This window comes from Pseudogemmobacter lacusdianii (assembly GCF_030848395.1).
In the GTDB taxonomy this organism is placed as follows: domain Bacteria; phylum Pseudomonadota; class Alphaproteobacteria; order Rhodobacterales; family Rhodobacteraceae; genus Pseudogemmobacter; species Pseudogemmobacter lacusdianii.
Window position 1 is genome coordinate 1 of the sequence record NZ_JAVDBT010000004.1, and the last position, 57,418, is coordinate 57,418.

Consider the following 57,418-nt stretch of genomic DNA (forward strand, 5'->3'; position numbering starts at 1 on the left):
CCGTCGTCGCCCTCGCCGCAACCGTCATCTTCTGGCTATGACACAAGAACGAGTCCTGACCCTAGCGCTGTTCATTTATTTCAGCAGGCGCTACGTAATGTTCCGCTGATTGGATTGCGCAGTGATAGGCTTGGCAACTTTTATCGTTTGCGATTTTATTAATTATTAGTAGCGTTGATTCTTTCTAAGTCAACCTGTGGTGGTGTTGCGGATCGGCGTATGACTTCGTTGCCAAGTGTGGTGATGAATCGGATTGATTTTGGCCTGAAGTGGCGAAAAATTGGCTGAACTTGCCTACTTCTCATCGCTACAACGATCAATTGGTCCCGAACATAAAGTTCAACCTTCGGGGTTATTACGCGCGTCAGTCGAAGTTCAATTGAGGCAGCTGGGTGATGTGCCTCAGTAAACAAACCGGAGGTGGTGTGGCGGGACAGGTGCAGAGGGATCCGGTTATTATCTTCCGCTTGGGAAGTTTGGGCGACACAATCGTTGCTTTGCCGTGCTTCCATGCGATTCAACGGGCATTTCCAAATGCCCGAAGAATTCTATTAACCAATATGCCGGTATCCTCCAAAGCCGCGCCACTTTTGGCGGTTCTGGGGCGCGACGGTCAATTCGTGGATGAGGCGATCGATTATCCGGTCGGGCTTCGTGCTCCAAGGCAGATTTTGGCGCTGCGGGCGCGGCTTCGCGCCACCGGGGCGCGCCGTTTGGTCTATCTCATGCCCGAACGCCCCCGCCGTGCCGTCTGGCGTGATTACCTCTTCTTCCGGCTCTGTGGTTTTCGCGACATTCTCGCTTTCCCCGCGAGCGCCGATTTGCGTCAATGCCGAACCCTGCCGGACGGCTGGCTTGAGCCAGAGGCCGCAAGGCTGGCCCGCAATTGCGTCTTGTCGATTGGCCCGGTGGATTTGGATGATCCAAGTGCTTGGAACCTTCAGTTGACCCCCATCGAGACGGCACGCGGCGTTGAAAGTCGCGCGCCGCTTGGGGGGGCTGAGTTCATCGCGATCAATATGGGCGGCAAGGTTCATCGCAATGATTGGGGCCATGAAAACTGGCGCCAGTTGATCGAGCGGCTGGCGGCCCATCGCCCGAACTTTGGTCTGATGGTCGTGGGCGCGCCAAGCGATTCTGCCCGCGCGGCTGCGTTGCTAGATCCGTGGCCCGGGCCCAAACTGGATCTTTGCGGCCAGTTGCAGCCGCGGGAATCTGCGGCGGCGATGAAAGGGGCGGCTTGTTTCATCGGTCATGACTCTGGGCCTTTGCACCTCGCCGCCAATGTGGGCGTCCCGGTTTTGGGTCTTTTCGGCGACAATAACCCTCCCGGCAAATGGCACCCCTTTGGGCCGGTCGTCAGTGTTTTGCACCGCATGGCGGGCGTGGGGGCGATCACCGTGGACGAGGTTGAAGCTGCCGCACTGCACCTTCTGCGCGGAGGGGCGGGGCAGGTTGATTGCGTGATGACATGAAGCTTGAAATCTTCGACGCCGATCTGCGCAACTGGCTTTTGGCGCACGCTTTACCGCTCTGGGCCGGCTATGGTGTCGATCATCACTTTGGCGGCTATCACGAAAGGCTATCCTTCGATCTGACCCCGCTCGAGGCGCCGCATCGAGCACGGCTCACGGCCCGTCAGATCTATTGCTTCGTCAGGGGGGCCGAACTTGGTTGGCAAGGGCCTGCGTCTGATCTGGTGGCGCATGGGCTGAGTTTTCTGAACCGCCATCTTTTGACGCCCGAGGATCGTGTGGTCATGGCGGTCGATCCGGCCACCGGCCTAGCCGTTCCAGGGCATGACAATTACGATGTGGCCTTTGTGCTCTTCGCTCTGGCGGTTGCGGCCCGCTCTCGCGCTGATGTGACCGCGCTTTCCGCCCGCGCCCGCCGGATCGCGCAAAGGCTGTCTGCCGATTACGCCCATCCTTTGGGCGGCTACCAGGAGACCGCTCCCGCCACTTCGCCCTTGCGGGCCAATCCGCATATGCATCTGCTAGAGGCCTTTCTTGAATGGGCCGAAGGTGATCATGACGCCGATGGCTTTTGGCACGGCAAAGCGGCCGAGATTATTGGCCTCGCGCAGCAACGGATGCTCTTGCCCTCAGGCGCGATGCCTGAGCTTTTCGATCTTGCTTGGCAACCGCTTGGCCCTCCTGGCAATCCCTTGATTGAGCCGGGTCACCAGTTCGAATGGGGTTGGCTCTTGGCCCGCTGGGCGCGGCTTTGCGGCGACGCCAGCGCTTTTGATGCCGCTTTGCGGCTGATCCGGATCGGCGAGGATCATGGCATTTGCCAGCAGCGCGGCGTTGCGATCAACGCAGTCGATGGTGACTTCGCGCCCCGTGATGCGCAGGCTAAGCTTTGGCCGCAGACCGAACGGGTAAAGGCTTGGGCAGAGCTTGCAACCAGCCCGTTTGCCAGCGCTCAGATAAAATCCGAAGCGCGCGCACGGTTATTGCCCGCTTTGGCAGGGCTGCGCGCCTTCTTGATCACCGGCCCGCCACAATGCCTTGGCCTTTGGCGTGAGGTGATGCGGACAGACGGCACATTCATAAATGAGCCGGTCCGCGCCAGCAGTTTTTACCATTTGATTTGCGCGCTGCAGGTGATCCTGCCGCACCGTGCCATAGGACGTTAAGTCGTTATTTTGCTTGGGAGTTTCGTCCGTGCCAGATCCCGGCCCATCTAGTTTAGTGCAACGCGTGCAAGCCATGACCGGCGCGCAAGTGCTTTGTATTGGCGATGTCATGGTTGACCGCTTCGTCGAGGGCAAGGTGCAGCGCATCTCGCCCGAAAGCCCGGTGCCGGTGTTCCAAGCCGGTGCGGCCCGCGACGTGCCTGGGGGGGCTGCCAATGTGGCGCGCAACATTGCAGCCTTGGGCGGTGTTTGCACGTTGATTGGCGTTTGTGGTGCGGATGCGGCGTCGGCCGAGTTGAGCACACTCTTGGAGCAGCCTGGCATCACCGCTATGCTGCACAAGACCCACGATCGTCCTACCACGCGCAAGGTGCGCTATGTGGCACAGGGCCAGCATATGCTGCGGGTGGACTTCGAAGAAAGCCTGCCGATCCCGCCGCAGATCGAGGGGCAAATTCTGGCCAGTGTCGCGCTCCATCTGCCCAAATCCGGGGCGGTTGTGTTGTCGGATTACGCCAAAGGCGTTCTGACCCTGCCGGTGATCCGCGGCGTGATCGCTTTGGCGCAGGTGGCTGGGGTTCCGGTGATCGTGGACCCCAAATCACAAGATTTCAGCCGCTATCATGGGGCCACCTTGCTCACCCCTAATGCGCGCGAGGCTGAAGCCGCCTCGGGCATCAATCCGCAGCATGATGACACCAGCGCCGAGGCCTCGGGCCGGGCCTGCCTGGCGCAGTTGGGGCCGGGGGGCGCGGTGCTGATCACTCGGAGCGAAAAGGGCATGACCTTGATTGATCCGACAGGCGCGGCTTTGCATGTGCCGACTGCCGCGCGTGAGGTGTTTGATGTGGTGGGGGCCGGCGATACCGTGATCGCCACGCTTGCCGCCGCCGTCGCCTCAGGCACAGAGCTGGCCGATGCGGCGCGGCTGGCCAATCATGCGGCCGGCATTGTCGTTGGCAAGCGTGGCACCGCGACTGTGGCCCCCGACGAGTTGATCGAGGCGGTGGAGCGCGCGACCCAGCCTCGGCGCAGCGGCCCGCCAGTCGTGCTGACGATCGATGAAGCCACCCGTTATGCCGCTGCCCGCCGGGCTGAGGGCAAACGCGTGGGCTTCACGAACGGGGTCTTTGACATCGTGCATCCCGGCCATATCTCGCTTCTGGCCTGGAGCCGGGCGCAATGCGATTGCCTGATCGTAGGCCTAAACGCCGATGCCTCGGTGCGGCGGTTGAAAGGACCGACCCGACCCGTCAACGCCGAGCGAGATCGTGCCATCGTGCTTGGTGCATTCGGCTCGGTCGATGCTGTGGTGATCTTCGAGGCCGATACACCGATCGACCTTATCGCAGCCATCCGCCCCGATGTGTTGGTCAAAGGCGCGGATTACACCGTAGAAACGATTGTTGGCGCGGATCTGGTGCTCTCCTATGGCGGCGAGGTCCGGCTGGCCGAGCTTATCCCCGGAGCCAGTTCCAGCAACATCATCGCTCGGGCCCAGATGGAAAAATCGTCATGATCCTTGTGGCGGGTGCTGCCGGATTTATCGGCTCGCGTATCGAGGCGGACCTGTAAAAGGTGGGGCTGGGCGCAGTTGCCGTCTGCGATTGGTTCGGCAGCGATGCGCGTTGGCACAGCCCTGCCAAGCGCCAGATCGAGGCTTTCTTCTTCCGAAAGAGGGTCGCCGCGTGCCTTGCCGCCTTGTCTCAAGGCCTTGCGGCGTCGCGGCAATCGGTCCACAAACCTCAAAGCATATGGGGGTAGGGATGCGGTCTGGCATGCGGATCATCGCGGGGATATCGGCACTGCTGTTTCTGGCGGCCTGCTTGCCAGGTGGTGGCGCCTCAAAAGAGCCTGCCGCCAATCCTATCACGGGCAGCGCGATCGAGGTGACGGCGCTTGATGCGCCCGCACCAGCGCCAGCGGCGAGCGCCGCGACCCAACCCTCCCCGGACATGCCGCCGGCTGAGTCCACAGCCTTGAAACCCAAAGCCAAGCCAGCAGAGCTTCCTGAGGCTGCGACAGTCGCGCCCGATGGGGCAGCCCCTGTTGCGGCTCCGGCGGTGCCCGAAGTGCTGAAAACAGCGACGCAGCTCGCTTGCGAGAAGAGGGGCGATGTCTGGGTCAAGGCGGGCAGCTCGTCAGCCCATACTTGCGTCAAGCGCACGAAAGATGCGGGCAAGCGCTGCACCAATGGTACCCAGTGCCAGGGGGAATGTCTTGCAAGATCAAATACCTGTGCACCATATCAGCCGCTTTTTGGCTGCAATGAGGTGGTGCAGGACAATGGTGTAAGGATGACGTTGTGTCTCGATTAAAGCTGGTTGCTCTGCTCTTTTTGGCCGCATGCGCCGCGCCTTCGTCGCACATCGCAGGCTTTCGCAGCCCCAAGACCGAAATCTATTCCTCGGCCGCTTTCGACGTCTCACGCGTCGAGGGGCGCTGGACGCAGGTGGCGGCGTTTTCGGCCGGAGATAACCCCGGCTGCAAGCCCGGCGGGGTCGAGTTCCGCAAAGGCGCGACGGGTCCCGAGATTGCAGCACAGCTTTGTCTGAACGGTCGCATCGTGCAGGCGCAAGGTCCGCTTCGGATGGTCGGGCCGGGGCGCATGGCGGTGCCGGGGATGCAGGATTGGTGGGTGATCTGGGTCGACAGCGGCTACCGCACCCTTGCGATCGGAACACCGGACGGCAGCTTTGGCTTCTTGCTTGATCGCGAAAAAATCTCGGGCGACAGGCTGCATGCGGCGGCAGAGGTCTTTGATTTCAATGGATATTCGAAGGCGCGGTTCAAAGCTTATTAAGCCTTAATCCCGGATCTGCGCCTTCAATTGGCGCAGATGCTGCGCGGCATCGCGGGCGCCGATTTCTGCCTCACGCACCAGCCAATCGAAATGGTCGGTCATCGATTGCACGCGCGCTGCATCACGAAAGGCGATGTAGCTGCGACCGAGATAAACCACTGCCAGAAGCGGTCCGAAGACGGTGACGGGGGCAGAAAACACCCGGCGCGCGTCAAAAAGGCAAAGCCTTAGTGAGGGGTAGAGCTGCTCACAAAGCTCGATCAGCCGATCCAACTGCTCAAGTCGCACTTCGGCGCCAAGCCCACGATAATAGCCTTCCGCATGGGCGAATGCGTCCAGTTCATGCAGGGGGAGCGCGATCTCATAATCCGACCGCGCGCCGCGCATCCAAGCCAAACGGTCCTCAAAAGCTCCGATCGCTTGCCCCGCACTGCGGCCCAGCTGCGGCGCATATTCCCAATCCACCACCGCTCGCGTCTTCAACATGTCGGGCAAAGTGGCGGGCACATGCCGGATTTTGTAGCCCGCCGCCTCTCGGTGCCAACCGAAGATCGTCTCATCGATCAAGGCGCGCGGCGCTTCAGTGATGGTGAGCGAGGTGGCGAGCAGGTCCGCCACGGGCTCGGGCCTCAGCGACAGCCCCAAAAGCCAGTCGCTTGAAACGCCGAGCGCGGTGGCACAATCGGCCGCCAACTGAGCGTTGGGCATCCGCACCGAGGGCGAAAGCAGAGCCGAGAGGGTGGAGCGGTCAACACCGCAAGCCCGGGCAAGTGCGGCTTGTGAGATATTGCGGCGGCTCATCGCCTCGGAGAGGCGTAGGCGGAAAAGGGCAGCGCGGTCACGTTTGTCCATGATGCCTCACCATTGGTGATTTAACAAAACGATAGTGACTTAATGCTGCGCATTCTCGGCGTTCTCGAACTTTGCATCAAGTGCTAACCTTGTTCAGGAACTCTGCTTGAAGGTTTTGGTTTTGCGCAAGACGGAATGGCCGACACTTTTGCTTTTGGCTTGTACCTATGCGGTATGGGCGTTGGCGACGACTTGGCTATGGGAGTTTTCGACGCCGCTCGCTGTCGTAATACTGGGTCTTGCGGTGGCGCAGCATTCATCACTGCAGCATGAGATGCTGCACGGACATCCCTTCCGAAACAGTCACTTGAACCATGCCTTGGTCTTCGTGCCTTTGGGGCTGCTCTACCCCTATCTGCGGTTTCGTGACACCCATATCGCGCATCACCGCGACCCTTTGCTGACCGATCCCTATGACGATCCAGAGTCGAATTATCTGGACCCTAAGGTCTGGGCAGGCCTGGCGCGCCCCTTGCAGATCTTGCTGCGCGCCAACAACACCTTGCTTGGCCGGATGGTGATCGGCCCGGTGATCGGGGCGATGATGTTCTGGGCTTTGGACCTGCGGGCGATCCTTAAGGGAAACCGACGCATCGCGATCTCATACCTCCTCCACGGGATTGGCCTCTTGATGCTGGCCAGCTGGTGGTGGGTGGGCATCGGGAAAATGTCTCTCGGCGGCTATGTGCTGGGTGCCTATCTGGGCGCGTCCCTTCTGAAGATCCGCACCTATCTAGAGCACCGCGCACATAACGACTTCGCCGCGCGCACCGCCATTGTTGAAGATCGCGGCCCACTGGCTTTGCTCTTTCTAAACAACAACCTGCATGTCGTGCATCACATGAATCCCAAAGTGGCTTGGTATGATCTTCCTAGGCTTTACCGCAGCCAAAGTACGGCGTTCCAACAGTGCAATGAGGGCTATGTCTATCGCTCGTATCTTGAGGTTTTCGGGAAATATTTCCTGAAAGCCAAAGATCCGGTGCCGCATCCAATCTACCCGGTGCAGAAGCACCAAAAGCGGGATTTGCACAACGACTAAAGCAGGGCGACGGCCTTTTAGTCGATGCGGCGGAAGGTGGGTACTGGGCCGGAATTGTCGAAGAAGGGCACGCCGGGTTGCGTGCCGCCTCGGATCAGGTTGGTCACCTCGGCCAGCACCACCTCGGTGATGAAGGGCAGATCTAAGGCCCGGGCGGCGTCGAGGCCAATCCAATGCAGATGCGACAGTTCGGTCAGGCTTTCGTCGAAATGGTCCAAGCTGCCGCTGACATCCGCAGCATCGGCCAGAAAGAAGCATGCGTCAAAACGGCGGCTGCGACCGGGGGGCGTGATCGCGCGGAAGACAAAGCGCATCGAGGGACGGTCGGCGCGCAGGGCAAGGGCGGTTTCTTCCTGCAGCTCGCGCAGCGCCGCCGCGACCAAGGGGCCGGGCGGTGCGACCTGAGCGAGCCGCCGGGCGCATTCCCCGTTCAGCGGCAGGGGGCCGTCGAAGGCATCCTCGGGGTCCACACCGCCGCCGGGAAAGACATATTTCGATGGCATAAAGGCAGCAGCTGCCCCGCGCTGCCCCATCAAGACTTGCGTCTCACCTTGGGGCAGCCTGCGGGTCAGAACGATCGTGGCAGCAGCCCGGATCGGAGGGGCGGCGGCCAGATCACTCATGCGTCGGTGGTGCTTTGCGGGGCCGGGGCCTTGCCAAAGCCATGCATCCGCTTGGCCCATTGCATGGCCACGACAGCGCCTTTGAGCCGCGGCAGCAGCCACAATGAAAGCGCCACACAGCCGACCGAGAAGATCACCGACATGATCAAAGGATCGGGCCGCATCTTCGTAAAGACCACCAGCATCAGCGGCGCCATCAAGTGGCCGACGATCAGAATGGTCAGATAGGCTGGGCCGTCATCGGCCTGATGGTGATGCAGCTCTTGCTGACAAACCGGGCAAGAATCGCGCACGGTCAGATAACCGCGCAGCATCGGTCCGGCGCCGCAGCTGGGGCAACGCATCCGCCAGCCACGCAGCAAAGCGGGCTTCAGGGGGCGGTCCTCGTGCTCGGCTTCAGGCTCGGAAGCGGTAACGACGCTTTGGCCTGCAAGCTCATTCAGCTGCGGTTCCAAGGCGGGAGAAGGCAAAGTCTGGGTCACGGCGAGATGTCCTCGAGTTCCGGGATGGCCTTTACATAAGCGAGGTTCCCGCCAAACCAAAGGGCTTTGCGGCGGGTGTGTCCGCATGCCGCAGAGCCTTTTGAAAATTCTTTGCCTGCCGTTTCATGGCTGCGACGGAATGCGCCGGGTGCGGCGTATCTAGGATATCGGGGATCATCAAGCGCAGCGAGATGGCTCTGATCGGCCGGGCATCTTCAGTTGGAACCCGCGCCAAACACTTGTGCTGTAAGGTTTAAGGAGACGTCGAATGAAAAGCAAAACGCTCACCGCCCTTGCTTTGGCTGGCTTTGCCGCTGCCTCGGCTGCGGGTTTCGCCTTTGCAGAAACTGCCCCAAAAGCTTCGGCTGCGGAGGCCAATGAGGCGCGCTTTGACGCACTCGACGCTGACAAAGACGGCAAAGTAACGCCCGAGGAAATCCGCGCTTCTCAAGCCGCGCGCTTTGCTGAAACCGATGCAGATCAAAACGGCAGTCTCTCGGCCGAAGAGTTGACGGCGATGCGCATGGCGCAGATCGAAGCGAAGATTGCCGCGCAATCGGCCAAGATGATCGCGCGGTTTGATGCCGATAAGGATGGGCAACTCTCGGCCGAGGAATATGCTCAGATCGGCAAGCGCAAGACGCCGTTCGAGCGGGCGGATACCGATGGTGATGGCGCGATCTCGAAGGAAGAGGCGCTTGCGGCTGAAGCGCATGGCCCCCGGGGCAAGGGCAAACCCGGCGGTATGCATGGTAGGCATCATGGGCCGCATGCAGGGGAGCACGATGGTTATGGTTTCGGCGGCCCGCGTGGCGGCTGGTGGGACCTGAACTGAGCCAATCCTTTGCCGCCGCGTCGGCTACGGCTGAGACGCGGCGGTCCTTAACAGGCGGCGCAGGCAAGGACTTGCGCCGCGGGATCAAAGCTCAGAGCTTTGGCATCAGAACCGGGCCTTGGGATAAGAATGGCGTTTGACGCAGGATTAGAGCGGTCGGATGAGGCGCTTTTGGCGCTTTACGCCTTGGGCGACCCTGCGGCGGCGCGGGATCTGGCGGCACGCCTGTTGCCTCGGACCTTGGGCTATGCCGCGCGGCTTTTAAATGGCGACCGCGCCGAGGCCGAGGATGTGGCGCAAGAGGCGATGCTGCGGCTTTGGAAGATCGCGCCCGATTGGCGGGCGGGGGAGGCCAAGGTGACGACTTGGCTCTACCGCGTGGTGACCAATCTTTGCAGCGATCGGCGGCGCGGGGCAGGGCGGCGGGCAGTGCCGATGGGCGATGACTTGCCCGATGCTCTGGATGAGGCTCCGGGCTCCGAGGCGCAGATGCTGCAAGCTGCACGGGTTTCGGCATTGGATGGCGCTTTGGCCGACCTGCCGGATCGTCAACGTGAGGCGGTGATCTTACGCCATATCGAAGGGCTGACCAATCCCGAGATCGCTTTGGTGATGGGTATTGGGGTTGAAGCGGTGGAAAGTCTTACCGCAAGAGGCAAGCGGGCGCTGACCGCAGCTTTGGGCCAAAAGCGTGAGGCCTTGGGCTATTATGAGGATTGAGCGATGACCGGAACGGATGATCTGGACGGGTTCTTTGCCGCCGCGCGTGAGGCGCAGCCGGCGGTCTCGCCTAAGCTGATGGCGCAGGTGCTTGCGGATGCCGCGGCTTTCCAGCCGCAGCCTCGGGCCAAGGCGCAAGTGGTTTGGTGGCAGCGGGCTTATGCCGCGATGGCAGAGCTTTGGGGCGGTTTCGCTCCGGGTCTGGCGACGGCGGCGGTGGCGGGGCTGGCCTTTGGCTATGCCGGGCCATTGAGTTCGGATTGGCTGGCCGGGGTGATGGCTCCGCAAGCGCAGGTGCAGATGATGGCGGCGAGTGATTTGTTCTTAGCAGAGGAATTTGGGCAATGAGCGCGGTAGATATGGACAGCAAGCCCAAGCTCGGCCTCCGCGGTTTGCGGATCGCTTTGGCAATCTCGCTGGCGCTGAATGTCGCCGTGGCGGGGGTGGTCGGCGGGGTGATGCTGCGCGATGGCCCGCCCCAAAGGGGCAGCCGCGATTTTGGTCTGGGGCCCCTGAGTGAGGTATTGGACCGCGAAGACCGCCGGGCATTGCGCAAAGCCTTTGTCGCGCAACATTCTGAGTTCCGCGATCAGCGGCATGAGGCGCAGGCCGAATTCGCCGCGGTGGTACAGGCTTTGCGGGCAGAACCCTTTGATGCCAACGCTTTGGACGCGGCCTTGGCCGCTGTTGCCAGCCGCAATCAGCGTCTTATCGACAGCGGTCGGCTTTTGGTCGCCGGTCATTTGGCGCAGATGAGTGCGACCGAACGCGCGGCTTTTGCCGACCGGCTGGAAGAGCGGTTGCAGCATGGCCGCAAAGCGCAACCGTCTAAGAGCTAAGCCTTTTGCTCTCAGGCGGCTGTGCGGGTGGCGAAGGTCACTTGATTGCGGCCGCTGAGCTTCGATGCGCGCAAGGCCTGATCGGCGCTTTCGACCAAATCGGCCACATCAATCATTTGCTGCTCCGGCGATGATCCGGTGTCGCGGCCTGCAGCGCCCATCGCTACGCCGATCGAGGCTGTGACGGTCAACGGCTCGCCCGAGGGCAGCACTATCGGATGCTCGCTGATGACTTGGCGGAGCCGTTGGGCGACCTGCTGCGCCTTGTCATAGGGGGTCTGAGGCAGAGCCACTAAGAACTCTTCGCCGCCGATCCGCGCTAAAAGGTCGCTGATCCGCAAGTTATCGGACAGCCGGAGCGCCACATCGGTTAAAACCCGATCTCCCGCCAAGTGACCAAAGCGATCATTCACGGCCTTGAAGTGGTCAAGGTCGACCACCATCACCGCAAAATCCAAGCCCTCTCGCGCTGAATGAGCCGCAATTTCCGCCAGCCGGGGCAGCGCAAAGCGGCGATTGTGAAGGCCGGTCAAGGGGTCGATCACCGCCATTCGCAACCCATCTTCAACCGAAGCGCGCTGCCAATCTGTTTGCCGTTTGCGTCGCAGCAAAATGCGCAAACGCAGCACCAATTCGCGTGGATCTACGGCTTGTGAGACGACATCATCGGCACCGAGATCATAGGCCATCGTGGCCGGATCAGCCTCGGCGTTGGGCAGCGCAAGGCAGATCGCGGCATGGCGCGTCGCGGGGCGGCTGAAAAGCTCGGACATCAGACGCAGCCCGGCGCCACTTACAGACATATCGGTGGGGATCACGAAGATGTCCGGAATGACCGCCGGCGGGTTGCGGCGGCGCTCGGTCGCCGGGAAGGGACTGTTGTCATCTGGAGCTGGCTGCAGGGGGGCATCGGCAAGGCCACCCAAAGATGAGCCATGATAGGGGGCCAGTTTCAGCGCCTGATCGGGCGACATGGTCACCAGACAGTCGCGCAGCATCGGCTGCAATTGGCATTTCCAGCGCAGGGCGTCTTCGGGCCTATCGCAGACCAATGCTACGATACCTTTTGCGTCAAAGCTTGTGCTGTTCTCTGAGAGGCCCAAGACCGCCTGCGCAGGCATCGCCCAAGCCGAGGTTACAGCCCCTAACTCTCCTTTCGCGCGCAAAAGGTTGCGCAACCGGGCGAGCAAAAGCTCTTCGCGCAGCGGTTTGGCCAATACGTCGTCGGCCCCCGCTGAAAGCGCCTTGAGCCGCTCGTCCAAATCAAGGCTGTCCGTCACAGCAATGACTGGAATCGCCCTTGTGCGCGGATCAGCGCGCAGAGCGCGCAGAATCTCAGTCGCACTTTGGTCCGGCAGGGATAGGTCAAGCAAGACCAGATCGGGTTGCTCGAGCCGGGCCAGTGCGAGACCCGTCTGACCATCCGAGGCGATCAGCGGGCTATAGAAGGCCTCGCTCAATTTGACTTTAAACACGATGCGATTGGTCGCCAGCGCATCAATGATCAGAATTCGACGATGCATCTCAAGCTTGCCCACCCCAGTTCACCGGTATTCTCTCGCGACGGTGCCATGCGTTTCTTGCGAAAAGAATGTGGGGGAGATCGTTAAGAAATCCTTTCCAAAACTTGGACAATGCTTCCGTTTTTTGCTGGTGTTGTTTACCTGATGCGGAAGACCCGCGCCGTAAGGAGAAAACTGTGAATTTTACCGCCAGCACCGCAGAGAGTTTGGCCCTGCAAGCTTTGGGCTGGCTGGCGGCGCAGGATGAGGCCTTTGGCGCCTTCTTGGCCTATTCGGGCACCGATGCCGGTGAAGTGCGCGCCCGCGCCGCCGAGCCCGAGCTTTTGGGTTCGGTCTTGGATTTCCTCTTGTCGGACGAGCAGCAACTGCTGCGCTTTTGCGCCGAGACCGGCCATGCACCCGAGGCTCCGATGCGGGCGCGGCAGCATTTGCCCGGCGGTGATGTGCCAAACTGGACCTGATTTACATTTGTTCGCACCCAAGCGAAGCTGCGGCTAAGCCAAAAGCGGCCGCGCGGGACTGGCCCGCGCTTAGGGAGAACGGAATGATCCGCGGAATCGTCTTTGACAAAGATGGCACACTTTTTGACTTTCGGGCCAGCTGGGGCCGCTGGGCACAGGGCTTCTTGACGCAAATCGCACGCGACGATGCCCATGCTCGGCAATTGGCCGCGGCGATCGGCTATCTGCCGGATACCAATAATTTTGATCCTTCAAGCCCGGTGATTGCGGGCACGGCCAAAGAGATCGCAGGCGCGCTATTGCCGCATCTTGAAGGTCACACGCTTGAGAGCCTCACCCAACAGATCGATGCTGTTGCAACGGGCGTACCGATGTCAGAGGCCGTGCCGTTGCGCGCGCTTTTCGAAGAGTTTCGCGCGCGTGGGCTGAAACTGGGTGTGGCGACCAATGACAGTGAAATCCCAGCCCGCGCGCATCTTGAGCGTCACGGTCTGACCGACCTTCTCGATTTCATCGCAGGATGGGATTCCGGGCATGGCGCAAAACCAGGACCGGGGATGTGCTTGGCCTTTGCCACGGCGACCGGGCTTGATCCGGCGGAAGTTCTGATGGTGGGCGACAGCCTGCATGATTTGCACGCAGGCCAAGCCGCCGGGATGCGCCCGATTGCGGTGCTCACCGGCATCGCGGGCGAGGCGGATTTGGCCCCGCATGCCGAGGTTGTCTTGGCCGATATCGGCGGTTTGCCGGCTTGGATGGATGCGCAAGTCGCGCGATAATCTGCTCGGTCGGCATATAAACGACATTTAATGTCGCTGAATGCTGGCGCGCTTGTGCGGAAGCTTCGGCATTCTGATCCAAAGGATCGGAGTGTCGAGATGAGCGAAGAGAAAAGCCGCAAGCGCGCCGGGGGCCGGGCAGGGATGAAAGTCCGGGCAGGCTCGGCCGCCATTGACCAGATGCCCTGGCGGATCCCCGTCAACCCGGATCGCCCGACCGAACCGCTGGACGCCGATGGCGTGCAGGCGATCCACAAGGGCGCGATGCGGATCCTGTCGGAGATCGGCATCGAATTCCTGAACCCCGATGCGGTCGAGCATCTGCGCCGCGCAGGCTGCATCGTCAACGGCACCAATGTGCGCATGGACGAAGATTTCGTGATGGAGATGGTGGGCCGTGCGCCATCGACCTTCACCATGACCCCGCGCAACCCGGCCCGCGAAGTGGTGATGGGGGGCAAGAATATGCTCTTCGTCAACGTCTCCTCGCCGCCCAATGCTTGGGATATGGAGCGCGGCAAACGCTCGGGCGATTTTGAGACCTACAAGGAATTTCTCAAACTCACTCAGTACTTTAACTGCATCCATGTTGCGGGCGGATATCCGGTTGAGCCGATTGATGTGCACCCGTCAGTCCGCCACCTCGACTGCCTTTATGAAAAGCTGGTGCTGACCGATAAGGTGGTCCACGCCTATTCGCTCGGCACCGAGCGGGTCGAAGATGTGATGGAGATGGTGAAGATCGCCGGAGGGCTATCGGAGGAGGAATTCCAAGCCAAGCCGCGGATGTTCACCAATATCAACTCCGTCAGCCCCCTCAAGCATGATTGGCCGATGCTGGACGGCGCGATGCGGATGGCCAAGCGCGGCCAGCCGGTGGTGATCACGCCCTTCACCTTGGCCGGCGCGATGGCGCCGGTGACCATGTCGGGTGCGGTGGCCCTGTCGATTGCCGAGGCTTTGGCGGCGGTGGCTTTGCTGGAATATATCGCGCCGGGCTGCCCGGTGGCGATCGGCACCTTCACCTCGAATGTCGATATGAAATCGGGCGCGCCAGCCTTCGGCACGCCGGAATATATGCGTGCGACGCAGATGACCGGCCAATTGGTGCGCTTCTACGGCATGCCGATGCGCGCCTCGGGCGTCTGTGCCGCCAACGTGCCAGACGGCCAATCGGTCTGGGAGACCGCCAACAGCCTGTGGTCGGCGGTGCAATCGGGCACAAATATGGTGTACCACGCCGCCGGTTGGCTCGAGGGTGGCCTCATCGCCAGCCCCGAGAAATTCGTGATGGATTGCGAAATCTTGCAGATGATCCAGCGTTATTTCGAAGAAGCCACCTATGCCACAGGCCCCGATGACATCGCCTTTGATGCGATCAAAGAGGTCGGCGCCGGCGGGCATTACTTCGGCGTCCAACACACCCAAGACCGCTACCAAAACGCCTTCTATTCTCCCTTCGTCTCTGATTGGCGCAACTATGAGGCCTGGCAGATCGACGGCGCCGTCTGGACGCACGAGCGGGCGCACCGGGTCTATAAACAGATCCTTGCCGAATTCGAGCCGCCGCCGATCAACGGCGATCATCTCGAAGAACTGACCCGCTTTGTCGCGCGGCGCAAAGAAGAAGGCGGCGCCCCCACCGACTTCTAACGCACCCCCGCAAAACCTTAAAACCGCAGTCCCCAAAGCTGCGGTTTTTACTTATCGCTTCGCTCTCCTCATTTTCTGTCCAAAAATATCCCGGGGTCCGGGGCAGAGCCCCGGCCGCCAGCCCCGAGCACTCCCCTCCGACAGAAGGCGAAAATTAAGACATTCCCCTTAGGCTTTGCAGAATCAGGGCCGTGATTGATGGGAAATGCCGCGATGTATGGCTTGCTGTTGCGGGCGATCCAATCTTACCTGCGCGAAACCTTCGGCGCCTTGGTTTGGGCGCGGATCTTACGTTTGGCCGATCAGCCGCCCGAAGGGTTTGAGCCGATGTTGCCTTATGACGCACAGGTGCTGCGCCGGCTGATCACCGTCGCAGCGCGGGAGCTGGATCGACCGCTCGACCCGATACTAGAGGATGTAGGCACCTTCATTGTCTCTGCCCCCAGCCATCGCCCGCTGCGGCGTTTGCTGCGTTTCGGCGGTGCCAGTTTCAGTGACTTCCTCCATTCGCTTGAGGAATTACCCGACCGTGCCCGGCTTGCCCTTCCGGGGCTTGAGCTGCCGCAAATCAGCTTGGCGGAATGCGTGGCCGGACAGTTCCGGCTTGAGGTGGCAACGCCGTTGCCGGCGCTTTTGCCCATCGCCCTCGGCGCCTTAAGAGCGATGGCAGATGACTACGGGGCCTTGGTGGTGATTGATATTGAAGCGCGCCCATCCGGCCGCGGCAAAGCCGCCCTCCGGGTGCAACTTTTGGAAGCGGCGCATAGCAGCGGCCAGCATTTTGCTCTTTCCCAGCAAGAGGCGGCCAATGGTGGTTAAAAGAAGAGAACGTCGGCGTTCAAGCAGCCCTTATCCCGACCCGCGAACCGCATGGTTAGATGCTTGGAGGGATGAGGAAGTGCCGAATGGCAGCGCGCATCCCGTGGCCGCTAAGGTAAATCGCCAGCCGCAGGCTACACCCGTGGCGCTTGCGCCTTTGCCCCATAGCGCGCCCGACCTTGCTTCGGCACTCTATACTTCGTCGCTGGCGGGGGCCTTGAGCGTGCTCAACCGTTTGGCCCCAATGCATTTGGTGTTGGACGCGGAGGGGAGGGTGATCGCCCATGGTCCAACAATCGCGCGGCTTATAGGGGGGGGCTCAATCATAGGACAGCCGTTCTTAAGCCTTTTTGACTTTCGCGGCTCTGCCCGGATCGGTGGAGTTCAGGATTTTCCTGCGGTCGCTGGCCAGAAACTTCGGCTGATCGCGCACAGGGATCCGCAAGCCTTCCGGCTGCGCGGTGTGCTTTTGCCCGTCTCTGCATCGACAGTGGCGGTGCCGGGTGGCGCCACTCGGCCACCTCTCGCCGTTGGACACTGGATCGTTAACCTCTCCTTTGGCTTCGATCTGCTGCGCGCCGTTTCAAGCTTGCATCTGACGGATGCAGATTTCGCGCCGACTGATCTGGCGATGGAACTCCTCTATCTTGCCGAGGCGAATGAGGCGGTTACGGGAGAGTTGCGGGCCCTTGCCCAAAGGTTGGATCGCGCCCGACGACAGGCCCGTGAAGAGGCTGAAACCGATCCTTTGACCGGCTTACGCAATCGGCGCGCGAACGATGCGGTTCTCGCGCGACTTTGCCGTGAAGGCGAGGCTTTTGCTTTGCTCCACATCGACTTGGATTATTTCAAAGCGGTGAATGACCGGTTTGGTCATGCCGCAGGCGATCACGTCTTGGCGCAGGTGGCGCAGGTCATGCGCGCGGCCTGTCGGGCGGGGGATTCACTCGCTCGGGTGGGCGGGGATGAGTTTGTGCTTGTGCAACCGGGGGGCACAATTGGCCCAAACGTTGAAGCGTTGGCCCAGCGTCTCATCGCGCGGCTGTCGCGCCCCATTCATTGGCAGGGGGAGGTCTGCCAGATCTCGGCCAGCATTGGATTTGTTTTGGTGGGGCAGGGCGCCAAGGCGGAGCCGATCCGGGTCTTGGCCGAGGCCGATCACGCGCTTTATGCCGCCAAAAAAGCTGGCCGGGGCAGGGTGCAGGAGGCAAGGATGCCCCCGCATGCTGCATAGGGGCAGGATGCAAGTTATTGAAAAGGCGGCCCGAGGGCCGCCTTATGAAGGATCTCGTCTTATGCTTTTCCGTCGAGATAGGCCGCAAGACTAGCCGGTGTGCCTTCGGTCCATACCCGCGTCAGCCAACGGCCGAATGCGCTGGCGAAACGGTCGCTTTGCGCCACATCGCCATAGATGCTCGCCAGCCCGTTCAGCCAAAGCTGCGGATCGGCCTTGGCAGCCATTGCCAAGGGTTGCAGCTGATCCCAATTCGGATCGTTGGGCGGAATGACGGTGCCGTCATCCTCGGTCCCCGCGCAGTAGCGGCACCAAAGTGCTGAAACCAAAGCCAGACCTTCGATCGGGCCACCTGCCGCCAAAGCATCACGCACCGAAGGCACAATGAACTTTGGTTGGCGGTTCGAGCCGTCAAGGCAAAGGCGCCGCTCGGTATCTGCCACCTCGGGGTTCGAGAAGCGCTGCACGATCAACTGATGGTAATCGGCAATCACCGTATCGGGGACCGGCGGGACGTAAGGGATGATCTCTTCCGTCTCGACCTTGTTCAAGAAGCCCAAGATCAGCGGATGCGCCATCGCCTCATGCACAAACTCGATGCCCATCAGACCGCCCGGATAGGCGATCGTGGCATGGCCGCCGTTCAGGATGCGGATCTTCATCATCTCGAAGGCATGCACTTCGGGTGTGAAGGTGACGCCGACTTTCTCAAGCGGCGGGCGGCCTTGCGGGAAGTTGTCCTCAACGACCCATTGACGGAAAGGCTCGCAAGTCACCGGCACCGGATCGCTTCCAAGGCCGAATTCCGCCGCCAAGGCACGCTCACGCGGGCCGGTGGCGGGGGTGATGCGGTCCACCATGCCGTTCGGGAAGGCGACATTGGCCTTGATCCAGTCGGCAAGTGCAGGATCAGAAAGGCGCGCCAGACCGACGACCGCCGCTTCGGTCACATGGCCGTTGCCGGGAAGATTGTCGCAAGACATCACCGTGAAGGGCGGGATGCCAGCGTCGCGGCGGGCCTTCAACGCGGCAATGATCGCGCCAAAAGCAGTGCGATGCGGGTTGGCGGCATCGGCGACAATCGCCGGATCAGCCGGGTCAAACTGCCCGGTCGAGGCATTGATGAAATAGCCGCCCTCGGTCACGGTGAGCGAGACGATGCGGATCTCGGGGCGCGACATCGCCGCGATCAGCGCGGCGTTGTTTTCTTCGACCGGCAGGAAGTCGATCATCGCGCCGACGCGGCGGGCTTTCTTGCCCGAAGGGTCGAGCTCGATCACCGTGGAAAGGCAATCTTGGCCCTTCAAAGCCTCGCGCATCGCGGCGTCGGGTGCGCGCACGCCCGCGCCGATGATCGCCCAATCATGGCCGAGACCCATGTTAAAAAGGTCGTCGAGATAGACCGCCATATGGGCGCGGTGGAAGTTGCCAAGCCCGATATGGACGATGCCGGGCGTCAGGGCTTTGCGGTCGTAAAGGGGAAGTGCGACACTCATCATCAAGCCATCCAATTGCCGCCGTCGACGCCAAAGCATTGCGCGACGACGTATTTTGCTTCGTCCGTGGCAAGGAAGATCGCCATGCCGGTCAGATCCTCGGCAACGCCCATGCGACCGAAAGGCACCGAGGCACCCACTTCGCGCTTCTTCTGACCCAAGGGTTTGCCCTCGAGTTTGGCGAAATAGGCGTCCACCCCGTCCCAATGGTCGCCGTCCACGACGCCGGGGGCGATGGCGTTGACGTTGATGCCGTGCTTGATCAGGTTCAGCCCAGCCGATTGCGTCAGGCTGATGACGGCGGCTTTGGTCGCGCAATAGGTGGCGACAAAAGCTTCACCCCGACGACCGGCTTGGCTGGCCATATTGATGATGGTGCCGGTGCCGCGCGGGATCATGTGCCGGGCGGCGGCCTGCATGCAGAAAAGCGTGCCCGAGACGTTGACGGCGAAGAGCTTGTCGTAATCGGCGCGGGTGATGTCGACGATCTCGGCTGCGGTAAAGAGGGCAGCGTTGTTGATGAGGATGTCCAGCTTGCCCATCTTTTCAACAGCTTGCGCGAAAGCGGCATCGATGCTGTCTTGCCGGGTCACATCCAGCTCAATCGCAAAAGCCTGCGGGCCGATGCTTGCGGCGGCAGCCTGAGCGGCCGCGAGGTTGATATCGGCGATCGCGACCTGAGCACCTTCAGCCACATAGGCGCGGGCGTAAGCCAGACCGATGCCGCGCGCAGCACCGGTGATCAGGGCAGTTTTACCTTGCAGTCTCAGACCATTACGCGTCACAGAGCCAGTCCTTCTTTGTCGAAACGGTGAATTTTCCCGGCGGGCGCCAGCTTGATCCGGTCGCCGTGGTGAATGTCCAATTCGCCGGTGCCGCGGACGTTGATCACGCCGATCCCATCCACATTCACTTTGATGAAACTGTCCGAGCCGAGGTGCTCGGAAAGGCCGACGGTGCCTTCCCACGGGCCATCGCCAACGGTGATATGCTCGGGGCGGACGCCGATCGTATGGGCGTTGTGCTTGGCAGCCTCGGCGCCGTCGATGAAGTTCATCTTCGGGCTGCCGATGAAGCCGGCAACGAAGGTGTTCTTGGGGTTGCGGTAGAGCTCAAGCGGGCTGCCGACCTGTTCGATATTGCCCGCATTCAGCACCACGATCTTATCGGCCATGGTCATCGCCTCGACCTGATCATGGGTCACATAGATCATCGTGGTCTTAAGCGACTGGTGCAGCTCGGAAATCTCTTGCCGCATCCCAACGCGCAAAGCAGCGTCAAGGTTCGACAAGGGCTCATCGAAGAGGAAAGCCTGCGGTTCGCGCACAATCGCGCGGCCAATGGCCACCCGCTGACGCTGGCCGCCGGAAAGCTGACCAGGGCGACGGTCGAGGTAGGAGGCGAGGTTCAGCACCGAAGCGGCACGTTCCACGCGGCGGTCCTGCTCGGCCTTGTCCATCCCGGCCATTTTCAGCGGGAAGGCGATGTTCTTGCGCACCGTCATATGCGGATACAAAGCGTAGGATTGGAACACCATCGCCAGACCGCGCTTGGCGGGGGGCAGGTGGGTCGCATCCTTGCCATCGATCTCGATCGTGCCCGAAGTGGTGTCTTCAAGCCCGGCAATCAGCCGCAGCAAGGTGGATTTGCCGCAACCCGAGGGGCCGACGAAGACAACGAACTCGCCGTCTTCGATATCGAGATCAAGGCCCGGGATGACATGCACATCGCCAAAGCTTTTGCGAACATTGCGGAGTTGGATCTTGCCCATTTCTACCTCACTTCACCGCGCCAAAGGTCAGGCCGCGGACGAGTTGTTTTTGGCTGAACCAGCCCAGAATAAGGATCGGCAGGATGGCCATGGTCGAGGCCGCCGAGAGTTTTGCGTAGAAAAGCCCCTGCGGCGCCGAGAAGCTGGCGATGAAGGCCGAGAGCGGGGCTGCTTTGGTGGTGGTGAGCGTGATGGTCCAGAAAGCCTCGTTCCAGGCGAGGATCACGTTCAACAGCATGGTCGAGGCGATGCCGGGGATCGCCATCGGCGTCAGAACATAGACGATCTCATTCCAAAGCCCGGCGCCATCCATGCGGGCGGCCTCAAGGATCTCGGCCGGGATCTCTTTGAAATAAGTGTAAAGCATCCAGATGATGATCGGCAGGTTCATCAGCATCAGCGCCAGAACAAGGCCGATGCGGGTGTCGAAAAGCCCCAGCGCTTGGAAGGCCAGCACCAGCGGGATCATCACGGCAACGGCCGGCATCATCTTGGTCGAGAGCATCCACATCAAGAGATCCTTGGTGCGTTTGCCGGGCACGAATGCCATCGCCCAAGCCGAGGGAATGGCGATGGCCAGACCCAGAAGGGTCGAGCCGACCGCGATGATCACCGAGTTCATGAAGAAGCGCGGGTAATCCGAGCGCGCCCAGACATCGGCGTAGTTCTCGGTGGTCCAAGAGGCGGTGAAGAGCTGCGGCGGCATTGCCACCGCCGAAGCCTCGGTCTTGAAGCTGGTAATCACCATCCACAGGACCGGGAAGAAGATCACGATGGCCACGATCCAAGCGGCGATCGTGGTCAACCATTTGCGTTGCGGAGAGATTGCGCGGGCCATGGGGTTTCCTTTCGGCTCAGGCGTCAAGGTTGCGGCCGAGGCCACGCATCAAGAAGTAAGCCACGATATTGGCCAAGATGACGGCAATGATGCCCCCCGCCGCAGCGCGGCCGATGTCTTTGGCAATGATCGCTTGCTTGTAGATCATATAGGGCAGGGTGGTCGAAGCCGAGCCGGGGCCACCTTGGGTGGTGGTGTAGATCTCGCCGAAGATGCCCAGAAGGAAGATCGTCTCGATCAAGATCACCACGGTGATGGCGCGGGTGAGATGCGGCAGAATGATGTAGCGGAAGCGCGCGAAGGAGGAGGCGCCATCCATCTCGGCCGCTTCCAGTTGTTCCGAGGACAGCGACTGCATCGCGGTCAAAAGGATCAGCGTGGCGAAGGGCAGCCATTCCCAAGCGGTGATGCCGATGACAGACGACATCGGATATTGTTCAAGGAAGAGAATGGGTTGCATGCCAAGCCCTTGGGCAAGGGCGGCGAAAAGCCCATTCTGCGGATGCATGAACAGGTTTTCCCAGATCGAGGCTGCCACGGGGGGCATCACGAAGAAAGGCGCGATGACCAGAATGCGCAAAGCGCCTTGGCCCTTCACGGGCTGGTCGATCAGCAAGGCGATCAGCGTGCCCAGCACGACGGTGATGAGGAGGACACCGCCGACCAAAGCCAGAGTATTGCCCATCGCCAGCCAGAACTCAGGCGCGTTGAGGAACCATTTGTAATGGTTGATGCCGACCCAGCCGCTGCGATCCGGCGTTAAAAGCCGGTAGAAGCGGAACGAGAAATAGAGCGTCATCGCCAGCGGCACAGCCATCCAGACGAAAAGCACCAAGACCGAGGGGGCCACCATCAGCCGCGAGGCAAGGCGGGTGGAATGTGTGGACATCGGGTGATCTCCGGATGGGGCAGGAAAGGGGGCCTGCGGCATCAGCCTGCGGGCGGAACAAAATGGCCTTGGGCGAGGGCGCCCAAGGCGGAAAAAGGGGCCGACCCGCAGGCCGGCCCTATCGTGCTTACTGGATGTAGCCCGCTGCGCTCATCTCGTCGCTGACCAGAGCTTGTGCTTCAGCCAAAGCCTCATCCGAGGTTTTCTGACCTGCCAAAGCGGCCGAGAAGATCTCACCAACCGTGGTGCCCATGCCCGAGAACTCGGGGATAGCGACAAACTGGATGCCGACGTAAGGCACTGGTTTCACGGAAGGATTGGTCGGGTCAGCCGAGTTGATGCTGTCGAGCGTCATCTTGGCGAAGGGAACCTTGGCATATTCCTCGTTCATGTAGAGCGAGGTGCGGGTGCCCGGGGGAACGTTGGCCCAGCCTTCATTCTCGGCCACGAGGGCGAGATAGTCTTTGTTGGTTGCCCAATCGATGAAGGTCTTGGCAGCTTCTTGCTTTTGGCTCGATGCCGGGATCGCCAGCGTCCAAGCCCAGAGCCAGTTGCCGCGCTTGCCCAGACCATTGTCGGGGGCGAGAGCGAAGCCAACATGCTCGGCCACCGTCGAATCTTTGCCGGTCACGAAGGAAGCCGCCACGGTGGCGTCGATCCACATGCCGCATTTGCCTTGGTTGAAGAGCGTCAGGTTCTCGTTGAACCCGTTGTTCGACGCGCCGGGCGGGCCGTAGTTGGTCATCAGGTTGAGGTAGAAGTCGAGCGTCGACTTCCACTCGGGCTGGTCGAATTGTGCGACCCAGTTTTCGTCAAACCAGCGCGCGCCGAAAGAGTTCGACATGGCGGTCAGGAAGGCCATGTTCTCGCCCCAGCCGGCCTTGCCACGCAGACAGACGCCATAAACGCCGGTGTCTTTGTTGGTCATCGCGGCAGCGAATTTCTCGATGTCGGTCCAGGTCGGCGCATCGGGCATGGTCAGGCCAGCGGCCTCCATGAGATCCTTGCGATACATGACCATCGAGCTTTCGCCGTAGAAGGGCGCTGCATAAAGCTGGCCGTCCACGGTCAGACCGCCGCGAATTGCTGGCAGGATGTCCTCGACGTCATAGGACGCGGGCAGGTCATTCAGGCTGACGAGCCAGTTTTGTTTGGCCCAGATCGGAACCTCATAGGTGCCGATGGTCATCACGTCATATTGGCCACCGCCGGTGGCAATATCGGTGGTGACGTTCTGGCGCAGAACGTTCTCTTCCAAGGTCACCCACTCGACTTTGATGTCGGGGTGCTTGGTGTTGAAGTCGTCCATCAGACCCTGCATGCGGATCATGTCGCCGTTGTTAACGGTGGCAACGGTGATGGTGGTCTCGGCCAGGGCCGCGCTGCCAATGGCAGCAATGGCCGTCGCGCCGAGAAGCGCGCGAAGCGAAAGCGTCATGAGTAATCCTCCCTCAGACCTTGAAGCGTATGAGCAAATCATCGCTCTGTGAGTAAATGCTCACACCTGAGGGCGAATCGTCAAGCCCCCAGTTACGCTGCAGGTGCAGCGCTCAGAGCCTTGCGAGCAGGGCCGCGGCGGTTGGCTCGTCTGTCACGAGGCCGTTGATAATTTTAGATTTCATTGCCGCAAGCAGCGGCTTCACTTTGGATGCACCCGCAGCAATTCCAATGGAGGGCCGGGCAAGGCCCTGCATGATTCGCACCCCTCCGGTGCGATGATTGGTGCCCACATCGAGGTAACAGCCGTTCTGGTCAAAGACCCAACCGGCGATTTCACCGCTGGCTCCCGCGGCTTGCATCTCATCAAGCTCGGCGCGGGTGACGAAGCCATCCTGCAGCAGCGGAGCATCGTCAGACATCTGACCAACGCCCACAAAGATAACATCGGCGTTGCGCGCGAGATTGGCGACGCGCGCAACAGGGGGCAGAGCGTGGAAAGCGGCGTTCTCGGCGGCAGTCGGGCTGATCACCGGCACTGGCATCGGGTAATGTGGCGCATGAACCTTATCGGCAAGTCGCATCACCACATCAAAAAAGCTGGCCGAGCCATCGGGGGCGATATTTCCGATCAAGCTAACCAGCCGGTGCTGCGGCGCGGACAAATAGCCCATCGCATCGACCATGCCGCGCAGCGCCCTCCCGGTCCCAAGACCGATGGTCAGCGGCTCTTGCATCTTCAGAAAGCGCTCAAGCTCAGCCGCGGCGGCGGGGGCGATTGCGGGTACCGGATCTGCACCGGCCCCCAAAGATGGCATCACCCGGGCCCTTTGCAGCGCAAAGCGCTCGATCAACTCGGCCTCCAGATCCATGCAAGCGCCAATGCGGTGGTGCAGGCGCACATGGATCAGCCCCTCGGCCATCGCGCGCGAGACCAGACGCTGAGCTCTTTGTCGTGAGATGCCCAACTCATTCGCGATCTGATCTTGGGTCATCCCGCCAACATAAGACAGCCACCCCGCGCGGGCGGCCTCATCTTGCGGGCTGGCATCGCTGTCGCGGCTCATGGGCGTCTCCGAAGGGCAGGCGAAATTTGAAAAAACTGTTCGAAAGTTGCAAATCTCAACTGCGGCCGGGCCTGTGGAGGCTCGGGCGGAACCTCTTGCATATGACTGCCGCCGGTAAAACGCCAGACCTCCATACCTGCATTCAAACCCGCCTCAACGCCGGTCAGGCTGTCCTCGATGACCAAACATTGTGCGGGGGCGGCCCCCCTTCGCGCCGCCGCATGGAGGAAAAGGTCCGGGGCCGGTTTGCCACGCGACACTTCGCTTGCGGTGAACAAGCGATCCTCAATCAAGGGCCACAGGCCCACAAGTTTCAATGACATCTCGGCACGGGGACGTGAGGAGGAGGTGGCCACGCACCAATCTTGTTCAAGCCTTTCAAGCACGTCGCGGACATGTGGGATAACCTGCAAGCCATCACGGAAGCCCTCAAAAAGCGCCTCGCGGTAGTCGTCCTCAAAGCGTGCTGGCAGGTCGAGACCAAAGTCCTTGCGGATGGTCTGCATCACCACCGGATAACTGCGGCCCAAGAAATGGCGCGCCACATAGGCCAAATCGATGCTAACACCCCGTTCCGCCAAAGCTGCAATCAGCATCCGGGCCGAGATGATCTCAGAATCGATCAACACGCCGTCACAATCAAAGATGATCAACGAAAAAGGTGAGACTTGCATAGCGGCAGGCTTGGCGATGCGAGAGCCTTCGGTCAAGGGGCAGCGATGTAAAAGCGGAGCCTGCAAAGGCTCCGCGACAAAGTTTTCAACGAGATTGCGCGCCGCTCAGCCGTCGATCTTCTTGCCCATCAAAGCGATGGCTTGTTGATAGACCGTTGCAGCGTTCCATTGTTTGATAACCGCAAAATTCGGCTCACCCTCTTGATAGCCCAAACCGGGCTGCCAGCCCTTTTGCCGCAAGAAGTTAGCGGTCGAGGCCATAGCGTCACTCAGGTTCGAAAAGTCCACTTTCCCATCGCCATTGCCGTCAACGCCATAGGTCAGCGCATTGCCGGGCAGGAATTGCGTATGGCCAAGCTCTCCATGTTTGGCACCAACAGTTTTTGTCGAAATCGAACCTTGATCGACCAGGATCAGCGCGCCGATCAGATGAGGCTTGAAGAAATCGGACCTGCGGCAATCGTAGGTCAAAGTGGCAATCGCCGAGATGACATTGGTGTCGCCCATGAAGCCGCCAAAGCCGGTTTCCATGCCATGAATGGCCAACAAAACCCCGGCTGGCACACCATATTGCGCCTCAAGACTGTCGTAGAAGTCTTTGTTTTTCTTCAACCGCGAGCGCCCTTGCGCCACGATCGTATCGGCGCCGCGCACGCTGAGGAACTTCTCCAAACTGTATTTGAAGCTCTTTTGGTTGCGGTCTGCTGCGATTGTGGCTTTCGAGTAAGACGATGCCATCAACGCCGCGATGCCCTTTTGGCCGACGCCCGCCGCGCGTGCTTCTTCCGCCATTTGGGGTTTCCAGCTTTCATATTTTCCGCCGGTGTCCGAGCAGGGGGCTGCAAGGGCGGGCAGGGACAGAGAAGCAACGACACTGGCGAGAAAAATTTTGCGCAGCACTGGGGCACCTGAATTTTTGAATGACCAACTCTTTCTAAAGAGCAGAATAGGTGGGGGGCAGGCAATTACAAGCGTTTGGGGGAGGCGGCTGACCGGTGTCTGGTGGGGAATTCCGCGTATTTGGCTGAAGGATGGTAAAATCTTCGCGTGTTTTGCGGTTTCCGTATATCATACTGAGATCAGTCAGGGGTGTTGCCATGCCTTCAGACCACAAGTCTCGCCTTCCGAATATTGCCGAGCTCACCCTTGACCCGTCTGGCCCCGGCCAGCCCGGTCACGACGCGACAACCGGGGTGGTTATTGGCATGATCTTGGGCTTTCAGGACGGGGCCGCTTTGGTGGTCTTTCCCGGCAATCCAGAGGCCGAGGCGATACCGGCGCGCAGCCTTGCACGCTTGGGTGCGGATGATCTGGGGGCTGAAGTGGCGATATTGTTCGAAGATGGCAATCCGATGCGTCCATTGATTATCGGAAAGCTGATCGATCCCGCCCCCAGCGAGGTCGCGCCGAAACTCGTGGCGGATGGACAATTGCTGCGACTGACTGCCAAAGAGCGCATCGAATTGCGCGTCGGCCGGGCCTCGATCCTTATGGAGGCGGATGGCCGCATCACCATCCGCGGCACGGATGTGATCAGCCAAGCCTCGCGGTCGAACCGGATTCGTGGTGGCTCAATCAATCTGAACTGATCCAATGCCCGGGGCGGATGCCCCGGGTTCTCGGCCGTGATCCTCTATTCGAAACCATAGGCGAAACCGTCATCTGTGCCAGTCACAGTCACTTTGCTCAGTGGTTGGCCATCCAGTTTGCGGTTCAGAACCTGACGCGAAAGTTCGGGCAAGAGCGTGTTGGTCAAGATGGCATCAATCATCCGCCCCCCTGAATCCAGCTCGGTGCAGCGCGCCTTGATCTGGGCCATGACACCCTCGCCAATCACCAGCTCTGCATCATGGGTTTTCGACAAGCGCTTGGCAATGCTGCGCAATTTATGCGCCGAGATGGCCTCGATCATCGCATCCGACAGTGGGTAATAGGGGATCGAGACGATCCGCCCCAAAAGCGCCGCGGGAAAAGTTTTCAGCATCGGCACTCGCAGGGACGCGGTTAGCTCGTCCAGATCGGCGCCCTTTGTTCCATCCTCGGTCATCGCCATGATCTCTTCCGAGCCAACATTGGTGGTCAGCAGAATGAGGCAGTTCTTAAAGTCGATCCGGCGGCCCTCGCTGTCATCCATCATCCCCTTGTCGAAGACCTGAAAGAAGATCTCATGCACATCGGGATGGGCCTTTTCGACCTCGTCCAACAGCACCACCGAATAGGGGCGGCGGCGCACGGCCTCGGTCAGAATGCCGCCCTTGCCGTATCCCACATAGCCGGGCGGCGCGCCTTTCAGGGTCGAGACGCTGTGCGCCTCTTGGAATTCGGACATATTGATCGCGATCAGGTTTTGTTCGCCGCCATAGAGCGTCTCTGCCAAGGCCAAAGCCGTCTCTGTCTTGCCAACGCCCGAAGGCCCGGCCAGCATGAAAACCCCCACCGGTTTTTCTGGCGCGCCAAGCCCCGCCAAGCTGGTCTGGATGCGCGAGGCGATCATCTCCATCGCGTGGTCCTGACCAACCACCCGCTCGGAAAGGATTTTGGCCAAGGTCAGCGCCTGTTCAGCTTGCGAGGCGAGCATGCGACCGGCGGGGATGCCGGTCCAATCCTGCACGACAGAACCCACGGCGAGCCGATCGACCGAAGGAAGGATCAGCGGGCGTTCACCTTGCAGTTGGGAAAGCTCGGCCTGCTTTTGTTTCAAAAGGTCTAAAGTGGTGGCGCGTTCGGCGGCGGTCATACTCCGATGTGGGGCGTCACCTTCGGCTTGCGGATCGTCAGTCGCAGCCTCTTCATCGACGGGATCATCCACCGCCAACCCATCGGCACGCAATTGGGCGCGCAGTTTCAACACCTCATCCACAAGAGATTTTTCATTGTCCCAGCGCAGATTGGCAGCTGCGAGTTCCGCTTGCGACAGCTCCAGCGCGGCCTGCGTCTCGGCGCCGCGGTCGCCCGTGTCCATGCCCACCTGCGCCTCGCGGCTGATGATTGCGGCTTCCACCTCAAGCGCTTGCAGGCGACGTTCGATATCTTCAATTTCGGCCGGAGTGGCATGCTGCGAGACCGCAACGCGGGCGCAAACGGTGTCGAGCAATGAGATCGCTTTGTCTGGCAGCTGTCGCGCCGGAATGTAGCGATGCGAGAGCCGGACCGCGGATTGGATCGCCTCATCAAGGATTTCAACCTTGTGGTGCTGCTCTAGCACGCCGGCGATGCCGCGCAGCATGCGGATCGCCGCCTCTTCGCCAGGCTCTTCAACCTTCACGACCTGAAAGCGGCGGGTCAGGGCCGGATCCTTCTCGATATGCTCTTTATATTCGGCCCAAGTGGTGGCGGCGATGGTGCGCAGCTCGCCCCGCGCCAGCGCCGGTTTCAAGAGGTTCGCCGCATCGCCAGTGCCCGCAGCCCCCCCCGCGCCGATCAAAGTATGCGCCTCATCGATGAAGAGGATGATCGGCTTGGGGCTGCCTTGCACCTCATCGATCACCGCCTTCAGGCGCTTTTCAAACTCGCCCTTGACCGAGGCACCGGCCTGCATGAGGCCGATGTCTAGCATATGCAAATCAACGGCTTGCAACTGTGGCGGCACATCACCCCGCGCCAGCCTTAGGGCAAATCCTTCGACCACTGCGGTTTTGCCAACCCCCGCTTCACCGGTTAGGATCGGGTTGTTCTGGCGGCGGCGCATTAAGATGTCGATGATCTGCCGGATCTCCATATCTCGGCCGATCACGGGATCAATCTTGCCATCGCGCGCCCTTGCGGTGAGGTTGGTGGCATAAAGCGCAAGCGCCGAGCTGCCTTGCTGTTTAGATCCGGTTTGCTGGGCGCTGGCAGCCGCAACGGGGCTCTCGACCGAGGCCTCCAAGAGTTGCGCCAGCTCAGGCTCAATCGCGGCGGGGTCGATCTTGTCGAACTCAAGGCTGATTTTGCGCAATAGCCCTTCCAAAACAGGGGTCTTCAGCGCCGCGATCAAAAGCCAGCCAGAGCGCACCTGATCGTCTTCGCGCTCCATCTTGCCGAAGGTCCAAGCCTCACGGATGGCGTGGAAAATGTGGTCGGAGAATTCTTCGACGGCTGATGCGCCATGGGGCAGGCGGTCCAAACTGCGCTGAATATCACCCTCAAGCTTCGCACCATCTACGCCGGAGGATTGTAATAGGATTTCAAAATCCGTGCGCTCTGAATTGCTTAACGCTGAAATTAAATGCGCGAGTTCCACATAAGGGTTGCCCCGCGTCTTCGCCATACCAGCGGCCTCGGAGAAGGCCTTAAGGCAAACAGCGTTTAATTTTCCAACCAATTCCTTACGCTTAACGGTTTCTGGCGATCCGCGCTGGGCCATTCGTGAAGTTCCCTAATTTACAGGTGTAACATTTTTAAAAAAATGACGGGAATTGCGCCGTGACTTACTCTAATCTCGCTTCGAATATTTTGCGACAAAATTACGAGAGCTGTCGGGGGGTCCAGCCCCGCTGAGGGTGAGAATGATGATTGACGCTTTACCTGGGGATATTTTCCACCGCGGCCAAATTCTGAATAATACCTATGAAATTGAAGGGGTTTTGGGGCGTGGGGGGACCGGTGAGGTCTATCGCGCGAAGAACCTGATTTCGGGGCGGATCGTGGCCGTTAAGGCTTTGAATGCGCTTCTGTCTGGCAAAGCCGGCTATATTGAACTGATGCGCCGCGAAGAGCAGATGCGCGACATCCGCGATGATGCGGTGGTGCGGTACACCGAATGCTCGCGGATGGAGCAAGGCCATGTGTTCTTGGTCATGGATTACATCGCGGGTCCATCAATAGCGGATGAGATGTTGCAGCGTCGGCTTGAGCCGCGCGAGCTGATGATCATCGCGCACCGCGTTGCCGAAGGGCTGGTCGCAGCGCATGCGATCGGCATCGTCCATCGCGACCTCTCACCTGACAATATCATCTTGCGCGATGGCAGCCCCGAGAAGGCGACGATCATCGATTTCGGCATTGCCAAGGACAGTGCGGTGGGAGCGCGAACCATCGTTGGCAATGATTTCGCAGGGAAATATGAATATGCAGCGCCCGAGCAAATGGAAGGAAAGGCCGAGCGCCGCTCTGATCTTTATGCTTTGGGGGCGCTTTTGTTGGCGGCGTGGAAGGGGCAGGTTCCCTTCGCTGGCATGACCCCGGGTGAGATCATCCGCCGCAAGCAAGAGCCTTTGGACAGTGCGGGCGTGCCTGAGCCTCTGAAGGGCTTGATCGACTGGTTGGCGCATCCTGCTTTGGCGCAGCGCGCGCCCTCGGCTCAGGCGGTGGTCGATCAATTGGGCAAGGTGCTGAAGGGAGGTGGGGGCGATCGTGACAGATCTGCGCTGACCGGCGCGCCGCCGCGGACCCGACCGGACCTGCGTCCCGGCGGCGAGCAATCCCGTGCCGAAGGGGGGCGCAAGTGGCTCGTTTTTTCCTTGATTGCCATCGTGTTAGCGGGCGGTGCTGGGGCTTGGTCGATGGGGGTTCTGCCGGGAGCTGGGGCGGGCGTTTCGGGGCTTTTTGCGCCACCCCTGCCTTTGGCTGCCCCCTATCGGCTTGAGGCGGTTGCCGCCGGTGGGCTTACCCCGGCCTCACTGCGAGCCGATGCGCCGGATGCGGCCGCGGCCGAGGCGATTCGCGCTGGGTTCAACCAGTTAAGCGGTCAAACGGCGCTGCCAGAGGCTGTGACCTTGGCCGAAGGCATGCCCGATCCGGCTTGGGCCGTCGCGGCGGCTTCGGTTTTTGCGGCAGCAGAGGGGCTTCAGGATTGGCAGATCAAGCTTGAGGATATGACGGCCGAAATAAGCGGAATTGCCTCCACCCCTGAGGCCGCTTCCCAGCGACGTGCAAGCCTGGATCAATGGGCGATAAGCCACGAGATTTCCTTGAAATCTAACATAATCGCCGGGCCAAAGGTGCTTTCGCTTGCCTCGATTGAGGCGGTGCTGGAGAGCTTGCAAACCTGTGGCACGCCCGAACTTTTGGACCCGCCAGCGCAGGGCTTCCCCTTGGGGGCGGTGCTGACAATCAGCGGTTTTGCCGCTGACGCAAGCCTTGCCGCCACGCTGACCGAGGCTTTGCAGCCGATAGTTGGTGATCGAAAGTTGCAGATTTCGCTGAACGTTTTGAACCCGCATCTGTGCCGCGTGCGCCATGCAATGCCGGATCTGCCGAACAATGCGGTGTCGATCTGGATGGGGCAGGGCGCGACCAACGAGGCCAATCTCAGCGGCATTTACTCTGCTGGTGATAACCCTGTCGTGGATGTTTTGATCCCGTCAAATGTCACCAAGGGTCAGCTTTGGGCGATGGTGGTTGATACAGATGGCGGGGTGTTTCACCTGTTGCCGAATGCCAATAGCACGGCAAATGATATTTCAAAACTAGGTGTTATCGAAGGTGGCACGCGGCGTGTGCGTTTAATTCACTCGTTCAATGAGAAGCTTGCAGATCCACAGCGTTTGGCGATGGAAGTGAAGCCCGATGATTTCGGCAAAAGTGAATTCATCGCTTTCCTGACAATTGATAACATGTTCAATACGCGCAGGCCCACCGAGGAATCCGTCGAATCTTTTGCTGCGGCCCTGGAAGAGGTGCAGCGCGCTCGGCCTGGCAATATCTTCGGCTTTGCCACGCGCATCCTTGAATCCCGCCCTTGACGGTTTGGGGTGCTGGGTTCAAGCTGATGGAATCATTAGATGTGCCGTGCCCTCCTTATGGCTTCGATTTGCTAAGATTTATACCTAAGACTGAATGACAATCCGGAATGCCATACCTTTGATTGTAATGGGTTTTGGCCTCGGGATTTCACCGATGCTTTAAAGTGCTTAACAATTGTATTCATTGATTCCGGCGTTTTTGGATGGATATCGCTCCCTTCCTTCATGTGGCCGACCCGTCGTCTCCTTCGGGGCTGGATCTGCGGAATGATGCGCGTTTTCATGCTATTGATCACAGCCTTCAGGCGGCCAATCGCGCGGCGCGGCTGCAAATGCTGTCCAAAGGCGGTACCGGCGCGGTCGAGCTGGACTGGTCGGCGCTGGAGGATGAGGTCACCGCACTGGCCCAAACCGGGCGCGATCTGCGGCTTTTGGTTGTTCTCACCCGGCTTTGGACCAATCAGCATGGGCTGGCAGGGGTTGCCAGTGGCCTCAATCTGATCGCCCAGACGCTCGAGGCGCATTGGCCGACGCTGCATCCCAATTTGCGCCCCTCGCCCTCACCGCGGGAAGCAGCGCTGCGGCGGATCAACGCTTTGCACCAGTTGGAAAATCCCGATGGTGGCGTGCTGGGGGATTTGGAATTTGTCACGCTCCTCAGCCCGCGTGGGCTGGGTCCGATGACAGGCGGTGATCTCGCCGCAGCGGCGCTTAACCGCTCCGCCTTTTTGGTTGAGGCACCGAAAGGTCTTGGTGAGAAGGAATTGGCCGATCTTGCCGTCGCACATGAGGCGCGGCTCAATCGGGTGACGGCGGGGTGCCGCGCCACCGCAGCCGAGCGGCCCGAAGAGATGGCAGCGCTGCGTCAATCGCTGGCCGATGCGCAAGCCGCGCTGGCGGCGGTTGAGGCCGCGCTTGCGCCGCATGTCACCGAAAACGACATGGCGGTCCGCTTTGAGGCTTTGTCGAAATTCTTGGCCCGGATTGGCCAAGCGCTGGACGCGACCGCAGCCCCACAAGCCGCCGCCAGCCCTGCCGCATCCCCCGCAGAGGAGCCGCTTGCCATGTCCCTTGCCCCCTCTGCCGCTGCCCCAGCGCCTGCGCCCGCTGGATTGCCCGGTCAGGTCAACAGCCGCCGCGATGTGGAGCGTATGCTCGATCTGATCATCGATTTTTACGAACGCACCGAACCTTCCTCGCCACTGCCGCATCTGGCGCGGCGGATGCGCAAGATGGTCGCGATGAATTTTATGCAGCTGATGGAAGAGATTGCCCCCAGTGGACTGAAGGAATTCCGCAGTGTCGCCGGGGTTTTTGAGGACAAGAACAAATCCGGGAGAGAGTGAGCCATGAGCGAGAGCAAGGCCAAGGTCATCGAACGAAACCGCGCTCCGCGGGTTCAGATCGCCTATGATGTCGAACATTACGGCAGCCCGACGACGATTGAGTTGCCCTTCGTGATGGGGGTTATGGCGGATCTCGCCGGGGCCTCGGAGAGCCGCGAGGCGCAAAAGACCCCCAATGACCGCAGCTTTGTCGAGGTCGATGCCGGGCGCTTCAACAAATATATGGAGGCCTTGGCGCCTCGGGTCAAAGCGCGGGTGAAGAACACTTTGCCGGGTAAGGACGGCGAGGAAAGTGATGACGAGATGTTCGTCGATCTCTCCTTTTCTTCGATGGGCGATTTCTCTCCCGACAAGATGGCCGAGCAAGTCCCGGCACTGGCCGAGCTTCTCGCTATGCGCAAGCAGCTTGAAGAGCTCCTTAGCTACATGGACGGCAAGGTGAATGCCGAAAAGCGCATCGCCCAGCTTTTGCAAAATGAACCGCTCTTGCAGCAGGTCGCCTCTGAGGCGCTGAAAGATCAAGGAGGCAGTGCATAATGGCCGAACAGGAAAAAGTCGCCAGCGCTGGCGCCGCCGAGGCGCAAGCCATTGATCTGGGCGAGTTTAACGACCTTTTGGAAAAGGATTTCCGGGTCAAGGATGACGGCTCGGCCAAGCTGAAAAAGCTGGTGCAGAATTTGGCGATGGCGGCGCAAGAACGCTCGGGTGCGGCAACGATTTCGGGCAATGCGGTGAAGTCGATCAAATCGCTGATCGCCGGGATCGACCAGCTTTTGACCACCCAGATGAATGAGATCCTGCACGCCCCCGAGGTTCGCAAGATGGAGGGCAGCTGGCGCGGCTTGCATTATCTCGTCAACAACACCGAGACCGATGCCAAGCTGAAAATCCGGGTGCTCAACATCACCAAAGATCAGTTGGCAGACCAACTTGAAGACTTTGAAGGCCAGATGTGGGACCAGTCCCCGCTGTTCAAAAAGCTTTATAGCGAAGAATACTCTATGTTCGGCGGTGAGCCCTATGGCGCGCTGATCGGGGATTTCGAGTTCAGCCACCATCCGCGTGACGTTGGTCTTTTGCGCAATATGTCGGGCATTGCGGCCTCGGCCCATGCGCCCTTTATTGCCGCCGCCGCGCCGCAGCTGTTCCGCATGGAAAGCTGGCAAGAACTGCCCAATCCGCAGGATCTGCGCCAGATCACCTCCTCGCCGGAATATGCCAGCTGGCAGTCTTTGCGAGAGTCGGAAGATGCCCGCTACATCGGTCTGGCGATGCCGCGGGTTCTGGGGCGTCTACCCTATGGGTCCGAGACGGTGCCGGTGAAGGGCTTCGCCTTTGAGGAAGCGATCGACGGCAAGCATGACCATTACGTTTGGATGAATGCCGCCTATGCGATGGGCGTCAACATCAACCGCAGCCACAAGCTTTACGGTTGGGGCACCCAGATCCGCGGTGTGGAAAGCGGCGGCACGGTCACCAATCTGCCGGTGCATAGCTTCCCCACCGATGATGGCTCTGTCTCGATGAAATGCCCGACCGAGATTGCCATCGATGACCGGCGCGAGGCTGAACTCGCCAAGCTGGGCATGATGCCGATCTTGCACCGCAAGAACACCGATCTTGCCGCCTTCATTGGTGCGCACAGCCTGCAAGATGATGAAGCGCGGGCCGGTCGCTTGGTTGATCCCGATGCCCAAGCCAATGAGCGGCTTTCGGCGAACCTGCCCTATCTCTTCCCGGTCTGCCGTTTCGCGCATTACCTTAAAGCGATCGCGCGCGATAAGGTCGGCACCTTCAAAGAGCGTGCCGATATGCAGGTTTGGCTTTCCGAGTGGATCAACCGCTACGTTTTGGCCAATACCGCGATGGCCGATGACAAGGCCAAGGCGCGCCGGCCTTTGGCGATGGCAGAGGTGAAGGTGGACTCCGTCGAAGGCCGCCCCGGCTATTACAGCGCGCATTTCTACCTGCGCCCGCATTACCAACTTGAGGGCATCAACGCGAGCCTGCGTCTCGTCTCCGAACTGCCTTCGGTGAAGGGCAATTGAACGGGCGTGCGGCCCGTCCCGGCGGGCCGCGCCTTTTGAGTTTTCGACTCCCGACCGCTTTCTTTTCGACGTGCCTACCAGCCGTGCCTTCTGCCTTGGCCCGTATTTTTGGGCCTGTGTTCGTAGCGTGCATTCGAGACCCTTCGGCAAGCGCCAAGGGTTATTTCAATCGGCCTGTAATTTTTGAAAGGGCACGACAATGGCTTTTACCGGTTATCTGAAGATCGACGGGATCGACGGCGAATCCAAACGCGCCGATCATGAGAAGGAAATCGACGTCTTCGGGCTGCAATTCGGGGTGCAGCAGATGTCGTCCTCGTCGGTCGGCTCGGGCCGCACGCGGGGCCGCGCCACCCTGTCAGATTTCACCTTTAACAAATGGCTTGATGCCGCATCGCCCTATCTGATGCTGGCCTGCTCGAAGGGGAAATCCTTTAAAGAGATCGTCTTCACCGCCCGCAAAGACTCGGGCGATGCGCATCTCGATTACCTCGTCATCACGCTCGAGAATTGCATTATCTCTTCGTACAAGCTGGCCCAGAACGCCCCGGAAGACAGCTCGAATGAGCTGGTCTCGGAAGAGGTCTCGATCTCTTACGAGAAGGTGAACTTCAAATATGTGGTTCAGGCAGACGATCACTCGAAAGGCGATGAGCATGAGGTCGAATATGATCTTGTGGCGGCGAAGTAAGTCCAAAAGTTAAGGGGGGCCAAGGGTGGCCACAGGTCCGGTGACGGTGACGGCACGGCGCGAGGCGGTTCAACCCAGCCTCTGGGATCGGCTTGTCGATGATCTGCCGGGACTGACCTCCGAAACGGAAATGCGGCGCCGGGATCTCGGCGCCGCATTGGGCGAAGATCGGCTGGCGCAACTGGTGCAGGGCGGCGTGCGGGCGGTCGAGCAGGCGCAAGATCTGCCCGAAGCGCAGCGGCGCGAGATTGTTGCCTTCATCGCCAGCCTGCAACGTCGCGCCTTTTTGGAAGAGCGCGGTATTGTCGTGACCCCCGATGTGCTGCGCGAGGCGGTGCGGCGTGATCTGGAAGAGCTGTTTGGCATCGAACGGCTGCAAGCGCGCTTCCTTTGGACCGAGACCGAGCGCGGGAATAGCGAAGATCTGCAAGATGTTCTGGCCGATTACCCGCATGTCTGCCGCTCGGTTCTGAACTACGGCGTGCCCAGTTTCTCGGGCCGCCGCGCGATGGATTTTGACCCTGAGATTCTGGCGCGTGAGCTGCGCGAAGTGGTGGCGACCTTTGAGCCTCGGCTGAAGCGCGACAGCATCCGCGTCACCGTCGATACCGGCAACCGCGATGGGCTGAAGGTGAAGATCGATGGCGTCTTGATGCTCTCGCCAGTGCCGGAACGGCTGCGGCTTTCGACCACGATCAACCTTGACAATGGCAGTGCCGCAACCCGGATTGAGGAGGGCTGAATGGATCGCGCCTTCCTTAGCTATTATGAGGCGGAACTCTCGCATGTCCGCGAATTGTCTCAGGAATTTGCCGCGTTGCACCCGACGGTGGCGCGCAATCTTTCCTTGGATGCGGTGCCCTGTCCCGACCCTTATGTCGAGCGGTTGTTGGAGGGCGTGGCCTATCTTGCCGCCCGCACCCGGCTGAAGCTGGATGCCGAAGGCCAGCGCCATGTGCGCGGCATTTTGGATGCGCTTTATCCCGATCTTGCTGGGCCCGCACCCGCCATGTCGATGGTGGTGCTGCACCCCGGCCCGCAGGTGCAGACCATGGCCGATGGCCATCTTGTCAAGCGCGGCACCAAGCTGGTCGCAGCTCTGCGCGACGGCATTGCCACCCGCGTGACCTATACCACCGCGCAGGATGTGACGCTGTGGCCGGTGGCGCTTGAGACGGTGGAATACCTGCAAGATCGCGGCGCTCTGGCCTCGGCCGGGGTGCCAGACCGGCTCATGCAAGGTGCCGAGGCCGGGTTGCGGCTGGTGCTGAAGCGCGTGGGGGCAGGGGCCTTGGCCGATCTGTCGCTGGACAGGCTGGCATTCGAATTTTCAAATGGCGCCCGTTCGGGGGCAATCTTTGATGCGGTCTTTGCCGCCCCCTTGTCCGTGATCGCCCGCAAGGCCGAGGCTGCCGGGGCAGCACCATTTCACAGCTCAGCCGCGCCCGATCTTTTGGGCATTCGCGATGATGAGGCGCTTTTGCCTCGGCTCCGTCCGGCCTTTGAAGGCTACCGCTTGATGCGGGAATATTTCCTGATGCCCGAGCGGTTCCACGGCTTCCGTCTGACCGGTTTGCGGCCCGCCATTAAGGCCAGCAGCGCGCGGATGGAGGTGATCTTGCCCATGGGCCGACCCGCGCCGGCCCTCGCCTCGGTTAGCGCCAAGGACTTCCGGCTTTTCACCACGCCCGTGGTCAATCTTTTCGAAAAAGAGTGCAATATCGTTGAGTTAGATGCCCGCACCACCGCGCATGTCGTGCATGCCGACCGCAGCCGCCCCTTGGACTTTGAGATCCATCGCCTTTTGCGCGTCAGCGATGCCGAGGTCGATGGCGCGCAGACCGAGCTGCATCCCCTTTATGCCCCCGCCGCTACCGCAGGCTCGGGTCTTGTCTATACGACCGAGCGGCGTCCGCGCCGTCCCGGTACAGATGAGCTACGTCGTGGCCAGACCCGCACCTCTTACACGGGCGATGACCTATTCATCTCGGTGGCGCGGCCGCATGGGGTTCAGCTGGATAAGCCGTTGAAGCGGTTGGATATCCGCGCTCTGGTCTCGAACCGCGATCTGCCGATCTTTGACGACACACCGAAGCTGGGCATGGACACGGGCGATCCGGTGGCGCGGGTGGAGCTGGTGGCCCCGATGCGCCGCCCGCGTTCGGGACTGGTCGCGGGTCTGCCGCAGGCCGGCCGCGATGGCGAGGCCGCCTTTGACGATCTCACCTGGCGGTTGGTCGGACAATTGTCGCTGAACCATTTGTCCTTGGCCGAAGAAACCCAAGGGGCCGAGCCTTTGCGCGCCATGCTTGAGCTTTACGCCGACCGTGGCGATCCGGCTTTGGCGCGGCATGTCCGGTCGCTGACCCGGATCAGCAGCCGCCAGATCATTGAGCGGCTGGACCTGCCCGGCCCGCTGGCGCTGGGCAAAGGCATCGAGATCACCCTGCATATCGACGAGGGGCCGCTTTCGGGCAGCTCTGTGCTGCTCCTCTCGGCGCTGATGTCGCGGCTTTTCGCCCGCCACGCCAGCCTGAATGCCTTCGTGCGCACCAAAACCAGATTGCAACAAAAACAGGAGGAGGTGTCATGGCCGATGTGCCCGGGCAACCGAGACCTGATCTAGGCCACAGCGATCCCGCCCCCAAGGATCTGGGATTTTTTGAGCTTTTGCGCAGGCTTGAGCGGGAAGGCCTGCGTTTTGGCCGCGCGGGCGGGCCGGGGGATGAGCCTGCCCGCCTTGGCCAGCGCGCAAGGCTTGCCATGGCCGCGCGCGACATCGCCAGTTTCACCCCGCCGGGTGAGACGACGCCCGCCAAGGTCGAGGTTGAGGTTCTGGGCCTGCTTGGTCCCGAGGGCGCGATGCCTTTGCATATGACCCGTTGGATCATGGCCCGCCAGTCCGAGCGTTGGTTCGGTGAGGGCAGCGCGGGCGTGACCGCTGACACGACATTTCTCGACTTTCTCAATATGTTACAGCACCGCCAGCTTGCGTTTTACTGGCGCGCTTGGGGCGATCTGCGCCCCGAGGTTGCGGTGGAATATTCAGGCGGTGGCCGCGCGCGGGCGCTTTTACAGACGCTGGCGGGGCTTGGGCTGCCGGGACTGGAGCGCGCCAATCAGCGCAGCGCTGACCCGGATTTGGCACGGCGGCAGGCGGCGGCCTTGGGGCATCAGGTCCATGGGGTCGAGCGGCTGACGCTCTATCTCAGCGATCTTTTGAAACTGCCGGTGCGGTTGCGTGAGTTTGTCGGCCATTGGCTGGAAATCCCGCGCCCTTTGCAAAGCCGGTTGGGCCAGCAGCACTGCGGCTTGGGGCGGGGCGCGATCCTTGGCCCGCGGCTGTTCCAACGCCAAGACCGCGCCGAGTTGCGGCTGGGGCCAATGGATTTGCAGCGTTACCATGCGCTGACCCGTGACGGCGCGGCGCTGGCGCAGATCCGCCGGGCGATCCGTTTTGTCTGCGGCAGCGACATCACCTTTGATCTGCGGCTTGAGCTGGCCCGCGATCAAGTGCCGCCACCGCATTTGGGCAAGGTGGCTTTGGGCCGGGATATTTGGCTTGGGGGCGGTCCGAAAGGCCGGGCAGAGGAGTTCGTGATCCGCGGCTTTTCGGACCGCGTGTCGGAGGTCGCCGCATGAGCCTGCGATTGGTCTTGGAAAGCGCGGCCCATCCGCAGTCCCGGGAGGAAGCCTATCTGGTCGAAGGCGATCTTGTGATCGGGCGCGGCGAAGACTGCGGCTGGCAACTGATTGATCCTCAACAGTTTGTTTCGCGTCAGCACTGTGTGGTCTCGGGGCGGAGCGGCCAGTATCGGGTCACCGATCTCAGCAGTGGCGGACTTTTTATTGACGCGGCGCCTGCGCCTTTGGGGCGCGGCGTTACGGCGGTTTTGGCGCCCGGCATGCGGCTGCGGCTGAGCGATTTCATCCTGCGGGTGGAGATTGGGTCTGCACCAGTCATGGCGGGTTTTGGCGGCAGTTCGCCAGAGCCTGCCCCTGCGGCGCGGCCGGCGATGTTTGGCGATGACTTCTTCAGCGTCAGTCCCGAGCCAGCAGCCCCTCCGACACCGCGCCCGGCAGGCCTGCCTGATCCGTTTGACATTGGGCAAAGCCGGTCTGCTGCTGCGCCCGAGCCGCCGCGCCCCGGCGGGTTTGGGATTTTTGACGATCCTTTCAGTCTGGATCATGGGGCGCTGTCGTCGCCCGTAGCGCTGCCAGTGTCGACACCAGACCAAGGCTCGCGCGCGGGTTCGGTCAGTGATTTTGACTTTGGCGATTTTGGTTTCGCGGACGATCTTAGCCAGCAAGCGCTTCCGCCGGTCGCCGAAGCCCCCGCCGCGCTCCCCCCCGAGCGAGTGGTCGTGCGGGGCAGCGAGCCCGCGCCAGAGCCACAGCCTTGGGCCGCAGAACCTACGGCGCCACCGCCCGTTCCGGCGCCACAGGCACAGCCGGCAGGCCTGTCCGAAGGTGACGCTCTGGCGGCTTTGATGCGCGGTATGGGCATTGCACCGCCGCCCGGTTTTACCGGCTCTGAGGCCGAGGTTGAGGCGATCGGGCGGCGGTTCCGCGCCATGGCCGAGGCGATGGTGCAGCTGTTGCGGATGCGCGCGCAAGAAAAGGGCGCGGCGCGGGTGGCACAGACCGTGATCGGCGCAACTCAGGTGAACCCTTTGAAATTCCTTGTCAGTTCTGAAGAGATCTTGGCCGCTTTGGTCGCTGAAAAGGGGCCGGGCTATTTGGACCCCGATGCCGCCATCGCCGCAACGGCGCGCGATCTGATGGACCACCACAGTCGCAGTTGGAGCGGCGTGCAGGCCGCCTTGCGCCGCATGGTCGACCGTTTCGACCCCGCGCTTTTTGAGGCCGATGTGGAAGACATTGGCTTGGTGAAAAGCCTTGTGGCGGGCAGCCGTTCGGCCCGGCTTTGGCAGCTTTACGCCGACCGCTACCGCGGGATCGCCAAAGCGGCGGAGGATCGGTTCTTGGGAGAGGTCGGGGCGGATTTTCGGGACGCATATGAAAGCGATAGCAGGAGGAGTTCAGATGGAACGGCGTGAGTTTGTATTGGGTTGCCTGGCGCTTGGCCTCAGCGGCTGTGCCCCTTCGGGGCCGGGTGTGGTGACGGTTTTGGCGCAAGGCGTGGCCGGAATGAACCCCGGTCCGGGCGGCGAAGACCGGCCTTTGACGCTGCAAATCGTGCAGCTGCGCAGTGCGGGGGCCTTTGACAGCGTCGATTTCTTCGCGCTGCAAAACCCCGCCGCCGCTTTGGGGGCCGAGTTTATCAAGGCTGATCAAGTGGCGCTGACCGCGGGGGGGCCGAAGACCCTTACGATCGGGCTGGATGCGGGCACGACGGTCATCGGCGTCATCGCAGGTTTCCGCGACCCCGCTGGCAAAACCTTCCGCGGCAAGATTGCGGTTTCAGCCACCGAAAGCGTCACCTTGGCGGTCGCGGTCACCAAAAGCGGGGTCACGCTGCGGGCCGGCTAAGCCCGCTGCGTGATCGCCCGAAGCAGGAGATGGGGATGAGCGGATCGAATAGGGTGCTGTGGTCCGAGGGGCTTTTTCTGCGCCCACAGCATTTTCAGCAGCAAGACCGCCACGCCGAGGCGTTGATGCGGTCGGGCCTGCAAGTGGCACCTTGGCAGGCTTGGGGCTTTACCAAGCTTGAATTTGACCGCGCGGCTTTGGATGCGGGGCAATTGGCTTTGCGGGCGGCCGCTGGGATCTTTCCCGATGGCACGCCCTTCGATCTGCCGCAGAGCGCCGCCTTGCCGCCACCGATCCCGATCACCTCCGCCATGCAAGGCCCGGTGCAACTCGCGATCCCGGTCGAACAGGCCGGGGCCGCGACGATGGATGCAAGCCATGCCGAGCCATCGGGCGCGCGCTACCGGGGCGAGATCACAGAGATCCGCGACACCATTCGCAATGGCGCAGACCCGGCCGAGGTTGAGCTTGCCCGGCTGAACCTGCGGCTTTTGGCACCGGGTGAGGCTTTGGCGGGCTTTGTCACGCTGCCGCTGGCTCAACTAGAAGGGCTGCGTGCCGACGGCTCGGTCGCGGTCCGGGACGGCGATCTGCCGCCTGCGCTGACCATCGCCGCCGCCAGTTGGTATGCCGGGCTCTTGCAAGAGGTGGTCACCGGGCTTGACCGCATTGCCGAAGCGCATGGCCAGATGGTGCTGGGCGGTGCGGGACGCTCGGTTGAAAACCTGCTGATCCTTGAGCTGGCAAATGCGGCCAGGCCCGAGATGGCGCATCATCTGGCGCAAAGCCTGATTCACCCTTGCGCGCTTTACGAAAAGCTCTCCGCTCTGGCGGGGAGGATGGCGACCTATGGCTCGTCCTCGCGCCGCTTGACCGAGATGGCGGTCTATAACCACGCCGATCCGCAGCCCGCTTTCGCCGCTTTGGCTGATACTTTGCGCTCATTGATGCTGTCATTGCGGCATGTCGAGCCGAAGAGCCGCGCCTTGCCGGTCGCCAAGCACAGCCAAAACATCTGGAAGGTGCGGATCGACAACCCTGAGCTTTTGAAGACCAGTCGGATCGTGCTCCGCATCGGCTCGGATCTGTCGGAGGATATGTTGCGCAAGCTTTTTGTCGATCAGGCGACGGTGGGGGCGGCGGATGCGTTCGAGATGCTCTGGAAGTCACGCCTGCCCGGTATCGCTTTGAAACCGCTGCATTCTCAGCCGCGTGAGATCCCTTACGATGGCGAAAGGCTGTGTCTGGAGCTCAACCAAAAGTCCGAACATTGGGCGCAGCTTTTGAACGCGCCGGGCTTCGTGATCGGCATCTCTGGTCAGTTGGATCGTGAGCCGCAGATCGATTGCTATGCGGTCAGCCGGTAGCATGGGCATGGGGGTGAGGCGCAGCCAGACAGCCAAGGGGCACTGCGATGAATGACAAGGACGATCCCTTTGGTCTGAACTCAGACGCTGGTCGCACGCGGATCCGCCCTGTCGCGGGTGCGCAACCCTTGCCGCCTTTGCAACCTTCGGGCGGTGCCGCATGGGGCGGGGCGGAAAATGGCGGTGCGGAAAGCAGTGGGCAAAATTGGGGCGGGCAGAGTGGCCATGCTTGGGGCGGCGCTCCGCAACCGGCTTTTGGCTCCGGCAATGCAGCCCCCCCGGCAGCGCCGCGCCCGCGCGGACCGCGCGCTCATGCGAACCCCTTTGTCATCGCCTTTGCACCCCTTCTAGAGCTCGCCCCCGAGCTGGAGCGCGCCCATCCCCCCGCGCAGCCCGATGTCTTGCGCCAGCGGTTGCAAAGCGGGCTGGTCGATGCCCGCGATGCCGCCGTGGCTTTGGGCCAGCCGCTGGCGCGGGCCAATCAGGGCGCTTGGTTCGTGGCGGCCTTGTTGGATGACATTGCGCTCAACACGCCTTGGGGCGGGCAAAGCGCATGGTCTCGCCAGCCGATTGTCACCTCGCTGACCGGCCAAGTCGACACCGGCACTCGGTTTTTCAGCCATCTTGAAGACCTTTTGGCGCATCCGAACCGTGACCCAGACCTCTTGGAGCTGGCCTATCTTTGCTTAGGCCTTGGGTTTCGTGGTCAGTACCGCCCGCAAGGCGCCACGGGGGCGGCAAGCCTTACCGCCTTGCGCGCCCAGATCGCGCGGGTGATGCGCGATGTGGATGTGATGGCGGCGCCGCTTTCGCCCCATGCCGATGGCGTAAAACTGCCCGATGAGCCGCGCCGGTTTGCGGTGCCGCTCTGGACGGTTTGGCTGATTGCGGCGGCACTGATTGCGGCGATCTATACGGGGCTTTCGCTGCAACTGGGCAATAAGGCTGAACAATTGTTCGTCTCCGCCGCAGCCTTGCCCCCGGCAGAGCGCGCCGGCATCTTCCGCCCGATCCGTGACACCGAAGCACCCGAAGTGCCGGTGCCCCCGGTCGAACCCTCGGTCAGCTTTGAGCTTTTGCCGCTTTTCACCGAGAAAGCCCCGCAGGAAACCTCGGCCGCTTTGCAGGGGCGCGAGGATGTCTCGATGGCGGTTTTGGTGGTGCGCGGCAGCGATCCCGAGGTGTTTCGCAGCGCCAAATCCGACATTCGCGACGAATATCTGCCGCTGATCTCGGCGATTGCGGCGGTGATTTTGGAAAATACCGAAGTCATTGGCCGCGTCACTGTGCTGGGCCACACCGACTCCGTGCCGGTGCAGGCCAGCAACCCTTTCCAATCGAACCAAGGCCTATCCGAGGCCCGCGCCGAGGCGATCGCCAAGCTTTTGATCGCCGCTGGCGTACCTGCCGATCAGGTCGCCTCCGAAGGCCGCGCCGATACTGATCCTGTGGGCGACAATGCCACCAAAGAGGGCAGGGCACTGAACCGGCGTATCGAGATTAAAATTGAAAAGAGGCTCTGAGGCATGCGTTTCATTAAGTCTCTGTTCCGCTTCCTGATTTCGCGCAAACTCTGGACCTGTATTGGCGTTGTGGTCTTATGCGCGCTGATCTGGCAATTCGGCCCGCTGCTGGCCTTTGGCGATCTCCACCCGCTGGATGCCACCCTAAACCGGCTGATCGCCATTGGTTTGGTGGTGATCTTGTGGCTCTTCTCGATCCTCTTGGGCCAGCTCCGTGCGGCCCGCAAGAACCGCATGTTCGTCACCGACTTGACTGCCCCGCCGCCGGTCGCGGCAGCGCGTCCGGGCGATGCCAATCTGGCGGCCATCCAGACGAAGTTCGCAGAAGTCCTTGATCAGATGAAGAAATCTCGGCTGGGTGCGAAGAAGTTCCTGCGCGAGATGCCTTGGTATGTGATCATCGGCCCGCCCGGCACTGGCAAGACTACCGCGCTGAAGCAGTCGGGGCTGCACTTCCCGATCGACCTTTCTGATGACATCAAGGGCGTCGGCGGCACCCGCAATTGCGATTGGTTTTTCACCGATACAGCCGTGCTGGTCGACACCGCCGGGCGTTATGTCGAGCAGGCCTCGGACCCCGAGATTGACGCCGCCGAATGGGGCGGCTTCCTTGATCTTCTGAAGAAACATCGCGGCAAAAGGGCGCTGAACGGGGTGATCGTCACCCTCTCGCTGCAAGAGCTTTTGGGCGATGAGGCGGCGCTGCGGGCGCATGGCAAGACCATCCGCAAACGCTTGGCCGAACTGCGCGAGCGGCTGCAAATCCAGTTACCGGTCTATGTGATGTTGACCAAGGTCGACCTCGTCCCCGGGTTTGAAGCTTTCTTTGCGGATCTCACCAGTGCCGAGCGTGAGCAGGTCTGGGGGGCGACCCTACCCACCGATGTCCGCCCGGAAGGCACTGTTATCGCTCGTGAACTACGCGGCCTGCTCAGCCGGTTGGAAAGCCGCCTTTCCGCGCGCATGGCCGAGGACGCCAGCCAAAATTGGCGCGCCGAGGTGTTTCGCTTCCCCGCGCAGATCGAAAGCCTTGAGGCCTCACTGCGGATTTTGATTGAGACGGTCTTTGGCGAAAGCCGCTATGAAGAGGCGCCTTGGCTGCGCGGCTTTTACTTCACCTCGGCCGCGCAGGAGGGCAGTCCGATTGACCGGATGCTCTCGGATATGGCGGGCGCTTACGGGTTGCGGGCTGAAGCCAACCCGCGCCGCGCGGCGGCCGAGGCGCGCAGCTATTTCCTGCACGATCTCTTGGCCGGCGTGATCTTCCCCGAGGCAGGTTTGGGCCAGTTCGACCGTGGGGCAGAAGAGCGCAGGCTTTGGATCTGGCGCGGCTCGGTCGCGGCGGCGGCGCTGGCTGTCACTTTGGCAGGCTTGGGTTTCCTCTATTCCTATTTGAATCAATCAGGTCTGATCGCCGATCAATCCCGCCTGACCGCCGATTTGTCGCAACGCTTGGCCAATGTTGCCTCGCGCCAAGCGCCTACGGATCCTTTGGATTTGGACGTGGCTTTGCAGGCGATGACTGAGATTGAGGCGGCGCAAAGCCCGGGTGCGGCGTCAGTTCTGGCGCTGGTTGGCCCCTCGGCGCGGCAAGATCTTGACCGGGCGCAGAAGATCGCCTTTGAACATGGGCTGAAGACGATCCTTGAGCCGCGGATGGTGGCGCTGCTTGAGGCGACGATGTGGCGCGAAATTCGCAACCCCGAATACCTTTTGGGTGCGCTGAAATCCTATCTGATGCTGACCGGCCAGGCGCCCTATGACCGCGATTTTCTTAGCTTTTGGTGGGCCGAGGTTCTCCCCAGCCATGCGCCGATTCCGCCCTTCCCGACCGAGGCTGCCTTGGCTCATCAACTCGCCGCCCTTGACCGCGCCGGCGGGGATGAGGCGTCAGAGCGGATCGCGCCGGACGCCGCACTGATCGCCCAGTCTTTGGAAGCGATCTGCACCGTTCCGCTTTCCGTGAGGGCTTACAACAGTCTGATGCAAGATGGTGCGGTGACGGGGCTGCCCGAATGGATTGCCGCTGATGTCGCCGGGCCCAATGCGGCAAAAGTGTTAACGCGGCTCTCGGGTAAACCCCTGCGCAGTGGCGTGCCCGGCGCCTTCACCTATGCCGGTTTCCATCACACCATCCTGCCGCTGATCCCCGAGATTGCAGCCCAAGCCGCCTTGGACCGGGCAGTCTTTACCGGTGGCTGTGCGGAAAGCAGCGATACCTCAGTCACCGCTCTCGAGCGGGACATTCTGAAGCTCTACTCGGATGATTTCATTGCACAATGGGACGGCTTCTTACGAGATATCCGCCTTGCCTCCATCACCGATTTGACGGCCGCAACCGAGAACCTGAAGGACCTGGCCAGCCCTGACAGCACCCTGAAGCGGCTTTTGCGCGCGGTGGTGGCTGAGACGGATTTGATGGCGGTGCCGGAAGAGGCCGAGGCATCGGCCGATACCGATGGGTTGGTTAAGGCTGCAACGAAGCGGCTGGGTAAATTGGGCAGTTTAATCTCAAAGGCGGATAAAACCGCCGATAAGATTGGGGTTGGCGGTACGCCTGCGGAGCCAGCGGATCCTCCGGGGCAGAGCATTGCCACGCATTTCGCGGCGCTCAAATCCACCATCCAGGAGGTGGATGGTGTGCCACCGCGGCTTGCCGATGCCGAGGCGGCGCTTGGCGCTTTGGCCAATGAGTTGCAGACCGTCTCGGCCAGCCCCGATCCCGAAGCGGCCCTGCTCGCGCGGGGCGGTCTGCCGCAACTGACTGGGCAACTGACCAACGTGGCAAAAATCCTGCCAGATCCGGTGGATGACTGGTTGACCGGGCTGGCGGGCGATACGATCAGCGTCACGCGCGATGCGGTGGTGGCGCAGCTTAACGCGCGCTGGAAGGCCGATGTCTTGCCGTTCTGCACCTCGGCCACGGCGGGGCGCTATCCGTTCGAGACCTCTTCGGTGATTGACGTGAATACCGCTGATTTTCAGCGGCTTTTCGGGCCAAGCGGCTTGATCGACAGCTTCACCAACACGCATTTGCTGGCTTATGTGGACACCACAGTCCGGCCCTGGGCATGGCGCGCAGATTTCGGACTTTCCGCCGAAGGGCTGCAACCCTTTGAAAAGGCACGCTCGATCCGCGATGCTCTTTTCCCGGGCGGGGCGGGCCCGATCATGAGCTTCACGCTGGAGCCGACGGATCTTTCTGCCAATGCCGCGCGGGTGACGCTGAACGTCGATGGTCATGAGTTGGTCTATTTCAACTCGGCCACGCGTCCGGTGGCGATGACTTGGCCGGGCAAGGATGGCACCAACCTTATATCGTTGTCCTTTGCTCCGGTCGATGGCACGGGCGAGACGCTGACCTCGGAGACCGGCGCTTGGGCTTGGCTAAGGATGATCAGCGGCAGGTTGAAAGCCACCGCGCAGCCCGAGGAGTTTTTGCTGACGCTTTCCTCGGGCGGGTATCGGGCGAGCTTCAAGTTGCGGGCGGCCTCGGTGGAAAATCCGTTCAACCTGACGATGTTCGGAAACTTCAAATGCCCGCAGGGGTTCTAGCGTGAGCGCCGGTCGGATTCTTGCAATAGGTCAAAAGGCAAAGTGGCTGTGGACAAGGTTCTGACCGGCTTTCACGGCAAACTGCCGGTGGCTGGGGATTTTCTCAGCCGCGGATTGCCCTCCGGGTTTGTGCAATTCTGGGACGGTTGGGCCACCCGGCACCTGATAGGCAAAGCGCATTGGCCACACGCAGGGCTGCGCTTGCGGCTGGCATCGGCGGGGCGCGCGGCGGCGGGGGTGGTGCTGCCCGGAGCCGATAGGGTGGGGCGTCGCTTCCCATTGGCCGCCTTTGTCATCGCGCCATCGCTGCCCAGTCCCGCGGCCTTGGAGCTTTGGTGCGATGCTGTGACGCTGACCTTGCGCGCCGCGCAAGATCAGGGGCTTTCCGCCGATGCTCTGGACGGTGCCCTTGCCGAAATCGCCGCACCGCAAGGCGCAACTGAGGGCCCGCCGTTCCAACTTTGGATCCAAGGTCATCCCGCGCAATCTTGCGCGCCCGAGCAGCCGCAAGATCTGCTGCAACAGCTCTTCAGTTGTTGTTGATCTTCGACCCTTTCACCGTCACGTCTCTGCTGGCCTTGACGCTGATTTTGCCCGAGCCATTCAGCGCGATATCCTTGCCTCTAATCGTAATGCTGCCGTCTTTCTTCATAGAAATCGAGGCTTGACCGGTGACAAACGTAATGGCGTCGGCGGCGTTCACGGTGATCGTCTTGCCGACATTTACCGTGAGTTGCTGCGCAATCGCATGCGTCTCTGACTTGCCAATCGTCGACGTCTTATTCCCTCCGATTGAGATCTTTTGATCCCTGCCGACGGACAGAGACATCGTATTGCCGATTGTCACCGATTGGTTCTTGCCCACCGACCATATGTCATCGCCGCCGATCGTGTGGGTCTGGCTTTCTCCCACGGTCATCGACCTGCGTGTGCCGATGGTGTTGTTCTGCTCGGCACCAACATTGCGGGTCTCGCTTTGGCCAACGCTGTCTTCGCGCAGCGCCGAGACGGTGATGGTTTGTGTCATGCCGATGCTTTGGCTGTGATGGCCGCCGATGCTTTCGCTGGCATTGCTGCCGACCGTGATCACCTCATCGGCGCCAACGCTGAGCGAGCGATTGGAGCCGACGCTTTCGCTGTCATGAACCCCGATGGCGACACTGCGGTTGTTGCCGATCGTTACGTCTTTGTTATTGGCTACAGATTCAACCCGGTTATGGCCCACAGACTGGGTGGCGTCATTGCCGACATCTTCGATCCAATCATGGCCGATCTGGCGGGTTTCATCATTCTTCACCAGCTCACGATGGTTCTTTTCGGCCTGAAAATACACTTCCTCATCACCGGATTTGTCTTCAAAGCGCAGCTCATTGAAGCCGCCGCTGGCAGGTGTTGACCAACTCTTCCAACCCGATTGGCTGGCACTGGCGGGCAAGCCGTAGGGCGGCGTGTTTTGCGCGTTGTAGACCCGGCCAGTGATGATCGGCTGGTCTGGATCCCCCTCAAGAAAATCGACGATGACCTCATGGCCAATCCGCGGCACTTGGATAAAGCCCCAGCCCGCGCCCGCCCATGCGGCGCTGACGCGAATGAAGCAACTGGAGTGTTGGTCGTGATTGTCCAGCCGGTCCCAGTGGAAATGCACCTTCACCCTTGCATGTTCGTCGCAATAAATCTCGGCGCCGCTTGGGCCCACCACCACCGCAGTTTGCGGGCCAGACATGCGCGGTTTTTTGGTGCGGCGCGGCGGGCGGTAGGCCAAGGTTATGGGCGCAAGCTCTAGTTCGACCGTATAGCCCCGAGGCTCTTCGCCCCGCGCGTCATCAAGGGCCGATGGCAACTCTTCGTCCCACATATCGTACCGCGCTGCGACGACGTAATATTCTGCATTCTCGGCGTCACGCGGATATTCTTGCAGTTTGAAGGTATTGCCCGACCGCAAATGCCGGGCCGAGGCCTTGGCTGTTATCCGCAGCCGGTTGGCCTGCAGCTCCTCCAGTCGACGTTTGGCGATGGCTTCGCCCTTCGCATAATCGCTGTAGCGGCCGTCATATTCATAAGCCTCGGCCTCTTTCAAAGCCGCCGCCTGAGCATCCACGGCCTTGGCGGTCAAATCATTGCCCGGCATTTTGAAGTTGTAGTCAGTGTGGGTGAATTTCCCGGTGCGGACCACGGCCTTTGGGGTCCATTCGAAGATAAATTCACCCTCGCTGTAAGAGCGGCGATTGTCCGGCGCATAGGGAAGAGCATCGCCATCTTGGTTCGGCGTCATGCCATAATTGCTGTCAGAGATCAGCATCTTATGTCCGTCTTTGCTATGCTCAAAGCGGTAGAAAATCCCCTCATGCTCCATCAAGCGTTGCAGGAAATCGAGATCGCTTTCGCCGTATTGCACGCAATATTCGCGCGTCTCATAGGTCTCTTGCAGCTTCATATCGAAAGCCACATCCGGCCAACTGCCGAGGACCTTTTTAATGATGTCGGGGACGGTCATGTCCTGGAATATTCGGTTGTCACTGTCGAGCGACAGGAACCAGAGCGCCGGGCGGAGGGTGATGCGAAAGATGCTGATCTCATCATGAAATTCGTGCAGCGCGATCTCGGCCACCCGCCCATCAAAGTAGCGCGGCGGCTCGCCTGCGATGGTGATGGTGGCGGGGGTGTTCAGCACCTCAAGCGGATCGAGATCCTGCTTGGTGGTGGCGATCAGCATTCGGTAGCAGAAGGGCTGCGAGAGCTGATCCTCACCTTCCATCCGCGAGAAGATAACATCCGGACCTATAGCCGGGAGCGACACGGTAATATGACGGGGCACAGGGGGCGTCCTTGATGAAGTGGGGGGGCGGCAAAAAGGAGCAGTGCAATCGGCGCAGTCTAGCCAATTTTTGGGTCATTGGCGCGTCAGAAATCTTTGCCCGTTACGGGATGGGCGGCTTTAGGCTGCGGGCGTTGGTCAGTAAAAGCTTAGAGACAGAAAGATGCTATTGGGCTGCCTTGGGCATAGCCTAAGGCGCAGGTGTTAAAGCACGGCAGGGCAGGCGAAACCTTGCATCACTTTGCGCAAGGCGATTGGGTTCTGCGGGCGATCCATTTGAATTTCCATGAAAAGCCGCGAATCTTCGGCCTTTAGGTCAACCAAGAACCTTTGGCCATTGTCGCGCTCGCGCAGGCGCAGCGGGGACAATAGCCGCAAAAGCCCCCAAAAGCCGGGATGCGCCAGCCGTGCTTCACCCGCGCCCGAGTTTAGCACCACTTCGATGCCCGCCTCGGGTTGGTTGCCGGGCCAAGCCAGCACCAAACTGTCGCTGGTGGCCTCAACCGGGCCGCCTTGACCGCCAAGAGCGACAAAGGCGCGACCGCGCTCGGCCAGTGCGGAAAGTGTAAGCTCGCTCTCGGCGCGACCGGCAGGAAAAAGGCCCTGTCCGATCTCAGAGGCGCTTTGCAAAAAGAGCGCGCTTTCGGGGGAGAGGCCTTGGAACCGTCCTTCCGGCTTCCAGCGCCAGGGGGTTTGACTGCGGTCAAGTAGGGCATCGGCGCGGGTCATCACGAAGCGGTCGAGGCTGCCGCCGGGGGCCAAAAGCCGTTGCAGTGCGGCGGGATCCGCATCAGGCCCATCGGCAAAGGGAAAGCGGCCTTGCGTGCCGCCAAGGCAGGCCTCCAGCACCTCATTCTGCCAAGCCCGGGTCAATTTGTTGGTCAGAAGATCGCCCTGAGCCGCACCGCTTTGGGCCAAAGTGTCTTCGACCAACTGCACGACCACCAGCGGTGCCACACCCAAAGCCGCAACCGATGAGGCGCGGTCTTGCACGGACATCAACCGCTTTTGTCCCTTGGCGCCCTCTCGGTCGCTTGCGGCAAGGGCAACGTTCAACCCTACGAAAAGGTTGGATATTTCTTGCATCCTCCCGGTCTCGACATATTGGATCATCGGGCCGAAGACGCTGGCGATCTTGATCTGCTGCTGATGGCTGCGGCTGCGATCCGTGCCGCCGGTTTGCTGCCAAACTTCACGCATCAACCCCTCAAGCGGCGAGGCTTGCCGCGCCAGCGCCCCTGAGATCAGGACAGAGCTCTCCGGCGAGGTAAATTCGCGCACCCGAAGGTCGGCGAGATAGTCAGACCAGCGCGCCAGAGTGTCGTCTTGCAGGCGGTCCATCAGCACATCAGGGGTGTCGTTTTGCAGCGGCGGTACGGTTGAGAAAAGCCGTGTCGCCTCTGCGCGGGCGCTTTGGACGGCAAGCCCGGCAGCGGTGTCGCGGGCCAGCTGCCAGCCATTTTCGGTGTAAATGCCGGGCAGAGCCTCATCCATCGATAGGCCCGATTTCCGCCTCAGGATTGCGGAAAGACCGGGGACGGCGGCATCGGGCTGCCAGCCGGGCAGGGCAGCCATAGCCGGAGATCGGCGCAGTTCCAGATAGGCACGCTCAGGCTCGGGCGCTTCCGCGGCAATGGCGCGGGCTTGTTCCAAAAGTTCGGGGTCGGGGCGCGGCAGAGAGCGAGGGTCGGGCGGCGCGAGGGCGGAAAGATGCGGGGCAAGCCCGGCAAGCGTTGGGTCGCTGACCGCACGGTCCAAGGCCCAGCCGGCCAACCATTCGGGCTGCCAATTGGCCTGCCCCGAGAGCACGGACCACGCTCTTAACGTGTCATAAGCGGCCGCCGGCTCGCCCTCACGCTCCAGCGCGCGCCCGATGGCACTGGCAGTCAGCTTGGGCAAATGCTGTTGTAAAGCATGGGTATAATCTGCCTGCGCCTTCTCGGCGGCATCATAGCCCAACCAGCCTGCCCAGAGCGTTACCGGTGCCTTTGCCCGGGTCAAAGCCGCACCCTCCGCCTCGGCCGCAAGCCGATCAAGCCGTTGGGCGAGGTCGGGAAAGGGTCCTTCGCGGTCCAGTCCCAAAGAAAGCGCATTGGCCTGAAAGGCTGCCAAGAGATCGCGGTGAAAGCGCCATTCCACCCAACTGGCCCAAGCCAGCACAGCCAGAAGATAGGCCACCCCAAGAACCGTCAGGATCCCCGTCCAACCCGCGCTGACCGGCGCTGGCGCAAAGGTGCGGCGGTTGGCAAGCCGGGTCAGGCAATCGCTCACGAAGGCGATGGTTTCGCGATGCGCGGGCAGATCGGCGGCGCGACGCTGGTATTCGGTCAGATCAGAGGCCGAGATCTCGCGGCCCTGAAAGAGCTGTTGGCGCGCCTCTTGGCCCCAAAGCGCCACATCCAGGGTTGGATTGGCACGGGCCTCTTGGTCCAGCACCAGTGCCAAAGCGGCACGCGCCGGCGGCACCGCAGCGCCGGGCAGCCCGCCGCGCTGCAGGGCGGCGCTGAAGCGGTCCAGCAGCCCAGCGGCATGGCGCAAAAGATCTGCCTGCCGTTCGCCCCGCACCTCGGCCAGACGGTCGGCAAAGGCCAGAACCGGCTCGGCGCTGCGGGCGATGATGCCGGCTGTGCTCATCGGTTTAAAGCTTCCCTTCGGCCTGCCAGCGCCGCAGCGTCTCTTCACCAACCTCGAAATGCATTGAATCTTCGCGGTTATAGGCTGCGCCCCAATACCATCCCTCATCATTGAAATACTCGGCAAGGATCAGCAGACCGAACTGAGTGCCGCCATCGGCAAACCCGTCCAACTGGCCCTCCAGCGTCAGATCAATCGCCGTCGCCCAAGAGTGGTTCGAGATCCCCGTCGAGGAGCCGCGGATGTTGCGCACGCAAAGCGCTCCGGCAGTGCCGACTTTGGCATAAATATCGGGATCGCTGGCCTTCAAGCGCTCAAGAATCCGCTCAAGACTGTCGAGCGCGGGTTTCAGCATGGTCACTTTGATCGGACCGATCTGCCGGGTCTCGAGCAGTTCTGTCAGGCGTGGATTTGTAAGCCCTTGGCATTCTTGGCTAAAGCTGTCGCGTGGCGGGCCAAGGATTTCAAGCATGGTGCGGTTGCGCGGCTGGGTGACGCCCATGTTGAAGCGGGTTTTGGCAAGGCTCATCTGCTCGGTCAGATCTTCGGTTGCAGCACCTTCAAAATCCTCGTCCGGCAATTGGGCGGCAGGGTCCGAGGTGACAATCTGATCATCAGAGCCGGCATCGTGGATTGGGGCCAGATCGAGTGGCGCGCTTGCGCCGCGATTGGCCAGCACACTCATCTCATCGCGCAGCCGGTTTAGATCCTCGCTCAAAGCTTCAACCCGGGCGCGATCCTCAAGACTTGATGCCGCCAATTCGGCCGCGCTCGCCTCAAGCCGTTGCAGCCGCAGGTCGGTGCCGCCATCGGCGGTGTCGATCAGCACCGTCACGACTGCAAAAGCTATTGCGGCCACGACCACGCCAATTGCCACGATTATCGGGCCGATCAAATTGCCGCGTCCCATCGCTAACCTGCTACCAAATCAACAATAATTACCGAGACATTGTCGGGCGCGCCTTCATCCAAAGCGCGATACATCAAAGATTGCGCGGTGGTTTTTGCATCGGGCCCTTCGGCGGTCAGTTGGGCGATCACCGATTCATAAACGCATCGCGGCAATCCGTCTGAGCATAAAAGCAGCCGGTCGCCGATAATCAGCGGCACCGCAGAATGCGCCACTTCGATCCTGTCATCGGCACCCACGGCGCGGGTGATCACATGCGCCTCTGGATGCGCCTCGGCGGCATCGCGGCTCAACTCGCCCCGGTCGACCATGTCCTGCACAAGGCTGTGGTCATGGCTCAGCATCCGCAAACGCTGACCGCGCATCAGATAGGCGCGGCTATCGCCCGCCCAAGCGACATGGGCAATGCCCGCTTGGATGAAAAGCGCCACCACCGTGGCCCCCATCGTCTGACCACCCATTTCGACCGCGGCGGTGCGAACGCGTTGATTTGCCGTTGTAATAGCTTGCTTCAGCGCCTCAACCGGGGGGGAGTCGTCGGAGATTGTTGCGAGCGTGTCAATCACCAGATCGGCGGCCATTGCGCCGCCCTCATGCCCGCCCATTCCATCGGCGACTGCCCAAAGGATGCCTGCGGGATCCGACAGGATCGCATCCTCATTGGCGCTGCGCACACAGCCACGATGGGTCAGGCCATAGCCGGTTGGGCGCGGCATTTGCATGGAATGTGGCAGGGGAACAACCGTGGTCGGTTGGTTCATCCCGCCCGCCTTTGGCCCGAAATCGGCCCCGCAAATCGCCAATCCCATTTCATTGCGAATAATCCGCGGCAATTAGAAATATTGAAAACTAAGCTAGGCTAGCATAGGATCACTAAGTGCTTAATAATTTTTTTTGGGTGTATTCATGCAATGTCGGGCCCTTCTGTCGGCCACCTTTGCCTTGGCCGCTTCGACTGGTTATCTCTCGGCTCAGACCCTGAGCGATGACGAAATTCTACAACGTTTCAATGTCCAACGAGAGGCTTACACCGCCGTGCGCACTGGCACGGGGGCAACCCGTGGCCTGAGTATCGTCACCGTGGACGACCTTAACGGCCAACCCGCAGCGGTGGCTGATGCGCCTGTGCAGCCGGGCAGCGATGGGGAAGAGGGCAGTGCGGTTGTGATCGGATCGGTCGAATCAGCCCCCTCTGGCGCTGACCCCGCTGGAGGGTTGGTCGCGGTTGCGGCGTCTGACGCGGCTCCAACCATCGATCCCAATCAAGTTGGACTCTTGCCCGAAGCGCTGCAGGTCAATGTGCGGATCAGCTTCGATTATGATTCCTCCGTATTGCAGGCCGATCAGCAACCCACCATCGACCAGATGTGTCGGGTCATGAAGGCCAGCGATATCAAGCTGTTCCGCATTATGGGTCATACTGATTCTGCTGGATCGGATGACTATAATGAGAATCTGTCCACCTTACGCGCGCAAGAGGTGAAGCGCCGGCTGGTGACCGATTGTGGGATGGATCCCGCCCGGCTTGAGGCGATGGGGCTGGGGGAACGCTTTCCCTTCAACAGCGCCGAACCAGAAGCGGCTGAGAATCGCCGCGTAGAATTTCAGGCGATGAGCTGACCTTTGAAACCGTCAGAAAGGGCGCCTCATTGGGCGCCTTTTTGCTTTGCACTGCCAAATCGAAGCGCCTTAGCCGATAACGCAACAGACAGCTGTAGTGTGGCGTTTCAATGCAAGAATATTGGGGGGCGGGGAGCGTTCAAAGCTCCAGACTGGCAGCCCGTAGGGGAGTCGAACCCCTCTTCCCAGGTTGAAAACCTGGTGTCCTAACCGATAGACGAACGGGCCACGTTGTCTGTGAGGGGCTGATTAGTGCCGGTTGCGCGCGAGTGCAAGAGCTATCCGCGCATCTTCTCATCAAGTTTCGCAGAAATTGCTAAAAATTTTCTGAGGCCGTTGGTCGCTGAAAGTGACACGCGAAAATATGGAAATACCCAATGTTGTTGGGCGTTTGCGTCTGTTGATTTGGGGGAGAAGTGGCAGCCCGTAGGGGAGTCGAACCCCTCTTCCCAGGTTGAAAACCTGGTGTCCTAACCGATAGACGAACGGGCCACGCTGTCTGTGTGGCGGTGTTTAGTAGGGGCGTCGGATGAGCGCAAGAGGAAAAGTGAGGTTTTTCAATCCGCAGGGGCAACATCATCAAGGCGCAGTTGCACGCGGTTGCGGCCACCCCAGCTGTTAACCTCTAACTTGCCCGCAAGGTGGAAGGGACGGCTGCCAGAATTCTCAAGTGCGGGCCCAATGGGGCCGTCAAAAGCGCCAAATGCCACCGCTTCCAGCGCGGGACCGCCCGGATTGCGAATCGAAAGCCGTAGATGAGATTCTCCCATGCGACGCGCCGACAGCGTGACTTCGGGCAGGACGAAACGCGGGGCAGGGGCCGAGGCGCCGAAGGGGCCGGCGGCTTCGATCTGTTCGGCCAACTGCAGCGTCGCGGCCTGCGGCATCAAAAGCCCGTCCACCCGCAAGGTTTCGGTACCAGCTTGGCCCGATCCCTGCCGCGCCAGAAGTTCGGAGAGCCGCGTCATCGCCTCGGGCAACTTGTCGCGCGCGACCGTCAGGCCCGCCGCCATCTTGTGCCCGCCGCCCTTAATGAGCAGCCCCTCGGCCGCCAACCGCTGGATTGCGGCGCCCAGATCGACCCCGCTGATCGAGCGTCCTGAGCCTTTGCCTTCATCGCCATCGAGGCCAATTACGATGGCAGGGCGGCCAGTTAGCTCTTTTAGGCGCGAAGCCACGATGCCAACCACGCCGGGGTGCCAGTCGTCGCCGGCGGCCCAGACCAAGGGCGCGTCGAAGCCGCGGGCTTCGGCTTGCGCAATGGCCTCTTCGC

The 57,418-nt window shown here is 61.1% G+C and carries 50 protein-coding genes and 2 tRNA genes (1 of these 52 cut by a window edge); 31 read left to right on the top strand and 21 right to left on the bottom strand.

Annotation, left to right across the window (positions count from 1 at the left end):
• Positions 1-560 precede the first annotated feature (560 nt).
• The 5 genes from Q9295_RS04685 (at position 561) to Q9295_RS04705 (ending at position 5,444) form a co-directional block, all read left to right on the top strand.
• Complete coding sequence (locus Q9295_RS04685; RefSeq protein WP_306679354.1) at positions 561-1,475, top strand: glycosyltransferase family 9 protein; 915 nt, start codon at positions 561-563, stop codon at positions 1,473-1,475.
• Complete coding sequence (locus Q9295_RS04690; protein WP_306679355.1) at positions 1,472-2,641, top strand: AGE family epimerase/isomerase; 1,170 nt, start codon at positions 1,472-1,474, stop codon at positions 2,639-2,641. Before Q9295_RS04685 ends, Q9295_RS04690 begins: the two co-directional genes overlap by 4 nt.
• A 73-nt stretch (positions 2,642-2,714) precedes the next feature.
• A complete protein-coding gene (rfaE1, locus tag Q9295_RS04695; protein WP_306679356.1) occupies positions 2,715-4,160 on the top strand; it encodes a D-glycero-beta-D-manno-heptose-7-phosphate kinase in 1,446 nt (481 codons plus the stop codon).
• A gap of 259 nt (positions 4,161-4,419) precedes the next feature.
• Positions 4,420-4,959 carry a hypothetical protein gene (locus Q9295_RS04700; protein ID WP_306679357.1) on the top strand — a complete coding sequence of 180 codons (540 nt, stop codon included), beginning with the start codon at positions 4,420-4,422 and terminating at the stop codon, positions 4,957-4,959.
• Positions 4,947-5,444 (top strand): lipocalin/fatty acid-binding family protein, encoded by a 498-nt coding sequence (locus Q9295_RS04705; RefSeq protein WP_306679358.1) that lies wholly within the window; start codon positions 4,947-4,949, stop codon positions 5,442-5,444. The genes Q9295_RS04700 and Q9295_RS04705 overlap by 13 nt, the downstream gene beginning before the upstream one ends.
• A gap of 3 nt (positions 5,445-5,447) precedes the next feature.
• Here Q9295_RS04705 and Q9295_RS04710 read toward each other — a convergent pair whose 3' ends face one another.
• Complete coding sequence (locus Q9295_RS04710; protein ID WP_306679359.1) at positions 5,448-6,296, bottom strand: helix-turn-helix domain-containing protein; 849 nt, start codon at positions 6,294-6,296, stop codon at positions 5,448-5,450.
• A gap of 106 nt (positions 6,297-6,402) precedes the next feature.
• Here Q9295_RS04710 and Q9295_RS04715 point away from each other — a divergent pair, with 106 nt between their 5' ends.
• A complete protein-coding gene (locus Q9295_RS04715) occupies positions 6,403-7,338 on the top strand; it encodes a fatty acid desaturase (protein WP_306679360.1) in 936 nt (311 codons plus the stop codon).
• A gap of 17 nt (positions 7,339-7,355) precedes the next feature.
• On the opposite strand, the gene Q9295_RS04720 is transcribed toward Q9295_RS04715, so the two are convergent.
• Both Q9295_RS04720 and Q9295_RS04725 read right to left on the bottom strand, forming a co-directional pair.
• Entirely contained in the window at positions 7,356-7,961 is a 606-nt protein-coding gene (locus tag Q9295_RS04720; protein ID WP_306679361.1) for an NUDIX hydrolase, read from the bottom strand.
• The gene (locus tag Q9295_RS04725) at positions 7,958-8,404 is read right to left on the bottom strand and encodes a DUF983 domain-containing protein (protein WP_306679595.1); all 447 of its coding nucleotides are present in this window, start codon (positions 8,402-8,404) and stop codon (positions 7,958-7,960) included. Before Q9295_RS04725 ends, Q9295_RS04720 begins: the two co-directional genes overlap by 4 nt.
• A gap of 307 nt (positions 8,405-8,711) precedes the next feature.
• Between Q9295_RS04725 and Q9295_RS04730 the strand changes: the two genes are divergently transcribed.
• The 4 genes from Q9295_RS04730 (at position 8,712) to Q9295_RS04745 (ending at position 10,837) form a co-directional block, all read left to right on the top strand.
• The gene (locus tag Q9295_RS04730) at positions 8,712-9,278 is read left to right on the top strand and encodes an EF-hand domain-containing protein (RefSeq protein WP_306679362.1); all 567 of its coding nucleotides are present in this window, start codon (positions 8,712-8,714) and stop codon (positions 9,276-9,278) included.
• 123 nt (positions 9,279-9,401) lie between these two features.
• On the top strand, positions 9,402-9,998 hold the full coding sequence (locus Q9295_RS04735) for an RNA polymerase sigma factor (protein ID WP_306679596.1): 597 nt from the start codon (positions 9,402-9,404) through the stop codon (positions 9,996-9,998).
• Between the two features lie 3 nt (positions 9,999-10,001).
• A complete protein-coding gene (locus Q9295_RS04740; RefSeq protein WP_306679363.1) occupies positions 10,002-10,346 on the top strand; it encodes a dihydroorotate dehydrogenase in 345 nt (114 codons plus the stop codon).
• The gene (locus Q9295_RS04745) at positions 10,343-10,837 is read left to right on the top strand and encodes a periplasmic heavy metal sensor (protein WP_306679364.1); all 495 of its coding nucleotides are present in this window, start codon (positions 10,343-10,345) and stop codon (positions 10,835-10,837) included. Before Q9295_RS04740 ends, Q9295_RS04745 begins: the two co-directional genes overlap by 4 nt.
• 11 nt (positions 10,838-10,848) lie before the next feature.
• Here Q9295_RS04745 and Q9295_RS04750 read toward each other — a convergent pair whose 3' ends face one another.
• Positions 10,849-12,360: a diguanylate cyclase gene (locus tag Q9295_RS04750; RefSeq protein WP_306679365.1), complete on the bottom strand. Its 1,512-nt coding sequence runs from the start codon at positions 12,358-12,360 to the stop codon at positions 10,849-10,851.
• A gap of 176 nt (positions 12,361-12,536) precedes the next feature.
• Here Q9295_RS04750 and Q9295_RS04755 point away from each other — a divergent pair, with 176 nt between their 5' ends.
• The 5 genes from Q9295_RS04755 to Q9295_RS04775 all read left to right on the top strand — a co-directional run bounded on the left by Q9295_RS04755 (position 12,537) and on the right by Q9295_RS04775 (position 17,306).
• Positions 12,537-12,821 carry a DUF3572 domain-containing protein gene (locus Q9295_RS04755; RefSeq protein WP_306679366.1) on the top strand — a complete coding sequence of 95 codons (285 nt, stop codon included), beginning with the start codon at positions 12,537-12,539 and terminating at the stop codon, positions 12,819-12,821.
• An 83-nt stretch (positions 12,822-12,904) separates the two neighbouring features.
• Positions 12,905-13,600: an HAD family hydrolase gene (locus tag Q9295_RS04760; protein WP_306679367.1), complete on the top strand. Its 696-nt coding sequence runs from the start codon at positions 12,905-12,907 to the stop codon at positions 13,598-13,600.
• Positions 13,601-13,699: 99 nt separating this feature from the next.
• The gene (locus Q9295_RS04765) at positions 13,700-15,253 is read left to right on the top strand and encodes a trimethylamine methyltransferase family protein (protein ID WP_306679368.1); all 1,554 of its coding nucleotides are present in this window, start codon (positions 13,700-13,702) and stop codon (positions 15,251-15,253) included.
• 198 nt (positions 15,254-15,451) lie between these two features.
• Positions 15,452-16,072, top strand: a complete 621-nt coding sequence (locus Q9295_RS04770) for a heme NO-binding domain-containing protein (RefSeq protein ID WP_306679369.1) — start codon at positions 15,452-15,454, stop codon at positions 16,070-16,072.
• 79 nt (positions 16,073-16,151) lie between these two features.
• The gene (locus tag Q9295_RS04775) at positions 16,152-17,306 is read left to right on the top strand and encodes a GGDEF domain-containing protein (RefSeq protein WP_306679370.1); all 1,155 of its coding nucleotides are present in this window, start codon (positions 16,152-16,154) and stop codon (positions 17,304-17,306) included.
• A gap of 59 nt (positions 17,307-17,365) precedes the next feature.
• On the opposite strand, the gene Q9295_RS04780 is transcribed toward Q9295_RS04775, so the two are convergent.
• The 9 genes from Q9295_RS04780 to Q9295_RS04820 form a co-directional block, all read right to left on the bottom strand.
• On the bottom strand, positions 17,366-18,805 hold the full coding sequence (locus Q9295_RS04780; protein WP_306679371.1) for a mannitol dehydrogenase family protein: 1,440 nt from the start codon (positions 18,803-18,805) through the stop codon (positions 17,366-17,368).
• Complete coding sequence (locus Q9295_RS04785) at positions 18,805-19,572, bottom strand: L-iditol 2-dehydrogenase (RefSeq protein ID WP_306679597.1); 768 nt, start codon at positions 19,570-19,572, stop codon at positions 18,805-18,807. Before Q9295_RS04785 ends, Q9295_RS04780 begins: the two co-directional genes overlap by 1 nt.
• Positions 19,573-19,583: 11 nt before the next feature.
• Positions 19,584-20,573: an ABC transporter ATP-binding protein gene (locus Q9295_RS04790; RefSeq protein ID WP_306679372.1), complete on the bottom strand. Its 990-nt coding sequence runs from the start codon at positions 20,571-20,573 to the stop codon at positions 19,584-19,586.
• Between the two features lie 7 nt (positions 20,574-20,580).
• Positions 20,581-21,411, bottom strand: a complete 831-nt coding sequence (locus Q9295_RS04795) for a carbohydrate ABC transporter permease (RefSeq protein WP_306679373.1) — start codon at positions 21,409-21,411, stop codon at positions 20,581-20,583.
• A 16-nt stretch (positions 21,412-21,427) separates the two neighbouring features.
• Positions 21,428-22,300 (bottom strand): carbohydrate ABC transporter permease, encoded by an 873-nt coding sequence (locus Q9295_RS04800; protein WP_306679374.1) that lies wholly within the window; start codon positions 22,298-22,300, stop codon positions 21,428-21,430.
• 127 nt (positions 22,301-22,427) lie between these two features.
• Positions 22,428-23,738: an ABC transporter substrate-binding protein gene (locus Q9295_RS04805; RefSeq protein WP_306679375.1), complete on the bottom strand. Its 1,311-nt coding sequence runs from the start codon at positions 23,736-23,738 to the stop codon at positions 22,428-22,430.
• Positions 23,739-23,850: 112 nt separating this feature from the next.
• Positions 23,851-24,804: a sugar-binding transcriptional regulator gene (locus Q9295_RS04810; RefSeq protein ID WP_306679376.1), complete on the bottom strand. Its 954-nt coding sequence runs from the start codon at positions 24,802-24,804 to the stop codon at positions 23,851-23,853.
• Entirely contained in the window at positions 24,801-25,478 is a 678-nt protein-coding gene (locus Q9295_RS04815) for an HAD family hydrolase (protein WP_306679377.1), read from the bottom strand. The genes Q9295_RS04810 and Q9295_RS04815 overlap by 4 nt, the downstream gene beginning before the upstream one ends.
• A 105-nt stretch (positions 25,479-25,583) precedes the next feature.
• Complete coding sequence (locus Q9295_RS04820; RefSeq protein ID WP_306679378.1) at positions 25,584-26,378, bottom strand: lytic murein transglycosylase; 795 nt, start codon at positions 26,376-26,378, stop codon at positions 25,584-25,586.
• 197 nt (positions 26,379-26,575) lie between these two features.
• Between Q9295_RS04820 and Q9295_RS04825 the strand changes: the two genes are divergently transcribed.
• Positions 26,576-27,067 (top strand): DUF6484 domain-containing protein, encoded by a 492-nt coding sequence (locus Q9295_RS04825; protein ID WP_306679379.1) that lies wholly within the window; start codon positions 26,576-26,578, stop codon positions 27,065-27,067.
• Between the two features lie 44 nt (positions 27,068-27,111).
• Here Q9295_RS04825 and tssH read toward each other — a convergent pair whose 3' ends face one another.
• Positions 27,112-29,823: a type VI secretion system ATPase TssH gene (gene tssH / locus Q9295_RS04830; protein WP_306679380.1), complete on the bottom strand. Its 2,712-nt coding sequence runs from the start codon at positions 29,821-29,823 to the stop codon at positions 27,112-27,114.
• A gap of 142 nt (positions 29,824-29,965) precedes the next feature.
• On the opposite strand from tssH, the gene Q9295_RS04835 reads away from it, so the two are divergent.
• From Q9295_RS04835 to tagF, 14 genes are all read left to right on the top strand, one after another.
• Positions 29,966-32,143, top strand: coding sequence for a serine/threonine protein kinase (locus Q9295_RS04835; RefSeq protein ID WP_306679381.1), 2,178 nt, complete (start codon positions 29,966-29,968; stop codon positions 32,141-32,143).
• Positions 32,144-32,346: 203 nt separating this feature from the next.
• Entirely contained in the window at positions 32,347-33,489 is a 1,143-nt protein-coding gene (locus Q9295_RS04840) for a type VI secretion system protein TssA (protein ID WP_306679382.1), read from the top strand.
• Positions 33,490-33,492: 3 nt separating this feature from the next.
• A complete protein-coding gene (gene tssB / locus Q9295_RS04845) occupies positions 33,493-34,026 on the top strand; it encodes a type VI secretion system contractile sheath small subunit (protein ID WP_306679383.1) in 534 nt (177 codons plus the stop codon).
• Positions 34,026-35,537: a type VI secretion system contractile sheath large subunit gene (gene tssC / locus Q9295_RS04850; protein ID WP_306679384.1), complete on the top strand. Its 1,512-nt coding sequence runs from the start codon at positions 34,026-34,028 to the stop codon at positions 35,535-35,537. The genes tssB and tssC overlap by 1 nt, the downstream gene beginning before the upstream one ends.
• Before the next feature lie 199 nt (positions 35,538-35,736).
• Complete coding sequence (locus Q9295_RS04855) at positions 35,737-36,228, top strand: Hcp family type VI secretion system effector (protein ID WP_306679385.1); 492 nt, start codon at positions 35,737-35,739, stop codon at positions 36,226-36,228.
• Between the two features lie 25 nt (positions 36,229-36,253).
• Positions 36,254-36,970: a type VI secretion system baseplate subunit TssE gene (locus Q9295_RS04860; RefSeq protein ID WP_306679386.1), complete on the top strand. Its 717-nt coding sequence runs from the start codon at positions 36,254-36,256 to the stop codon at positions 36,968-36,970.
• On the top strand, positions 36,971-38,854 hold the full coding sequence (gene tssF / locus Q9295_RS04865; RefSeq protein WP_306679387.1) for a type VI secretion system baseplate subunit TssF: 1,884 nt from the start codon (positions 36,971-36,973) through the stop codon (positions 38,852-38,854). It abuts the gene before it with no gap.
• Positions 38,818-39,870 (top strand): type VI secretion system baseplate subunit TssG, encoded by a 1,053-nt coding sequence (gene tssG, locus Q9295_RS04870; protein WP_306679388.1) that lies wholly within the window; start codon positions 38,818-38,820, stop codon positions 39,868-39,870. The genes tssF and tssG overlap by 37 nt, the downstream gene beginning before the upstream one ends.
• A complete protein-coding gene (gene tagH / locus Q9295_RS04875; RefSeq protein WP_306679389.1) occupies positions 39,867-41,288 on the top strand; it encodes a type VI secretion system-associated FHA domain protein TagH in 1,422 nt (473 codons plus the stop codon). The genes tssG and tagH overlap by 4 nt, the downstream gene beginning before the upstream one ends.
• On the top strand, positions 41,275-41,721 hold the full coding sequence (tssJ, locus tag Q9295_RS04880) for a type VI secretion system lipoprotein TssJ (RefSeq protein WP_306679390.1): 447 nt from the start codon (positions 41,275-41,277) through the stop codon (positions 41,719-41,721). The genes tagH and tssJ overlap by 14 nt, the downstream gene beginning before the upstream one ends.
• Positions 41,722-41,756: 35 nt before the next feature.
• Complete coding sequence (gene tssK / locus Q9295_RS04885; RefSeq protein ID WP_306679391.1) at positions 41,757-43,088, top strand: type VI secretion system baseplate subunit TssK; 1,332 nt, start codon at positions 41,757-41,759, stop codon at positions 43,086-43,088.
• A gap of 47 nt (positions 43,089-43,135) precedes the next feature.
• On the top strand, positions 43,136-44,611 hold the full coding sequence (gene icmH, locus Q9295_RS04890) for a type IVB secretion system protein IcmH/DotU (protein ID WP_306679392.1): 1,476 nt from the start codon (positions 43,136-43,138) through the stop codon (positions 44,609-44,611).
• Positions 44,612-44,614: 3 nt separating this feature from the next.
• Entirely contained in the window at positions 44,615-48,166 is a 3,552-nt protein-coding gene (tssM, locus tag Q9295_RS04895) for a type VI secretion system membrane subunit TssM (protein ID WP_306679393.1), read from the top strand.
• Between the two features lie 48 nt (positions 48,167-48,214).
• The gene (gene tagF / locus Q9295_RS04900) at positions 48,215-48,709 is read left to right on the top strand and encodes a type VI secretion system-associated protein TagF (RefSeq protein ID WP_306679394.1); all 495 of its coding nucleotides are present in this window, start codon (positions 48,215-48,217) and stop codon (positions 48,707-48,709) included.
• On the opposite strand, the gene Q9295_RS04905 is transcribed toward tagF, so the two are convergent.
• The 4 genes from Q9295_RS04905 to Q9295_RS04920 all read right to left on the bottom strand — a co-directional run bounded on the left by Q9295_RS04905 (position 48,696) and on the right by Q9295_RS04920 (position 55,286).
• Positions 48,696-50,981 (bottom strand): type VI secretion system Vgr family protein, encoded by a 2,286-nt coding sequence (locus Q9295_RS04905; RefSeq protein WP_306679395.1) that lies wholly within the window; start codon positions 50,979-50,981, stop codon positions 48,696-48,698. The two genes, tagF and Q9295_RS04905, sit on opposite strands and share 14 nt — an antisense overlap.
• A 204-nt stretch (positions 50,982-51,185) precedes the next feature.
• Positions 51,186-53,615, bottom strand: coding sequence for an ImcF-related family protein (locus tag Q9295_RS04910; protein ID WP_306679396.1), 2,430 nt, complete (start codon positions 53,613-53,615; stop codon positions 51,186-51,188).
• A 4-nt stretch (positions 53,616-53,619) separates the two neighbouring features.
• On the bottom strand, positions 53,620-54,525 hold the full coding sequence (locus Q9295_RS04915) for a M15 family metallopeptidase (protein ID WP_306679397.1): 906 nt from the start codon (positions 54,523-54,525) through the stop codon (positions 53,620-53,622).
• A gap of 2 nt (positions 54,526-54,527) precedes the next feature.
• A complete protein-coding gene (locus tag Q9295_RS04920) occupies positions 54,528-55,286 on the bottom strand; it encodes a PP2C family protein-serine/threonine phosphatase (RefSeq protein ID WP_306679398.1) in 759 nt (252 codons plus the stop codon).
• 145 nt (positions 55,287-55,431) lie between these two features.
• On the opposite strand from Q9295_RS04920, the gene Q9295_RS04925 reads away from it, so the two are divergent.
• Positions 55,432-56,145: an OmpA family protein gene (locus Q9295_RS04925; RefSeq protein ID WP_306679399.1), complete on the top strand. Its 714-nt coding sequence runs from the start codon at positions 55,432-55,434 to the stop codon at positions 56,143-56,145.
• Between the two features lie 153 nt (positions 56,146-56,298).
• Here Q9295_RS04925 and Q9295_RS04930 read toward each other — a convergent pair.
• The 3 genes from Q9295_RS04930 to recJ form a co-directional block, all read right to left on the bottom strand.
• Positions 56,299-56,373: transfer RNA gene (locus Q9295_RS04930), tRNA-Glu, on the bottom strand.
• A 189-nt stretch (positions 56,374-56,562) separates the two neighbouring features.
• Positions 56,563-56,637: transfer RNA gene (locus Q9295_RS04935), tRNA-Glu, on the bottom strand.
• 65 nt (positions 56,638-56,702) lie between these two features.
• On the bottom strand, positions 56,703-57,418 hold the end of the coding sequence (gene recJ, locus Q9295_RS04940; RefSeq protein ID WP_306679400.1) for a single-stranded-DNA-specific exonuclease RecJ. Its footprint extends 1,045 nt past the window's final position; the window shows 716 of its 1,761 coding nt (coding positions 1,046-1,761); its start codon lies off the right edge, out of view; the stop codon is at positions 56,703-56,705.

Bases quoted from the DNA above. Each gene is read 5' to 3' on its own strand.
- Q9295_RS04685 (WP_306679354.1), top strand. From the start codon at position 561: ATGCCGGTATCCTCCAAAGCCGCGCCACTTTTGGCGGTTCTGGGGCGC.
- Q9295_RS04690 (WP_306679355.1), top strand. From the start codon at position 1,472: ATGAAGCTTGAAATCTTCGACGCCGATCTGCGCAACTGGCTTTTGGCG.
- rfaE1 (WP_306679356.1), top strand. From the start codon at position 2,715: ATGACCGGCGCGCAAGTGCTTTGTATTGGCGATGTCATGGTTGACCGC.
- Q9295_RS04700 (WP_306679357.1), top strand. From the start codon at position 4,420: ATGCGGATCATCGCGGGGATATCGGCACTGCTGTTTCTGGCGGCCTGC.
- Q9295_RS04710 (WP_306679359.1), bottom strand. From the start codon at position 6,296: ATGGACAAACGTGACCGCGCTGCCCTTTTCCGCCTACGCCTCTCCGAG.
- Q9295_RS04720 (WP_306679361.1), bottom strand. From the start codon at position 7,961: ATGAGTGATCTGGCCGCCGCCCCTCCGATCCGGGCTGCTGCCACGATC.
- Q9295_RS04730 (WP_306679362.1), top strand. From the start codon at position 8,712: ATGAAAAGCAAAACGCTCACCGCCCTTGCTTTGGCTGGCTTTGCCGCT.
- Q9295_RS04740 (WP_306679363.1), top strand. From the start codon at position 10,002: ATGACCGGAACGGATGATCTGGACGGGTTCTTTGCCGCCGCGCGTGAG.
- Q9295_RS04745 (WP_306679364.1), top strand. From the start codon at position 10,343: ATGAGCGCGGTAGATATGGACAGCAAGCCCAAGCTCGGCCTCCGCGGT.
- Q9295_RS04750 (WP_306679365.1), bottom strand. From the start codon at position 12,360: ATGCATCGTCGAATTCTGATCATTGATGCGCTGGCGACCAATCGCATC.
- Q9295_RS04760 (WP_306679367.1), top strand. From the start codon at position 12,905: ATGATCCGCGGAATCGTCTTTGACAAAGATGGCACACTTTTTGACTTT.
- Q9295_RS04765 (WP_306679368.1), top strand. From the start codon at position 13,700: ATGAGCGAAGAGAAAAGCCGCAAGCGCGCCGGGGGCCGGGCAGGGATG.
- Q9295_RS04770 (WP_306679369.1), top strand. From the start codon at position 15,452: ATGGGAAATGCCGCGATGTATGGCTTGCTGTTGCGGGCGATCCAATCT.
- Q9295_RS04780 (WP_306679371.1), bottom strand. From the start codon at position 18,805: ATGATGAGTGTCGCACTTCCCCTTTACGACCGCAAAGCCCTGACGCCC.
- Q9295_RS04790 (WP_306679372.1), bottom strand. From the start codon at position 20,573: ATGGGCAAGATCCAACTCCGCAATGTTCGCAAAAGCTTTGGCGATGTG.
- Q9295_RS04795 (WP_306679373.1), bottom strand. From the start codon at position 21,411: ATGGCCCGCGCAATCTCTCCGCAACGCAAATGGTTGACCACGATCGCC.
- Q9295_RS04800 (WP_306679374.1), bottom strand. From the start codon at position 22,300: ATGTCCACACATTCCACCCGCCTTGCCTCGCGGCTGATGGTGGCCCCC.
- Q9295_RS04805 (WP_306679375.1), bottom strand. From the start codon at position 23,738: ATGACGCTTTCGCTTCGCGCGCTTCTCGGCGCGACGGCCATTGCTGCC.
- Q9295_RS04810 (WP_306679376.1), bottom strand. From the start codon at position 24,804: ATGAGCCGCGACAGCGATGCCAGCCCGCAAGATGAGGCCGCCCGCGCG.
- Q9295_RS04815 (WP_306679377.1), bottom strand. From the start codon at position 25,478: ATGCAAGTCTCACCTTTTTCGTTGATCATCTTTGATTGTGACGGCGTG.
- Q9295_RS04825 (WP_306679379.1), top strand. From the start codon at position 26,576: ATGCCTTCAGACCACAAGTCTCGCCTTCCGAATATTGCCGAGCTCACC.
- tssH (WP_306679380.1), bottom strand. From the start codon at position 29,823: ATGGCCCAGCGCGGATCGCCAGAAACCGTTAAGCGTAAGGAATTGGTT.
- Q9295_RS04835 (WP_306679381.1), top strand. From the start codon at position 29,966: ATGATGATTGACGCTTTACCTGGGGATATTTTCCACCGCGGCCAAATT.
- Q9295_RS04840 (WP_306679382.1), top strand. From the start codon at position 32,347: ATGGATATCGCTCCCTTCCTTCATGTGGCCGACCCGTCGTCTCCTTCG.
- tssB (WP_306679383.1), top strand. From the start codon at position 33,493: ATGAGCGAGAGCAAGGCCAAGGTCATCGAACGAAACCGCGCTCCGCGG.
- tssC (WP_306679384.1), top strand. From the start codon at position 34,026: ATGGCCGAACAGGAAAAAGTCGCCAGCGCTGGCGCCGCCGAGGCGCAA.
- Q9295_RS04855 (WP_306679385.1), top strand. From the start codon at position 35,737: ATGGCTTTTACCGGTTATCTGAAGATCGACGGGATCGACGGCGAATCC.
- tssF (WP_306679387.1), top strand. From the start codon at position 36,971: ATGGATCGCGCCTTCCTTAGCTATTATGAGGCGGAACTCTCGCATGTC.
- tssG (WP_306679388.1), top strand. From the start codon at position 38,818: ATGGCCGATGTGCCCGGGCAACCGAGACCTGATCTAGGCCACAGCGAT.
- tagH (WP_306679389.1), top strand. From the start codon at position 39,867: ATGAGCCTGCGATTGGTCTTGGAAAGCGCGGCCCATCCGCAGTCCCGG.
- tssJ (WP_306679390.1), top strand. From the start codon at position 41,275: ATGGAACGGCGTGAGTTTGTATTGGGTTGCCTGGCGCTTGGCCTCAGC.
- tssK (WP_306679391.1), top strand. From the start codon at position 41,757: ATGAGCGGATCGAATAGGGTGCTGTGGTCCGAGGGGCTTTTTCTGCGC.
- icmH (WP_306679392.1), top strand. From the start codon at position 43,136: ATGAATGACAAGGACGATCCCTTTGGTCTGAACTCAGACGCTGGTCGC.
- tssM (WP_306679393.1), top strand. From the start codon at position 44,615: ATGCGTTTCATTAAGTCTCTGTTCCGCTTCCTGATTTCGCGCAAACTC.
- Q9295_RS04910 (WP_306679396.1), bottom strand. From the start codon at position 53,615: ATGAGCACAGCCGGCATCATCGCCCGCAGCGCCGAGCCGGTTCTGGCC.
- Q9295_RS04915 (WP_306679397.1), bottom strand. From the start codon at position 54,525: ATGGGACGCGGCAATTTGATCGGCCCGATAATCGTGGCAATTGGCGTG.
- Q9295_RS04920 (WP_306679398.1), bottom strand. From the start codon at position 55,286: ATGAACCAACCGACCACGGTTGTTCCCCTGCCACATTCCATGCAAATG.
- Q9295_RS04925 (WP_306679399.1), top strand. From the start codon at position 55,432: ATGCAATGTCGGGCCCTTCTGTCGGCCACCTTTGCCTTGGCCGCTTCG.